At 45.6% G+C, this 57671-nt stretch carries 39 protein-coding genes and 1 pseudogene (1 of these 40 only partly in view); 25 read left to right on the top strand and 15 right to left on the bottom strand.

Going from position 1 to position 57671, the window contains the following annotated elements; genetic code table 11:
- From AACR09_RS06715 to AACR09_RS06695, 5 genes are all read left to right on the top strand, one after another.
- Window positions 1-44, top strand: the 3' portion of a protein-coding gene (locus AACR09_RS06715) for a heme lyase CcmF/NrfE family subunit (protein ID WP_017084525.1). It extends 1927 nt beyond the left edge of the window; the window shows 44 of its 1971 coding nt (coding positions 1928-1971); its start codon lies off the left edge, out of view; the stop codon is at window positions 42-44.
- 5 nt (window positions 45-49) lie between these two features.
- Window positions 50-601 carry a DsbE family thiol:disulfide interchange protein gene (locus AACR09_RS06710; RefSeq protein WP_017076803.1) on the top strand — a complete coding sequence of 184 codons (552 nt, stop codon included), beginning with the start codon at window positions 50-52 and terminating at the stop codon, window positions 599-601.
- Entirely contained in the window at window positions 598-1086 is a 489-nt protein-coding gene (locus tag AACR09_RS06705; RefSeq protein ID WP_102447220.1) for a cytochrome c-type biogenesis protein, read from the top strand. Before AACR09_RS06710 ends, AACR09_RS06705 begins: the two co-directional genes overlap by 4 nt.
- Entirely contained in the window at window positions 1086-2306 is a 1221-nt protein-coding gene (gene ccmI, locus AACR09_RS06700) for a c-type cytochrome biogenesis protein CcmI (RefSeq protein ID WP_108109737.1), read from the top strand. The genes AACR09_RS06705 and ccmI overlap by 1 nt, the downstream gene beginning before the upstream one ends.
- A gap of 124 nt (window positions 2307-2430) precedes the next feature.
- Window positions 2431-3216 carry an MlaA family lipoprotein gene (locus tag AACR09_RS06695; protein ID WP_102498196.1) on the top strand — a complete coding sequence of 262 codons (786 nt, stop codon included), beginning with the start codon at window positions 2431-2433 and terminating at the stop codon, window positions 3214-3216.
- A gap of 96 nt (window positions 3217-3312) precedes the next feature.
- Here AACR09_RS06695 and AACR09_RS06690 read toward each other — a convergent pair whose 3' ends face one another.
- The 4 genes from AACR09_RS06690 to AACR09_RS06675 form a co-directional block, all read right to left on the bottom strand.
- Complete coding sequence (locus tag AACR09_RS06690; RefSeq protein ID WP_193836246.1) at window positions 3313-4602, bottom strand: outer membrane protein transport protein; 1290 nt, start codon at window positions 4600-4602, stop codon at window positions 3313-3315.
- Window positions 4603-4898: 296 nt separating this feature from the next.
- Window positions 4899-6194 (bottom strand): outer membrane protein transport protein, encoded by a 1296-nt coding sequence (locus tag AACR09_RS06685; protein WP_193836245.1) that lies wholly within the window; start codon window positions 6192-6194, stop codon window positions 4899-4901.
- Between the two features lie 297 nt (window positions 6195-6491).
- A complete protein-coding gene (locus tag AACR09_RS06680) occupies window positions 6492-7220 on the bottom strand; it encodes a DUF3379 domain-containing protein (RefSeq protein ID WP_017084531.1) in 729 nt (242 codons plus the stop codon).
- A complete protein-coding gene (locus AACR09_RS06675) occupies window positions 7213-7761 on the bottom strand; it encodes a sigma-70 family RNA polymerase sigma factor (protein WP_004736042.1) in 549 nt (182 codons plus the stop codon). Before AACR09_RS06675 ends, AACR09_RS06680 begins: the two co-directional genes overlap by 8 nt.
- A gap of 562 nt (window positions 7762-8323) precedes the next feature.
- Here AACR09_RS06675 and fadI point away from each other — a divergent pair.
- Entirely contained in the window at window positions 8324-9631 is a 1308-nt protein-coding gene (fadI, locus tag AACR09_RS06670) for an acetyl-CoA C-acyltransferase FadI (RefSeq protein WP_004736043.1), read from the top strand.
- The gene (fadJ, locus tag AACR09_RS06665; RefSeq protein WP_193836244.1) at window positions 9631-11847 is read left to right on the top strand and encodes a fatty acid oxidation complex subunit alpha FadJ; all 2217 of its coding nucleotides are present in this window, start codon (window positions 9631-9633) and stop codon (window positions 11845-11847) included. Before fadI ends, fadJ begins: the two co-directional genes overlap by 1 nt.
- Window positions 11848-12150: 303 nt before the next feature.
- On the opposite strand, the gene AACR09_RS06660 is transcribed toward fadJ, so the two are convergent.
- The gene (locus AACR09_RS06660) at window positions 12151-14928 is read right to left on the bottom strand and encodes an insulinase family protein (RefSeq protein ID WP_193836243.1); all 2778 of its coding nucleotides are present in this window, start codon (window positions 14926-14928) and stop codon (window positions 12151-12153) included.
- 304 nt (window positions 14929-15232) lie between these two features.
- Here AACR09_RS06660 and sixA point away from each other — a divergent pair, with 304 nt between their 5' ends.
- Window positions 15233-15697, top strand: a complete 465-nt coding sequence (gene sixA / locus AACR09_RS06655) for a phosphohistidine phosphatase SixA (protein ID WP_017076794.1) — start codon at window positions 15233-15235, stop codon at window positions 15695-15697.
- Between the two features lie 110 nt (window positions 15698-15807).
- Here sixA and smrB read toward each other — a convergent pair whose 3' ends face one another.
- A complete protein-coding gene (gene smrB, locus AACR09_RS06650) occupies window positions 15808-16338 on the bottom strand; it encodes an endonuclease SmrB (RefSeq protein WP_004736048.1) in 531 nt (176 codons plus the stop codon).
- A gap of 62 nt (window positions 16339-16400) precedes the next feature.
- Between smrB and prmB the strand changes: the two genes are divergently transcribed.
- From prmB to hflX, 11 genes are all read left to right on the top strand, one after another.
- On the top strand, window positions 16401-17333 hold the full coding sequence (prmB, locus tag AACR09_RS06645; RefSeq protein ID WP_193836242.1) for a 50S ribosomal protein L3 N(5)-glutamine methyltransferase: 933 nt from the start codon (window positions 16401-16403) through the stop codon (window positions 17331-17333).
- A gap of 254 nt (window positions 17334-17587) precedes the next feature.
- Window positions 17588-18229 (top strand): LysE family translocator, encoded by a 642-nt coding sequence (locus tag AACR09_RS06640; protein ID WP_193836241.1) that lies wholly within the window; start codon window positions 17588-17590, stop codon window positions 18227-18229.
- 478 nt (window positions 18230-18707) lie between these two features.
- On the top strand, window positions 18708-20165 hold the full coding sequence (locus AACR09_RS06635) for a protein adenylyltransferase SelO (protein WP_193836240.1): 1458 nt from the start codon (window positions 18708-18710) through the stop codon (window positions 20163-20165).
- Window positions 20166-20322: 157 nt separating this feature from the next.
- The gene (locus AACR09_RS06630; RefSeq protein WP_017076788.1) at window positions 20323-21051 is read left to right on the top strand and encodes a response regulator; all 729 of its coding nucleotides are present in this window, start codon (window positions 20323-20325) and stop codon (window positions 21049-21051) included.
- A gap of 72 nt (window positions 21052-21123) precedes the next feature.
- Entirely contained in the window at window positions 21124-22569 is a 1446-nt protein-coding gene (locus AACR09_RS06625; RefSeq protein WP_193836239.1) for an ATP-binding protein, read from the top strand.
- A gap of 111 nt (window positions 22570-22680) precedes the next feature.
- Window positions 22681-23928: an ABC transporter substrate-binding protein gene (locus AACR09_RS06620; RefSeq protein ID WP_004736057.1), complete on the top strand. Its 1248-nt coding sequence runs from the start codon at window positions 22681-22683 to the stop codon at window positions 23926-23928.
- Window positions 23929-24109: 181 nt separating this feature from the next.
- Window positions 24110-25048: a carbohydrate ABC transporter permease gene (locus AACR09_RS06615; RefSeq protein WP_193836238.1), complete on the top strand. Its 939-nt coding sequence runs from the start codon at window positions 24110-24112 to the stop codon at window positions 25046-25048.
- Window positions 25045-25902 carry a carbohydrate ABC transporter permease gene (locus AACR09_RS06610; protein ID WP_193836237.1) on the top strand — a complete coding sequence of 286 codons (858 nt, stop codon included), beginning with the start codon at window positions 25045-25047 and terminating at the stop codon, window positions 25900-25902. Before AACR09_RS06615 ends, AACR09_RS06610 begins: the two co-directional genes overlap by 4 nt.
- Window positions 25903-25908: 6 nt before the next feature.
- Window positions 25909-27021 carry an ABC transporter ATP-binding protein gene (locus tag AACR09_RS06605; RefSeq protein WP_193836236.1) on the top strand — a complete coding sequence of 371 codons (1113 nt, stop codon included), beginning with the start codon at window positions 25909-25911 and terminating at the stop codon, window positions 27019-27021.
- 138 nt (window positions 27022-27159) lie between these two features.
- A complete protein-coding gene (locus AACR09_RS06600; protein ID WP_017092592.1) occupies window positions 27160-28305 on the top strand; it encodes a S8 family serine peptidase in 1146 nt (381 codons plus the stop codon).
- Between the two features lie 233 nt (window positions 28306-28538).
- Complete coding sequence (gene hflX, locus AACR09_RS06595) at window positions 28539-29906, top strand: GTPase HflX (RefSeq protein WP_017092591.1); 1368 nt, start codon at window positions 28539-28541, stop codon at window positions 29904-29906.
- Window positions 29907-30003: 97 nt separating this feature from the next.
- Here the strand turns inward: hflX and pfaD are convergent, their stop codons facing one another.
- From pfaD to AACR09_RS24610, 5 genes are read right to left on the bottom strand one after another with little or no spacing between them, the layout of a single operon-like run.
- Window positions 30004-31641, bottom strand: coding sequence for an eicosapentaenoate synthase subunit PfaD (pfaD, locus tag AACR09_RS06590; RefSeq protein WP_017095913.1), 1638 nt, complete (start codon window positions 31639-31641; stop codon window positions 30004-30006).
- A 38-nt stretch (window positions 31642-31679) separates the two neighbouring features.
- Window positions 31680-37658, bottom strand: coding sequence for a beta-ketoacyl synthase N-terminal-like domain-containing protein (locus AACR09_RS06585; RefSeq protein ID WP_193836235.1), 5979 nt, complete (start codon window positions 37656-37658; stop codon window positions 31680-31682).
- Window positions 37655-39742 (bottom strand): PfaB family protein, encoded by a 2088-nt coding sequence (locus AACR09_RS06580; protein WP_193836234.1) that lies wholly within the window; start codon window positions 39740-39742, stop codon window positions 37655-37657. The genes AACR09_RS06585 and AACR09_RS06580 overlap by 4 nt, the downstream gene beginning before the upstream one ends.
- Window positions 39742-47556 carry a type I polyketide synthase gene (locus AACR09_RS06575; protein WP_193836233.1) on the bottom strand — a complete coding sequence of 2605 codons (7815 nt, stop codon included), beginning with the start codon at window positions 47554-47556 and terminating at the stop codon, window positions 39742-39744. Before AACR09_RS06575 ends, AACR09_RS06580 begins: the two co-directional genes overlap by 1 nt.
- Window positions 47556-47747 carry a hypothetical protein gene (locus AACR09_RS24610; RefSeq protein WP_017076779.1) on the bottom strand — a complete coding sequence of 64 codons (192 nt, stop codon included), beginning with the start codon at window positions 47745-47747 and terminating at the stop codon, window positions 47556-47558. Before AACR09_RS24610 ends, AACR09_RS06575 begins: the two co-directional genes overlap by 1 nt.
- 527 nt (window positions 47748-48274) lie before the next feature.
- Between AACR09_RS24610 and AACR09_RS06570 the strand changes: the two genes are divergently transcribed.
- Window positions 48275-49102 (top strand): 4'-phosphopantetheinyl transferase family protein, encoded by an 828-nt coding sequence (locus AACR09_RS06570; protein ID WP_108093775.1) that lies wholly within the window; start codon window positions 48275-48277, stop codon window positions 49100-49102.
- 20 nt (window positions 49103-49122) lie between these two features.
- On the opposite strand, the gene AACR09_RS06565 is transcribed toward AACR09_RS06570, so the two are convergent.
- Window positions 49123-49530 (bottom strand): thioesterase family protein, encoded by a 408-nt coding sequence (locus AACR09_RS06565; RefSeq protein ID WP_004736070.1) that lies wholly within the window; start codon window positions 49528-49530, stop codon window positions 49123-49125.
- 613 nt (window positions 49531-50143) lie between these two features.
- Here AACR09_RS06565 and AACR09_RS06560 point away from each other — a divergent pair.
- The 3 genes from AACR09_RS06560 to AACR09_RS06550 all read left to right on the top strand — a co-directional run bounded on the left by AACR09_RS06560 (window position 50144) and on the right by AACR09_RS06550 (window position 53324).
- Window positions 50144-51139 carry a TRAP transporter substrate-binding protein gene (locus AACR09_RS06560; RefSeq protein WP_004736072.1) on the top strand — a complete coding sequence of 332 codons (996 nt, stop codon included), beginning with the start codon at window positions 50144-50146 and terminating at the stop codon, window positions 51137-51139.
- Between the two features lie 65 nt (window positions 51140-51204).
- A complete protein-coding gene (locus AACR09_RS06555) occupies window positions 51205-51960 on the top strand; it encodes a TRAP transporter small permease (RefSeq protein WP_193836232.1) in 756 nt (251 codons plus the stop codon).
- A gap of 2 nt (window positions 51961-51962) precedes the next feature.
- The gene (locus tag AACR09_RS06550) at window positions 51963-53324 is read left to right on the top strand and encodes a TRAP transporter large permease (protein WP_004736074.1); all 1362 of its coding nucleotides are present in this window, start codon (window positions 51963-51965) and stop codon (window positions 53322-53324) included.
- 32 nt (window positions 53325-53356) lie between these two features.
- Here the strand turns inward: AACR09_RS06550 and AACR09_RS06545 are convergent, their stop codons facing one another.
- The 3 genes from AACR09_RS06545 to AACR09_RS06535 form a co-directional block, all read right to left on the bottom strand.
- Window positions 53357-53530 carry a hypothetical protein gene (locus tag AACR09_RS06545; protein ID WP_193836231.1) on the bottom strand — a complete coding sequence of 58 codons (174 nt, stop codon included), beginning with the start codon at window positions 53528-53530 and terminating at the stop codon, window positions 53357-53359.
- Between the two features lie 78 nt (window positions 53531-53608).
- On the bottom strand, window positions 53609-54958 hold the full coding sequence (locus AACR09_RS06540) for a sigma-54-dependent transcriptional regulator (RefSeq protein ID WP_193836230.1): 1350 nt from the start codon (window positions 54956-54958) through the stop codon (window positions 53609-53611).
- Between the two features lie 75 nt (window positions 54959-55033).
- Entirely contained in the window at window positions 55034-56896 is a 1863-nt protein-coding gene (locus AACR09_RS06535) for a sensor histidine kinase (protein WP_193836229.1), read from the bottom strand.
- A 163-nt stretch (window positions 56897-57059) separates the two neighbouring features.
- Between AACR09_RS06535 and AACR09_RS06530 the strand changes: the two are divergent.
- Both AACR09_RS06530 and AACR09_RS06525 read left to right on the top strand, forming a co-directional pair.
- Window positions 57060-57242 (top strand): annotated as a pseudogene (locus AACR09_RS06530) (hypothetical protein); the annotation flags it as partial.
- Between the two features lie 335 nt (window positions 57243-57577).
- Window positions 57578-57671: trigger factor (locus AACR09_RS06525; RefSeq protein WP_339367115.1), on the top strand; the 94-nt coding region annotated here is incomplete at its 3' end.

Here is a 57671-nt window from a genome sequence, read left to right as displayed (position 1 = left end):
TCCGTAAGCCAACGAAAAAGTCGGCTCAAGAGCAGGAGGCTTAATTCGAATGAACAAGAAGATTTTATTCATTCCATTGATTGCGTTCATGGTTCTAGCTGGAATCTTTGCAACTCAATTGATGCGTAACCAGTCGGGTGATGACCCGACTAAACTTGAATCCGTATTGATTGGTAAGCAGGTTCCTGAGTTTGGCCTAGAGGATTTGGAACAGCCGGGTAAGTTTCATGATCAAGCTATCTTTAAAGGTGAGCCTCTGCTTCTTAATGTGTGGGCGACTTGGTGTCCTACTTGTTATGCAGAGCACTCTTACCTGAATAAGTTAGCGGATCAAGGCGTTAAGATCATTGGTCTTAACTACAAAGATGATCGCAATAAAGCGGTTGGTTGGTTAAAAGAACTGGGCAACCCGTACTTAATCAGCTTGTTCGATGGCAACGGTATGTTAGGTCTTGACCTTGGCGTATATGGCGCTCCTGAGACCTTCCTCATTGATGCCAGCGGCGTGGTTCGTTACCGCCATGTTGGTGACGTGAACCCGACTAACTGGGCATCGACGCTTCAGCCGATGTACCAAGAGTTATTGGAGGAGGCGAAATGATTAAACAAACACTTGTAGCAATGTTTGCCACCTTCGCTATCTCTGCGTCGGTAACGGCTGCGCCTATCGAATTTCATGAGTTTGATACGGTTGATCAAGAGCAACAATTTAAAGATTTGAGCAATACGCTTCGTTGCCCAAAATGTCAGAACAACACGATTGGCGATTCGAACGCGGAACTTGCAGTCGACTTGCGTCAAAAAGTGTATGAGATGACAAAAGAAGGCAAGTCTGAGCAAGAAATTATTGATTATATGATTGCTCGTTACGGTAACTTTGTAACGTACAACCCGCCACTGACCTTAGCGACATCGATCCTATGGGTTGGTCCGTTTTCGGTTGTTGTATTAGGTTTTGGTTTGATTGTTTTACGAAGCAGAAAGTCAAAATCGAAAGCAGTAGAGTCCAATAAAGACTGGGATGCAGACAAAGAAGCACGTTTAAAAGCGTTACTCGACGAAGAGAACGACGGAGATAAACAGTAATGACTCTATTTTGGATTTCTACAATTGTCCTTTCGCTAGCCGCAGTTTTATTGATTGTTCTGCCTTTCTTGAATAAGAAAGAAAACAACGATGACGTGCTTCGCGATGAGTTGAATAAAGCCTTCTATAAAGATCGCTTAGTTGAATTAGAAGTAGAAGCGGAAGAAGGCCTTGTTGATAATCAGCAAGAACTGATCGCTGACTTAAAGCAGTCGCTACTTGATGATGTTCCAGCACAAGAAAAGATCAAGAAGACACAAATCTCTACGCTGGGTGTCGTTGTACCGTCAGTGATCCTGGTCCTGGTTGTGACTTATGGTATGTACTTTCAGTTTGGTGCATTAGATAAGGTTCAACACTGGCAAGAAGTGAGTTCGAACCTTCCTGAGTTGTCTAAAAAGTTAATGTCATCAGAAGGTGGAACGCTTACCGATGACGAACTTGAAGATTTGACTCTAGCGCTTCGTACTCGTCTTCACTATCAACCAAAAGATTCAACCGGTTGGTTACTGCTTGGCCGTATTGCATTAGCAAACCGCGACGCAGAAACAGCGAAAGATTCTATGGAAAGAGCTTACAAACTTGAACCTAAGAATGAAGATGTTCAGCTAGGTTTTGCTCAAGCACTGATGCTTTCACCTGATGAAGCCGATCAAAACCAAGCTCGTTTAATTTTGAGCCGCTTGATTCAAAATGATTATGTTGATCTTCGTGTGTTCTCACTGCTAGCGTTTGATTCTTTTGAACGTCAAGATTATCCGGGTGCTGTGAAGTACTGGAGCATCATGCAACAGATGATTGGTCCACAAGACAGTCGCTACGAGATGTTGTCACGCAGTATTGAAAGTGCTCAGAAGAAAATGGGCGACACCATGGGTGTTGACCAAGGTAAGAGTGTTGCAGTAACGCTTGAGCTGTCTGGCGATGTGAATGCTGATCCTAAGTCTGTGTTGGTTGTTTCAGTACATAGAGCTGATGGTTCGCCAATGCCGGTCGCTGCAGCCCGTTACCCATTGGGTTCTTTCCCTCGCACTGTTGTTCTCGATGATGGTAACAGCATGATGGAAGGCTCGAAGTTGTCTAGCCTTGAAACTCTGATGGTTAGAGCTAGGCTTGATACAGATGGTAACGTTTCAACTCGCGATGGTGATTGGTACGGTGAAAGTGAAGTGGTTGAACTGGGCGCTCCAGTGACCATTAATATCAATAAGCAATATTAATCATCATTTTGCATAGGTGTTAGCTATTCCGATTTTGCAACAAACGGTATAGACTTACGCAACCAATTGAGGCCAGCGATTGCTGGCCTTTTTTATTATATGAATTCCTTATGGAAAAGGTGATATGTCTGTCAGTGTTTTAAGACTCTCGAGTTTACTTTTTATCGCAAGCTTAACGGTGGGCTGTTCTAGCGCGCCAGATGAAAGCACGAACGATAATAACTTCGAAACCTCTGAATACGTCGAAGAGTCCCACCCGAATGACCCTTTCGAAGGGTTCAACCGAGCAATGTGGGATATCAACTACGAATATCTTGATCCTTATTTAGTTCGTCCTGTTTCACTCGCTTATGTTGGCTACACCCCTGTTCCAGTTCGCTCTGGTATCTCAAATTTTTTAGCCAATTTAGATGAACCTGCAAGCATGGTGAACAACTTATTCATGGGTAATGGCGAGAAAGCACTCGACCATTTCAACCGTTTTTGGATTAACTCAACCTTTGGTTTGTTGGGCCTAATCGATATTGCCAGTGAAGCGGGTATCACCAAATATGACGACAAGTCGTTTTCTGATGCGATTGGTCATTATGGGGTAGGGAATGGGCCGTACTTTATGGTGCCGGGTTATGGTCCTATTACGACTCGTGAAGTGACGGAGCAAGTGGATAGTTTATATGTGCCTTTAGCTCTGTTGAACTTCTGGGCGAGCTTAGGAAAGTGGGCATTTGAAGGTATGGAAACTCGTGCTCAGTTAGTTTCTCAAGAAGCTCTGTTGGATGACTCGCCAGATCCATATGCTCTGACTCGTGAAGTTTACATTCAGCGTCGTGATTTTAAAGCCGAAATCGAACCGGAAGAAGTCGATCTTGAAGAAGAAGATTTCATTGACGGATACCTAGAAGATTACTAGATATAAGGTTTTGAATATCAGATAAAAGAAAGGCTCGATGTTGAAATTAACATCGAGTCTTTTTAATGTTTGTTACTTTAGATTAAGTCAAACAGATTAGAAGCGGTAGTTAGCTTGGATACCTACTAGCCAGATGCTGCCAGTAACTTCGCCTTCGAATTCACCACCAAAATTTGCAGGATCTGTTAGGGTCATACCTTCGCGTTCTTCGTGCATTTTAGCGTCTTTCGCGAGAATATAAGTGAAACCAGCATCTAATGTTAGTTGCTCGGACCATTGATAGCCTGCGCCAATGCTTAACCAAGTACGGTCTGTTTCAGGGATCGTTGCTGTACGGTTTTTTTCGCTCACAGCTGATGTGTCGTAGGCAATACCAGAGCGGAGAGCTAACTTAGGTGTCATTTGGTAAGTCGTACCAATTGCAAAACGGTAGTTATCTTCCCAGTTTTCCATCTTAATAGTGTCTGACTGCTCACCAGGGAAGTCTGCAACTAATTTTTCGAAGCTGCTCCAATCTGTCCAGTTGATGCTAGCATGAACCGCAATTGTATCCGTTAATTGGTGGAAGCTAGCAATCTCTGCTGTTGCTGGAAGAGCTAAATTCATGCTACCAGATTTTTTTTGACCAGGTGCTAGACCAAAGCCCATCCCCTCAGCATGTCCTTCAAGAGTCAGATCTACTTCTGATTTGTAGGTAAAGCCTAGACGGTTGTTTTCATTGATCTGCCAAGCTGAACCTACCTGCCAAGCCCACTCGGTATCGTCACCTTCCATGTATTTAAGTGTGTCGCCTTGGTTGATAGCATTTGGAATAGTTATAGCAGATACCGCTCCGAAACTGCCTTCAGCCATTACATAGCGAATACCACCGCCAATCGATACGTTTTCAAGTACTTGGTAAGCGACGTTTAAGTTCAGCTCCATTGAAGTAACACTTGCCTCGTTGCCAAAGTTTGCGCCACCAAAGTCTTTGCCTAAGTCTGTTTCCATACCGTAGTTAGTGCCCGCAGCAAAACCTAATGCAAACTTGTCGTTGTACTTATGAGAAACATAAAAGTTTGGAATTACTGCACTGTGTGCAAAATCACTAGAGTTTGATGAAGTAGACTGACCCATCATAGACGTAGAAGTACCGTCGATATCAATGTTCGGGTCAACATAGATAGCGCCAACAGAAACTTGAGTGCCTTCTAGGTAAGTCAGCATTGCTGGGTTACGCCATTGTGCATCTGCACCGTCTGCCATTGCAGCTTCACCAGCATACGCGCGGCCTAAGCCTGTTGCTGAGTATTCTGCTAGTTGAAAACCAGCCGCTTGAGTGACGGTAGAAGTCGAAAGTAGTCCAACTGCCACTGCAGCAGATAGAAGAGTCTTATTCATTTTCATTATTATGTTCGCTGAATCATAAGTATTTAGTGTCGTGATTCTACTTTTAGAGTCATTACTTTAAAAATGAAATTCGAATAAAACAGTGTTTTAGGGATTAAATGAGTAAATGTGTTTAATTATTAGAGAAATAATCTAAATGTTTCGGCTGTGTTGCGAAGTTTGAGCGTACACTTGTAGGCATATTTTGCCTCTGCAGGCTACAGCTGTAAGCTTAAATTGATGTTGGTCAGAGGGTTATGCAATAAAAAAGGGTCGCGTAATGCGACCCTTTGGGATTTATAACCTAGCTTATATTAGAAGCTGCGGCTGTATTGCAGACCCATTAGGATTGCATCTGCATGAGTTGTTGCTTCAATTGATGAGATTGTAGTTCCTGATATTTCAGTAGTTTCATTGACTTTTACATCATCACCCAGTAGGTAAGTGAAGCCGAAATCTACGTTTGAAGCTGTATCAATGTGGTATGTGAATCCAGCAGAGAACCATTGACGATCAGAATCTGGTACCGAAACTGATGTAATGCTATCTTGGGCACTTGTGTCGTACATGTAACCGGCACGTAATGTCCAATCTTTATTCATGTAGTAAGTTGTACCAAGAGCGTAATGCATTCCATCTTGCCATTTATACTCATTTAACTCACCGGCTTTGTCAGCCTCTAGTACGTCAAATGCGCTCCAACCAATCCATTGAACGCTGTAGTGAACAGCAAATTTAGAGTCTGGTAGCATATGGTAACCAGAGAACTCAATCATGCTAGGTAACGGCATGTTTAATGTATCGTTTTTGTATGTTGCGTTAACAACATCCCCTGTTGCTGGGTTCACTCCAATACCAGTAATATCACCTTCAGCTTCTAGAGTTGGACTGTAATGATATGCTAAGCCAAATCTATTATCTTTATCTAGCTCGAAAACTGTACCTAAGTTAAAGCCTACAGCCCAACCGTCAGCGTCTGCATCTAGAGCAGTGTATTCTTGAACACCTGTAGGGTTTGCTACATTATTAGGCAGCGTAATTTTACGCTCAAGCTTACCTTGTCCGTAGATGAAGTCTAAACCTGCACCAAAGCTCCACTGTTCATTCAAACGGTATGAACCAGCTACCCCTAAGTTCATACTTTTAACATCAGTTAGACCACCATATTCAGAACCGGCAAACGAATCGTCAAACTCAGTTTTCGTACCAAAGTTAGTGTAGGCATTGACGCCCCATGCAAATTGGTCATTAACAGGCACAATTAAGTGGATGTTAGGTGCGATAGAAGTATCACCCGCATCATCATAGTTTGAAGGTGTTGAACCAGTTAATGCACTAGTGTAAGTGGCATCTTTGACTTCAATTTTTGAAGTGATCGAAGTGAAACCCAAAGATAGTTCAACTTTATCAAACAGTGCCATTGCTGCAGGGTTACGTGCCATTACTGACGCGTTATCTGCGATTACTGCATCACCAGCGAAAGCACGACCAAGGCCGGTTGCTGATTGTGCGTTAAGTTGGAAACCTGCTGCCATCGCTTGCGAAGACGCCAGTGTGATTGTTACTGCTAAAAGAGACTTTTTAAACAGACGCGTGTTGTTGGTAGTCATTCATTTATTCCTTTATATATCCGCCTCTACAGGGCGATTAATTTGAGCAATTGCTCAATGGTGGCTGATCCTATTCGCAAGTATACGATATACAAATCCGACCATTGGAAATTTTGAGGGTAAAATTATGGAAATGACGCCTATCTGGCACGAAAATGGTGTGAAATGCTGTTTTTTAGAGTTTTAACTCTAGAGGTATTGGTGTGGTGAATGATTTTGCGGCTTATTGATAAATAAAGCCCAGCAATAACAGTAATATACTTGCTGGGCCTTTTGTTACGGGGCTTTGAGAGCAAATTAGCTCATTGGTTTGATCATTTTTGTCAGCTTTTCGGCGATTTTAGAGACATCCTCGCCATCTTCGCCTACAAGGATCAAACTGCTGCCATCGATCGGTGTTACTGAGCCTGACATGCCTTCTTCATCAAAGTCGATAGACTTGTCAGTCGGAATTCCAGTTAAAAACAGAGTGACCTTGCCTTTTTCGCCTTGAAAAACCATGTGCATTGCGTTGGACTTGCCAAAGCCACAATGGTTCAGGTAATAGACGTGGTAAGGGAAGGCTTCATCAAATTGAAATGCAAACGGATTCATCTTGGCATTGATTTGTTGTGAAGTAACATTCTCATCAAGCGCACTCACAAAGCTCTTTTCATCGACAACATGCTTCATTGCCGTATCTGCCAAACTTGCTTGCGCGGGTGAAACGAATGCATTGCCCCAGTTAACTTGGCCAACCAATAAACCAGCAACAAACGCCACCGAGGCAGCCATTGCCATCGCTCGTCTAGCAAACGTAGGTCTTACTACTTTGCTTTCTTCGCTTGAGGTCTGATTGAACAGTATACGATCAGCAAGATCGTCTGGCACATCCACATTCATTGCTGAATGGATCTGTTTATCAAGCGATAGTACATCGTCTAGAAAGTTACTATTGGCTTCGCTGCTTGCTGCTGCATCAATAATATCTTGTGTACGTTGCTTAGGTTCCGACAATACACGACGACGAAATTCCAAATCATCCATTATGTTGCCCCCTCTCTGCCTCTTCTGTATCCAGCATCTCTTTCAACTGATTTCGAGCTCTGAATAAACGTGTCATCACCGTGTTTTTGTTGAGGTCGAGAATATCTGCGATCTCATCACCACTAAAACCACCAATCACTTGTAAGAAGAGGGGTTCACGGTAATCGATTTCAAGTTTCATGATCTGAGCTTGCAACCACAGGTGTTGATGATGTGGGTCATCGCTGACACTTGCATCGTTACCATGATCGTCGATATCAACCAGATCAAACTGTTTGCGTTCAAAACGTCGAGCGTTCTCGCGTCGCAAGATGGTGATCAGCCAAGATTTAGCGGCTTTTTCATCTTGTAAGCTATCGAGTGACTTCCATGCACGAAGGCAAGTCTCTTGTACTAAATCTTCGGCAATGCTTTTGTCTTTACATAGCCAATAGGCGTAGCGAAAGAGGTCACGATGATAGGCACGAACGAGTGCTTCGTACTTTCTTTGTTTGTCCATATCAGAGTTGACCGGACGCTTGGCTGTTTTCTTTCCAAACATTTTTATTATTGACACACGAGCCTCCATAATTGCTCTGCGTATAGCTGTCCTCTATACGTTGTGCTTCGTTTTTATATTCTGTTTCGTTTTTAGGGCTAACGATCGGCATGAAACCGTAAAATCACATTAAAATTGATCTACTTCAAAATCTAAGGCCTCGAACAAGCTATAGTACACCTTGTCGTCTAGTTAGTCATTCGTGGCTAGCATGTTGAGCAAGACGACACTTCCTTTTGAAGGCTGACTTTACTTTCTCCTAATCAGGAAACTGATTATTTCAATTGGCGTTAAGTTAATTGCTTTATATACATTCCGACCACACAGTTTTGTGTGGTTTTTTTTTGCCTCAAGAAAACCATTCCCTACACAGCGATAACAGTCTTTGCTTACAATAGTTTAGTCTCTTACGACAACCTTTCCCCCAAAAAGGTTCGCCTGAATGCGCAGTTATATTTTCAAACAGTGAGATACTCGTATCACGTTTATTTAAACGCTCGTTTGATTTAATTAACAACTTCTTTACAATGCTTCAGGTCAGACCTCTTAACTTTAAGGAGAAACCATGGGCAAACAGGAAGTCAAAACGCGTTCTGGAGAACGTGTTGCCGTTGTCGCTGGACTACGAACCCCATTCGCTCGTCAGAGTACAGAATTTAGCCAAGTGCCTGCGGTTGACCTAGGCAAAATGGTTGTGAGCGAAATGCTTGCAAGAACAGATGTCGATCCTGCGCTTATTGAACAAGTGGTGTTCGGCCAAGTCGTACAAATGCCAGAAGCACCGAACATTGCACGTGAAATCGTGTTGGGTACGGGAATGGACATCAATACCGATGCCTACAGTGTGACACGAGCATGTGCGACCAGCTTCCAAGCGGCAGTTAACGTGACCGAGAGCATTATGGCTGGCACGATTGATGTTGGTATTGCAGGCGGTGCGGATTCTTCTTCTGTATTGCCTATTGGCGTTTCGAAAAAGTTAGCGGCAAATTTATTAGCGCTGAGTAAAACGAAAACCATGGGTCAGAAGCTGAAGATTCTTAAAACGCTTTCAGTCAAAGATCTGATGCCAGTGCCACCGGCAGTCGCAGAATACTCGACCGGTTTATCCATGGGACAAACGGCTGAGCAGATGGCGAAGACGCATGGTATTACTCGCGAAGCTCAAGATGCACTTGCTCACCGTTCTCACTCTCTGGCTTCTCAAGCATGGAAAGAAGGCAAGATTAAAGACGAAGTGATGACGGCGTTCCCAGCGCCTTATAAAAAGTACCTCGCGGAAGACAACAACGTTCGCCACGACTCAACGGTTGAAGGCTACGCGAAACTGCGCCCGGCATTCGATAGAAAGTACGGCACTGTAACGGCAGCCAATGCAACGCCTCTTACCGATGGCGGCGCTGCGGTGATGTTGATGCGCGAAGGTAAAGCTAAAGAGCTAGGTTTAGAAGTGCTTGGCTATATTCGTGGCTATGCATTCTCAGCGATTGGTGTTGAAACGGATATGTTGATGGGGCCAACCTACGCGACCTCTCAAGTGTTGAAGAACACAGGTCTAGAGTTGTCAGACCTAACTCTAATCGAGATGCACGAAGCATTCGCAGCCCAAGTTCTAGCGAACGTCAAAATGTTTGCAAGTGACGAGTTTGCTCAGAAGAACCTTGGCCGTGACAAAGCGATCGGTGAGATTGATATGGAGAAATTCAACGTGCTGGGTAGTTCAATTGCTTACGGACACCCGTTTGCTGCGACTGGCGCGCGTATGATGACTCAAACACTGCGTGAACTGAAACGTCGCGGTGGCGGCTTGGCACTGAACACAGCTTGTGCGGCTGGTGGTTTAGGTGCAGCAATGATCTTGGAGGTAGAATAATGTCTACGACTCTTGATGCAACAACAGAAAAAGAAACCGTCGCTCAACCAGATTCAACGTCGGCGACTGAATCAACCAAAAAGAAAGCGACAGCATTTACTCTTAATATCGATGAGCAAGATATTGCTTGGTTAGCGATTGATGTGCCAAACGAGAAAATGAACACGCTGCAAGCGGCTTTTGCTGAAGAAATGAAAGCCATCTTCGAGCAGCTAAAAGAAAAGCAAAGCCGAGTTAAGGGCTTAATCGTTCATTCACTAAAGCCAGATAACTTTATCGCAGGTGCTGATGTGCGAATGCTTGATGCTTGTAAAACGGCTGACGAAGCACAGTCTCTTGCTCGTCAAGGGCAGGAGATGTTCCAAACACTCTCAGATCTTCCATATCCAGTAGTCGCAGCAATTCACGGTCCATGTTTAGGTGGCGGTTTAGAGCTTGCGCTGGCATGTGATTACCGCGTATGTACCGACTCAGACAAGACTCGCCTTGGCTTGCCAGAAGTACAGCTCGGTCTGTTACCAGGCTCTGGTGGTACACAGCGTCTTCCTCGCCTTATCGGGTTGCTGCCTTCTCTTGACCTTATTCTTACGGGTAAGCAGTTGCGTGCTAAGAAAGCGAAATCGCTCGGTGTTGTCGATGCTTGTGTGCCAGAAACTATCTTGCTTGAAGTCGCTAAGAGCTTTGTTGAAAAGAACTCAGGCGGCAAAAAAGGTAAGCGTCTTGCGTCTAAAAGCCAAGCTTCGACCAAAGAGAAGCTTATTTCACGCACGGGTCTAGGTCGTAAGGTTATTTTTGAACAGGCTTCGAAGAAAACCAACCAGAAAACACGCGGTAATTACCCTGCAGCCGATGCGATTCTTGATGTGATTCGTTACGGCCTTGAGAACGGTTTTGATAAAGGTCTTCAGTATGAAGCGAAGCGTTTCTCTGAACTGGTAATGACTTCAGAATCTAAAGCCCTGCGTTCGATTTTCTTTGCCACCACTGAAATGAAAAAAGAGCACGGCGCAGACGCAGAACCCAAAGCGGTTAAGCGTGTTGGTGTGCTGGGCGGTGGCCTTATGGGTGCTGGTATCAGCCATGTTAGCGTTGCCAAAGCGAAAGTGCCTGTTCGCATTAAAGACGTATCCAATGAAGGCGTTCTAAACGCGCTGAACTACAACTTTAAGTTGTTCGATAAGCAGCGTAAGCGTCGCATTCTGACTAAAGCTGGTCTGGAAAGTAAGATGCTTCAGCTTTCTGGTGGTATCGACTTTACGAGCTTTAATCACACTGATGTGGTGATTGAAGCGGTATTTGAAGACCTCGATCTTAAGCAATCAATGGTTGCGGACATTGAAGCCAATGCAAAACCAGAGACTATCTTTGCGACGAATACGTCTTCATTGCCAATCCATAAGATTGCGGAGAAGGCGCAGCGACCAGAAAACGTTGTCGGTCTTCACTACTTCAGCCCTGCCGAAAAAATGCCGCTAGTCGAAGTTATCCCTCATGAAACTACGTCAGAAGAGACGATTTCGACGGTTGTAGCATTAGCGAAGAAGCAAGGCAAAACGCCGATTGTTGTTAAAGACACGGCTGGTTTCTACGTGAACCGTATTCTTGCTCCGTACATGAATGAAGCGGCGCATCTGTTACTGGCAAATGAGCCAATTGAAAAGCTCGACAGCACGTTATTGGACTTCGGCTTCCCGGTCGGCCCAATTACTTTGTTAGACGAGGTGGGTGTTGATATCGGCGCGAAGATTATTCCAATTTTAGTGAATGAGCTAGGCGACCGTTTCCAAGGCCCTGATGTGTTCGATATTCTTTTGAATGACAACCGTAAAGGCCGTAAGAGTGGCAAAGGTTTCTACACTTACAAAGGTAAGAAGAAAGAAGTCGATAAGTCAGTTTACAAGCTGCTTAAACTGCAACCTGACCCTGAGTTGAGCGATAACGATATCGCAATGCGCTGTGTGTTGCCTATGCTAAACGAAGCGGTTCGTTGTTTGGATGACGGTATTATCCGCAGCCCACGTGATGGCGATATTGGTGCTATTTTCGGTATCGGTTTCCCTCCATTCTTAGGAGGTCCGTTCCGATACATGGATCAAATTGGTATTAAGTCATTGGTCGAAATGATGAACGACTTCGCTAAGAAGTACGGTGATCGTTTTGCGCCATGCGATGGCCTACTGACACGTGCTGGGTTGGGTGAATCTTTCTACAAGTAACTTTCTAACTCATTGATTAATAAGCCCGTATCAAGCGATTGATGCGGGCTTTATTGTTTTATGAACGAGTGTGAAAGGAATGAGATTCCCGACTCAGTCGTTCCTCCTTTTCGGGAATGATGTTCGAGAGATAAAAAGTAAGTTATTGCGTTGATTAGAAAGGTGATCAAACACATCTCAATCGAAACTACCGTCATCTCCTTAAGCGACGAAGGAGCGTAATAGGAGATCTGATTTTGTGCTTCATCCAAGAAAAAAGGTTGATGCTTTCACATCAACCTTATGATTTTCAATCCAGCTTTATCAGCCAAGCTCACAGTCTTTAGGGCGTAACTGAAACTCATCAATTGAGCCAATCTCCACACCTGCCGACAACTTCTGTTCCTCATTATGAGCATTACCGTGTGCATGCATAATCAGACGATTTGCCGTGCGAGGTTTAAGTTGGCTGACCACAAAACGCATCATGTCTGAGCGTGTTAGACCTTTAAGATCTTCTAAGACACGCTCTCTCTGATTGAATTCCAAGTCCTTATTGCCTATCGCAACCCATAAGCGCTGAGCGCGACCGCGCAAGGTGGTATCTGGCGTTGAAATCTGATTCCAGAGGCCGCGTTTACTGCTGTGCCATTGATAGTCGTTAAGCTCCAGCAGCACCATGTAAAAGGCATTGAGGAATTCATCTATCGAGGCTAACAAGTCTGCCGGGGCAGCATTCGGTGATTGCACATACAACACAATACCTGGGTGTCGGTTCAACGGCATATTGCCAGTGCCGACCATATAGCCTAGCTGCTGCTTGGTACGAATCTCATGGAAGAAGGTGGCTGACATCAAATGGTTCGCCAATGAATACAGCGCAATATTTTTAGGTGAAATATCAGCACATTGGTAGTAAACCACGATGGCTGAATCATCTTGATTACATACGACTTCGCGTTGGAAGCTACCATTTTCACCCAACATGATTAATGGGCGTAGTGACTCTTCGTAAGCTTGGTCTTGAACACGTAATGCATCTTTTAGCGTTTCAGCCATATTGTGTGCATCGGCTTTTTTCCAATCACCATACACAAACATTTCGACATGCAGTTCTGCCAAGATAGCTTGAACAAAAGAAGAGAGTTCATCGACCTCAATCGTTTCCAAGGCTTCAATTAATACGGAATAAGGCGGGTTATTAGGCTGAAGTATTCCAGTCATCGCATTAAACAGCTGAGAAATAGGACGATCTTGCGACGCATTATTCCAGTTTCTGAGCAATTGATGCTTAATAGTTTCAAAGCGTGTTGGATTAAAGTCGCGTGCTTGGAAGCGCTCAAGGATCATATTGAGCAGCTGTGGTTGCTTTTCGCTGAATCCCGAAAGCGTGAGTGTTACACCGCCCTGATGGGTATACATGTTGTAGCCCATACCCGCAATTTCAGCCTGATACGTGTCTTTTTCAAGCGAGTCCAAGAACATCTCTACACACAAGCGTGTTTTAACGATGTTTCTCGGGGTGGCGACTGAGTGTGGGCTGTCGATAGCGATATACACCACACCTTTAGGTACTCGAAATTGATGGTCTTGGAGGTGCCATAACTTAAAGCCATCCAGCTCTTCTAACAGTTGTGGGTGCTTAGCATCACCTTCGAGTTCAGCAGGGTCTAAGTCGTAGCAAATAAATGGGTTTTTACTTGGCAGCTCAAACATCCAGCCGGGGTTGATGCACGTAAAGCATTGGGTCTGCTCTGAGCTAAAAGGCGTAACGGAGTAGGGCGTAAAATACCACTTCGCTTCTCTATCATACTCGAAGCCTTGAGCTACGATGGTGACCCGCATGTTGTCGACAGATAAGTAGGGAAGCAAAGAGCGTTGTAACTCTTCGTCAAAGTGCGACATCTTATAATCGCCATACATTACGTCTTGCTCTTGATAGTGCTGCATGTTGATAACAAGATGACTGACGACATCGAGCGGTCTGGAGGGCTCTTGAAAGCGGAAAGCGGACTCTAAAACGGCGCGTTTTTCAAGATAACGCCACTCTTCGATGCCTTGTTGTTCAATGAGTTTGATGTACTGAAATATAGCTTGAACGACGTTATCGGTTTTGGTTAAGCCTTCGATGGTCATTGAGCAACTGATCGTGAAGTCACGATAGTTACTGCCACTTGCGCCGCCACCTGCCGAGAGGGAAGTAATCCAACCTTTCTCTTTCAGCTGCATCATCAAACTGCCTTCGCCTTCGTAACCGATAAGGTGTGCAAAGAATGATAATGGCTTAATCCCATAGTGCTCGTCCATGCTGGGCATTGGGAAGGTTAAGATAAGTTTTCGTACTTCTTTTATCGGTTTAACGTGAACTTGTACACCCGTGCTTAATTCGCCAACAATTGGAACTGCAACCTTTTTACCTTGTAGTTTGTGATTGGTAATCGAGCTAAAACGCTCCTCAACCCAACTTTGCATTTCGTCTAATGATTGATTGCCAGACAGTGTCAGCGTCATTAGATCGGCTGAATATTGTTGCTGGTGGAAAGCCAAGATCTCTTGTCGAATCGTTTCACCGTTTCTGTCACCCAACGTCTCGATATTACCGACAGAAAACTTCGAGAATGGGTGATTGTGATTCACCAGTTCTTTGGTAACTTGGTACAAGCGTCGCGAGTCGTCGTTGAGTTTCATCTTGTATTCGGAATCAACGGCTTGGCGTTCTTTGTCTAGTGCTTCTTCGTTAAAAAGTGGCGCTGTGAAAAATTGGCTGAAGCGATCGAGTGCAGTTTCAAAGGCATTCAATTCAACATCAAAAAAGAAGCAGGTGTGTTCGGTTCCGGTCCAAGCATTGTTGCTACCGCCATGTTGGCTGATAAAACTTTGGAACTCTCCGACCTTTGGATACTTTTCAGTTCCCAAAAATAGCATATGCTCTAAGTAGTGCGCTAAACCCTCTCGGTCGGTAGGGTCATCAAAATGCCCGACATTAACGGCGAGTGCGGCTGCAGCTTTTTGAGCGTTCTGATCGTGAACTAACAGTACTCGCAATCCGTTATCCAAGGTTACGTAACGGTATTGATGTTCATCATTAGGGCTTAAATGCACAGAAGCATCTCCAGAGAAGGTGGTTTTTAAATTATGTACGCGATGATTTGAGGTGCAAACCTTGCGATCACATTTTGGGATATGAAGAGCTTTTTGGCGACTTCTAAATCATTTTTATCGATTTTTATCAGTGATTTATTTTCTTTTAATAAGATTGTTAAGAAAGTCGAACTCTTTAGCAAGTGACTTGATATAATTATTTATATAGACTGCGGCTTCTCTAGTTTGAGAGCCAAACGCTAAGTAGCGTATCGCTGATATGGGATATATCGACTTTCGAAATGTTACGTAGACAGGACTGAACATGAAAATATTCATAATGCGCCACGGTGAAGCAGAACATTTTGCGGATTCGGATGCAGAACGAGCGTTAACCAAGCGCGGGAAAATGGCATCTCTTGCAGTAGCTCAAGCTGCAAATGAGCAGGGGATTAGTCAATTCGATAAAGTGCTTGTGAGCCCATATTTAAGGGCACAAGAAACGTGGTTAGAAATCTCTCAGGCGTTTTCTGGAAAGAAAGTAGAAACCTGTGATGATATTACGCCTTATGGAATGTCCGACGATGTGTTTGATTTGACCGTAGCAATGGCAGAAGTAGAAAAACTAGAGACCATTTTATTTGTTTCTCATTTACCTCTAGTGGGCTACTTAACAGCAGAATTTGCAACGGGCATGGCGCCGCCTATGTTTCCGACGTCAGGTTTGGCTTGCATTGAATTCGACCTTGAGACACAAAAAGGCGAGTTACTTTGGAACATCAATCCATAGTCGAGGTTATATCTAACCTAAAGGCTGAAAGATAACAAAGAAAAGGGCACCTCAATGATTTGAGGTGCCCTTTTCTGTTTTTGACGTTGGGGGGAAATAGTGAGTCGGAGTTATTTGTCTGGAATAGCAAGCAAAACCAACAACGCACCGTTACCACCAAACTCTAAAGGTGCTTGGTGAAAGGCCATCACGTCAGGGTGCTGCGCTAACCACAAAGGCACCTTCTGTTTAAGGATGTGTTTACCGATACCGTGCTGAACACAGGCACACGCCACGCTCTCTTTCACGCAGTGCGCAATCATGGCACCTAACTCGCGTTTCGCTTCTTGTTGAGTCATACCGTGCATATCAAGATATACATCAGGTACGTAGACACCACGACGTAAGCGCTTCACCTCATACTTAGAGACATCATCACGCGCATAACGTGTTGGGCCTTCTTCGCTAAGATGCGGAATGAACTCATCCGAGAAATAAAACTCGCTATCACTGGCTTGTCTTGCCGTGCGAGTAATTTCTTTTTGCTTGGCATTTCTTTTTGGCTGCTGGACTATGGTATCCTGTTGCAACTTTTTAACGCCCTTTACTGCATCGTTGAATAGGGCGAAATCGTCATCGAAGTCGGTGTCTTTTTTGCTCATCAGGTTATGAATTCTAATTAGAAACGTAATTAGCAGTATTGTAGCGCTTTTCGGAGACAATTTTGGATAAGATTTTTGTAGAAGAAGCGGTATCAGAACTACACACGCTTCAAGATGTGATTCGTTGGACTGTTAGTCGCTTTAACGCAGCGGGCCTTTTTTATGGTCACGGCACTGATAACGCGTGGGATGAGGCGGTACAACTTATTTTACCTACTCTTTATCTGCCGATTGATGTTCCTTCGCATGTTATGAACTCTCGTCTAACGAGCAGCGAACGTCTGCGTATTGTTGAGCGCGTAATCAAGCGTATCAATGATCGCACACCAACGGCTTACCTAACCAACAAAGCTTGGTTCTGTGGTCTAGAGTTCTTCGTTGATGAACGCGTTCTTGTGCCTCGTTCGCCAATTGGTGAGCTGATCGAAGCTCAATTCCAACCTTGGTTAACTGAAGAGCCAACGCGCATCATGGACCTTTGTACGGGTAGTGGCTGTATTGCTATTGCTTGTGCTCATGCATTCCCTGATGCTGAAGTAGACGCGATTGATATCTCTACTGACGCATTGCAAGTTGCTGAGCAGAACGTTCAAGATCACGGCATGGAGCAGCAAGTGTTCCCAATCCGTTCAGATCTTTTCCGTGATTTACCAAAAGAGAAATACAACCTGATCGTATCGAATCCACCTTACGTGGACGAAGAAGATATGAACAGCTTGCCAGAAGAGTTTACTCATGAACCAGAACTTGGCCTAGCGGCAGGTACTGACGGGCTGAAATTGGTTCGTCGTATCTTAGCTAACGCGCCAAACTACCTAACGGATGATGGTATTCTGATCTGTGAAGTGGGCAACTCAATGGTTCACATGATGGATCAGTACCCAGAGATTCCATTCACTTGGATTGAATTCTCTAATGGTGGTCATGGCGTATTCATGATCACTCGTGAGCAGCTAGTGGCTTGCGCAGATGAGTTCTCTCTCTACACAGACTAAGTTTTGTATAGACTAAGCTTTGTATCGAAAAAGCTTCTTTGATTAGATTCGGGTTACCTTCGTTATTAAAGAAACCCTATCTGTATTAATTTAAACGCCATGCAGCAATGCATGGCGTTTTTTATTGCCTAAATTTTGGATACCGTACTTAGCGTTGAGGATTTGTTGCATATTATTTAGTTGCTTAATGTGAATAACTATCACATATTGATGGTCAATGTTTAGTCGTTTTAGTGAGTTAAGGAGAATTCGCGATGAGCTTTGATACATGGATTTATTATTTATTAGCGGTGCTGATTTTGACAGCTTCGCCCGGGCCAAGCTCTTTATTATGCATGACTAAAGGTGTGCAATCTGGCTTTAAACTATCGATATTTACCGCGCTGGGTAGCTTAACTGCGATTACTGGAATTCTAACGTTATCGTTTACCGGGCTGGGTGTGATTATTGCTTCGTCTGAGGTGGTGTTTAACGTCATTAAATGGACAGGAGCCGCTTACCTAATCTACCTTGGTTGGAAGTCTCTGCGTTCTAGTCAGCAAGATTACGACAACCTATCCAATCAACAATCCGATTCTAAATCGGTTAAAGAAAGTGCTTCGCAGCATTACTTAAGTGGCTTCATTGTTGGTGCGAGCAATCCCAAAGCTATCCTATTTTTTACCGCACTTTTTCCGCAATTTATTGACCCATCGATCGCTCTGGTTCCACAGTTCACCGTGTTTGCTTTGACCTTTATTGTAATGGAATTGTCTTGGTTATTGGTTTACGCCTATTTAGGGGCTAAATCGTCAAATTGGTTGTTTGCTAAAGGCCGAGCCAAGGTATTCAATCGTGTCACTGGAGGTGTCTTTATTGGGGCTGGTGCACTGCTTTCGACGACCAGTCGAGCATAGCTTTTGATTTATCAAATAGTTGAATAGTTACAGAAGTTTCTTGGTGTTGTAATAAAAGGTTAATATTAATGTGCTTGCTGATATCGGCATAAAGTCGATATATTGGTGTTACACCATCACGTTCTCGAGGAGAGACATATGCAGCATCAAGAAATGATTCAACACAGTAATTTCGGCGTTATCAGTCGTACTTGGATTTTCTCTACCCTTTCTCTAGTGGGTATTCTTGCTCTAATGTAGTCAGTTTTATGGCTCAATATTTTCAGTTTTTATTATGAATACACTTGTTAAAAAGTCTTCAAAGTTAGAACTCTTATTCTCGTAAATGTGGCTCTTCTCATCAGTCTAGCCACTTAGCTTTTCCTCTTCGAAAAACAGCTAAGCAATTTTCTCTCATAAGCTCATCGTGTAACCTCATCTGAAGTTGTTATCAAACTGTGATAATCTTAAATCATCTTTTATCTACAGTGTGCCTCTCATGTCTGTCTGGGATTCTATTTCATTTAACAATCGATTTACCGCATTACCTCGACTGTTCTATACCCCAATTCAACCTACACCGCTCAGCAATGTCCAATGGCTCGCATGGAACCATAATCTTGCGAATGAACTTGGCTTTCCGTCATTTGAAAACGCTTCCGAGGAATTGCTTGAGACGTTATCTGGCAATGTTGAACCTGAGCAGTTTTCGCCACTCGCAATGAAATACGCAGGTCACCAGTTTGGCTCTTATAACCCGGACTTAGGTGATGGAAGAGGGCTGTTATTAGCGCAAGTTGTCGCGAAAAGTGGTGAAACGTTCGACTTACACCTTAAAGGTGCAGGTAAAACCCCCTATTCACGTATGGGCGATGGTCGAGCGGTTATTCGCTCAACGGTTCGTGAGTATCTATGTAGCGAAGCGATGGCGGGTCTTAATATCCCAACCACACGTGCGTTGGCGATGATGACCAGCGATACGCCGGTTTATCGTGAGAAGCAAGAGTGGGGCGCATTGTTGGTGCGCGCTGCTGAGTCACATATTCGTTTCGGTCACTTTGAACACCTGTTTTATACCAATCAGTTGTCAGAACATAAATTATTGGCCGACAAAGTCATCGAATGGCACTTCCCAGAATGCCTCGATGAAGAAAAGCCATACGCTGCCATGTTTAATGAGATTGTTGATCGCACTGCGGAAATGGTCGCGCTGTGGCAAGCGAATGGTTTTGCTCACGGAGTGATGAACACTGATAACATGTCTATCATCGGGCAAACTTTCGATTATGGCCCATTCGCATTCCTTGATGAATATGACCCAAGATTGATCTGTAATCACTCGGATTACCAAGGTCGTTATGCTTTCAATCAACAGCCTAGAATTGGATTGTGGAACCTATCGGCACTGGCGCACTCACTTTCGCCTCTGGTGGATAAAGCCGAACTTGAGGCTGCACTCGAACAATACGAACCACAAATGAATGGTTATTTCAGTCAGATGATGCGTCGTAAATTGGGGCTGCTTTCGAAACAAGAAGGTGACAGTCGTTTGTTTGAATCTATGTTTGAGCTGATGTCGCAAAACAAAGTCGACTACCCAAGATTCTTTAGAACGCTGTCGAACTTGGATACCTTGCCGCCACAGGAAGTGATTGATTTGGTTATCGACCGAGAGGCAGCAAAGCTATGGATGGATAACTACTTACAACGCTGCGAATTGGAAGAGAGTTCAGTGGCAGAGCGCAGCGAAAAGATGCGACAAGTGAACCCGAAATACATCCTCAGAAACTACCTTGCCCAACTCGCCATAGATAAAGCCGAGCGTGGTGATAGTAGTGATATTGATGCGTTAATGGTGGTGTTGGCAGACCCTTATGCGGAACATCCTGACTACGAACACCTTGCCGCGCTGCCGCCTGAGTGGGGCAAAGCCATGGAAATCAGCTGCTCCTCTTAACCTTCGATGATTCTTTGAGTCGCTAAGTACAGATAGAGGTCACTAAGTTGTGATCTTTATCTGTTCGTTCTTCTAACTTTACAAACATGTCAATAATCAAATAATCGGCCAGCCTATACACTATGTGAATAAGTTGTAAATTTAATAGGTTTGGGCGATGCCAACAAATACTCGAATTCTCGTGGTGGATGATGATCAAGAAATCCGCGAGCTGCTGGAAGAGTACCTTACAAAATCGGGCTTCGATGTCTCTTCTGTTGGAGACGGTGTTGAATTAGAAACCCACCTGCAAAGCCAAGGTTATCCAGACCTGATTCTGCTCGATGTTATGCTCCCCGGTGACGATGGTTTTACTTTGTGTCAGCGAGTTCGAAAGCAATCCAATGTGCCAATTATCATGCTGACAGCGGTATCGGATGAAACCGATCAAATTATTGGTTTAGAAATTGGTGCCGATGATTACATTGCGAAGCCATTTAGTCCGCGCCAATTAATGGCTCGTATCAAAGCACTACTACGCCGTGTTCAAGTGGTGGATGACAAGCCAAGTGATGCACTGCCAAAGCAGATTATTTTTGGTGATTGGACGCTCGATACACTAGCGCATCGAATTTCTCACAATGAAAATTCAGAAGAAATGGACTTGTCAGGCAGTGACTTTTCTTTGTTAATGCTGTTCTTGACTCGTCCTAATGAAGTTCTCGACCGTGACACCATCTCTTTCGCCACCAGAGGCCGCGAAGCGCTGCCTTTTGAACGTGGTATTGATGTGCAGCTTAGTCGCCTGAGAAGTCGGCTGGGCGACAGTGGTAAATACCCTCACTACATCAAAACTATGCGCGGTAATGGCTACATTCTTGCTGTGCCGGTTCAGTATGAACACTAAGCATGACCTACTGTTAATGAAGCAATGCTAATAAAGTATTTCCAATGAAGTATTCCGGATGAAATATCTCGTATGAACTGGATGAGTTGGTTGAAACCAAATTCGTTAGTCGCAAGAACCTTATTGTTGACGCTGTTAGCCGTGGTGATAGCTCAAGGTATCGCAACGTCTATATGGTATAGCGAATCAAAACACAAAGAGCTGGAAGGGATTCGTTCTGCTTCGTCGAGCATGGCGAACATGTTTGCTTCAACGGTGACTTTTTTCCAATCTCTACCCGTTAAATATCGTCATATCGTGCTGGATCAAATCCGCAATATGGGGGGAACGCGTTTCTTCGTTTCTTTCAATAAAGAGGCTTTGATTGTCGAACCGATCCCCGATACCCGCTTAAAAACCGCCTCGATTGAAGCGATAGAAAGTGTTTTGAGTAGCAAACTCAATAAAGTGGCGTCAGTGCGGGTTGACTTCTCTCGTCCTGAACACCTTCGTTTGCTCAAAAATGACATCTACTTGAGCGATCTCCCGCGATCTTGGGCACATCATACTTTAACGTTAGAACCGCTGAATCCACCCATTCTGGTTGTACAAATCGAATTGACCAGTCACGAATGGGTATACATTGCGGCATTGTTGCCTGCTCCATATGTGAAACTCGACGATACGATTCTTGGCAGAGAGCAGGTGATCTTCTTAGTTTCTTCAACGCTTATTCTGCTGGTTCTAACTTACTTGATGATTCGTCGCCAAGTACGCCCTCTTAAAAAGTTAGCAAGAGCCGCCAATGAGATGAGTATGGACATTCAGCAGCCCCAACTGAAAGAAGAAGGGGCGACTGAACTGGTCACCGCAACCCGAGCCTTTAATCGCATGCAGCAACGGATTCGTCGCTATGTTGCCGACCGAGAGCACCTTTTTTCTGCGATCTCCCATGACTTAAAGACACCAATAACACGTCTAAGATTGCGTGCAGAGTTGTTGGAGAGTGAAGTAAAGAAAGACAAATTCAATAAAGATCTCGATGAGCTCGAGATGATGGTCAAAGGTGCTTTGCAAGCGGTAAGAGACACCGATCTACACGAGAATAATGCCATTATTGACCTCAATGAAATGGTGCTCTCTGTGATTGAATCTCATAACCAGTACCAAACAAAGGTAGAGTTCGAACCGGTTGTCATTGAGCCATTGGTCGCGAAACCACTGGCGATTAAGCGTGTACTGACCAACTTAATCGACAACGCAGTTAAGTATGGTTCATCTGCCGTAGTGGAAGTTAGTGGTGATGAGCTTTGGGTGGTCGTGACTATTCAAGACTGTGGCAATGGTATCCCAGAAGACAAGCTAGAGATGGTCTTTGAACCCTACTTTAGGCTGGCAACCGACGACCAAGGACACGGACTTGGCCTCGGGATCTGCCGAAATATCCTGCACGGACACGGCGGAGATCTCATTATTCGCAACTCCTCTCAAGGCGGCTTAGAAGCCAAAGTCTATATCCCAACAGGCCTAGAAGTGTAATGTAACAATTGTGTTACATAGGGCTTACCTTTTGTTTCAATCTTATCAATCAGAATAAGTAGACTCTTTATTGAACCGGACGTCGAGTCCGCTAAAACATGGAAGATAATAATGAAAATCAATAAAACCCTACTTACTCTATCTCTTCTTGCTGCCTCAACATTTTCTCAAGCTGGTGAAGTGGAAGTACTTCACTGGTGGACTGCCGGTGGCGAAGCGAAATCCGCAGCGGTACTGAAAGAGATGATTGAAGAACAAGGCCATACTTGGAAAGATTTTGCTGTTGCTGGTGGCGGCGGTGAAAGTGCGATGACTGTTTTGAAAACTCGAGCAGTATCGGGCAATCCTCCATCTGCCGCGCAGATCAAAGGTCATGATATTCAAGAGTGGGGTGGTTTAGGTTTTCTAACGTCTCTCGATGCGACTGCTAAACAAGAACAATGGGATGAGTTACTGCCAGAGGTGGTGACTAAAGTGATGAAGTGGGATGGCGAATATGTGGCGGTTCCTGTTAACGTTCACCGTGTTAACTGGCTTTGGGCTAACCCTGTTGTTTTAGAAAAATCGGGCGTTACGGTTCCAACTACGTTAGATGAGTTCTTTGTTGCTGCAGACAAGATTAAAGCAGCTGGCTTCATTCCATTGGCTCACGGTGGTCAACCTTGGCAAGACGCAACCGTATTCGAAGCGGTGGCTCTTGATGTTCTAGGCAGTGAAGATTACAACAAAGCGTTCGTTGATCTTGATATGGACGTATTATCTGGCGACAAGATGGTGGAAGTGTTCACCAAGTTCAAAAAGATGCGTGACTACATCGACAGCAACTCTCCAGGTCGTGATTGGAACGTCGCAACCTCAATGGTTATCAATGGCGAAGCAGCGATGCAGATCATGGGTGATTGGGCGAAAGGTGAGTTTACTGCGGCAGGCAAAGTGCCGGGTAAAGATTACATCTGTGCACCAGCTCCAGGTACTGACGGCCAATTTACCTTCAATATCGATAGCTTTGCGTTCTTTGAGTTAAGTGACAAAGAGAACCAAAAAGCTCAGCAAGACCTAGCGAAAACCATTCTTACTAAAGACTTCCAAGAAGTCTTCAACCTTAACAAAGGTTCTATCCCTGTACGTCTAGATATGGACATGTCTAAATTCGACCAATGTGCGTTGGACTCAATGGCAACCTTCAAAGCGAGTGCTGAATCTGGCGATCTTGTTCCGAGTATGGCTCACGGCCTAGCGACAACAAGCTACGCTCAAGGCGCGATCTATGACGTAGTGACCAACTTCTTCAATGAGAAAGATGCCGATCCGAAACAAGCGGCAGCTAAGTTAGCAAAAGCAGTGAAAGCGGCTATCTAATCTAACTTGATAAGCGACACACAACGCACGTGAGTGACGGGTTGTGTTGCTTTATCGAACCCCCAGGGTGGGTAGGCTCGTAGGGAGCCTATCTGCTCTTCACTCCCAATTCTAATATGCGTGATGCTGATGTGGTGCCGAAAGGTAAGCCATTGGCTCGATTGTACAACAAGGATAAGTTATGGAGCATGTTTTGACTGAGTCGACTCCAAAACCCACAAGGAGCCAGCCTGCACCGAAACCGAGTTTTGCTGACAGGTTGCAACATTGGTTACCTAAAATTGTGCTGGTGCCAACTGCGTTAGTGACCGTGGTGTGTATCTACGGTTATATATTTTGGACGGCCGCATTGTCGTTCACCAACTCTCGATTTCTTCCGAGCTTCAACTTCGTTGGTTTAACCCAATATGAAAAGCTGATGGATAACGATCGTTGGATTACCTCAATCACCAACCTTGGTGTGTTTGGTTTTCTATTCATGGCGATTGCTATCTTGCTAGGCGTTGGTTTAGCGGTATTGCTTGACCAAAATATCCGTCAAGAAGGCGCGATTCGTACTATCTACCTCTACCCAATGGCGTTGTCATTCATTGTGACGGGTACGGCGTGGAAATGGATTCTTAACCCGGGTCTTGGCATTGAAAAGTTGATGCAAGACTGGGGATTTACTGACTTCAAATTTGACTGGCTCGTCAATTCTGAAATGTCGGTTTACACCTTAGTGATTGCAGCACTTTGGCAGTCTTCTGGATTCGTGATGGCGATGTTCTTAGCAGGTCTGCGTGGCATCGATTCTTCAATCATCAAAGCGGCTCAAATCGATGGGGCAAGCTTACCCACTATCTATCTCAAAATCATTTTACCTTGCTTGCGCCCTGTGGTTTTCAGTGCGGTGATCATTACTTCTCACATTGCAATTAAGAGCTTTGACCTTGTGACGGCAATGACGGCAGGCGGCCCGGGTTATTCATCGGATCTTCCAGCGCTATTCATGTATGCCCACTCCTTTACTCGTGGCCAAATCGGCCTTGGTGCTGCCAGTGCCATGATGATGCTTGCCGGCATTTTAGCGATTCTCGTGCCTTATCTTTACTCTGAACTTAGGGAGAAAAAGTCATGATGCATAACATCAATTTTGCTCGAATCTTTATTTATTCAGCACTGCTTTTCTTCTGTTTAGTGTACCTAATGCCATTGTTCGTGATGGCGCTGACGTCATTCAAAACTCTGCCAGACATCAAGGCGGGCAACCTGATGAGCTTGCCAAAAGAGTGGGTGTTCGATGCTTGGTATAAAGCGTGGGACACCGCTTGTACTGGCGTGAAATGTGAAGGCATCAAAGGCTACTTCTGGAACTCGTTCCAAATGGTGATTCCTGCGGTTGCGATTTCAACATTGTTGGGTGCATTCAATGGTTATGTGGTGACGAAATGGCAATTCGAAGGTTCAAACCTGTTCTTTAGTTTGTTGTTATTTGGCTGCTTCATTCCATTCCAAGTGGTGCTACTACCAATGGCAACCATGCTCGGCAAGATGGGGCTAGCGAACACAACCATCGGCTTGGTGATTGTGCACGTTATCTACGGTATGGCATTTACTACACTGTTTTTCCGTAACTTCTATATCTCGATTCCTGATGAATTGATCAAGGCGGCAAAGCTCGATGGTGCTGGCTTCTTTACGATTTTCTTCAAGATCTTATTACCGATCTCGACACCAATCATCATGGTGACGGTGATCTGGCAGTTCACCGCGATTTGGAATGACTTCTTGTTCGGAGTGGTCTATTCCGGCTCAGATACTCAGCCGATCACCGTGGCATTAAACAACCTAGTCAACACCAGCACTGGCGTTAAAGAATATAACGTCGACATGGCTGCCGCGATCATCGCCGCACTGCCAACGCTGTTGGTGTATGTCTTCGCAGGAAAATATTTTGTTCGTGGCCTAACGGCAGGATCAGTAAAAGGATAATTACCCATGGCAACATTAGATTTAAAACAGATCCGTAAAACCTATCGCAACGCGGACAACGAAACGTTAAAGGGCATCGACATCAGTATCGATTCGGGGGAATTTTTGATACTTGTCGGCCCTTCGGGGTGTGGGAAATCCACCTTGATGAACACCATAGCTGGGCTAGAGAATATTAGCTCGGGTGAGATTGTAATTAATGGCATAGACGTGGCGCAGGTTGAACCTAAAGATCGCGATATCGCGATGGTATTCCAGTCGTACGCGCTTTATCCAAACATGACGGTACGTGGCAATATCGCTTTCGGTTTGAAGATTCGTAAGATGCCTCAGGATGAGATCGATGCAGAAGTAAATCGAGTGGCTGAAATGCTGCAAATCGAACAGTTGCTTGATCGTAAGCCATCGCAGCTTTCTGGTGGTCAGCGTCAACGTGTCGCAATGGGGCGTGCTCTAGCTCGTCGTCCTAAGCTGTATCTGTTTGATGAGCCGCTTTCTAACTTGGATGCCAAGCTGCGTGTTGAGATGCGTCATCAGATTAAACGTCTGCACCAGAAGCTGAATACCACGATTGTTTATGTAACCCATGATCAAATCGAAGCGATGACTCTCGCTGATCGCATCGCAGTAATGAAAGATGGCGAGCTACAGCAGCTCGGCACACCGCAAGAGATCTACACCAAACCCAACAATATGTTTGTGGCTGGCTTTATGGGTTCACCATCAATGAACTTCATTAAAACCATGGTGGACTTGGATGAGGAACAGAATCCGATTATTAAAGTGGTCGGTACCGCAGATCAAGAACACCACATTCGTTTGCCACAAAGTATGCGCGACCAAGATGGCAAAGAGTTGGTGATAGGACTACGTCCTGAGCACATTACCGAGCAGCAGGGTGACGATGTTTCTGCCTCTACAAAGCTAGACTTACAACTAGAGGTATTGGAACCGACAGGGCCAGATACTATTGCGATGGTTAAAGTGAACGACCAAGAAGTCGCGTGTCGTTTATCGCCAGAATTTGAAGTGTCCGTTGGGCAAATGGCACCGCTGCATTTTGACTTATCAAAGGCCGTATTCTTCGATGCTCAAACCGAAGCGAGAATCGATTTCTAAGTTTTATAACGGGTTATATTTCTTTGAACACCTCATCTTTTGATGGGGTGTTTTTGTGTCAGAATAGACAAATTCATATTAATGATAAAAAACTCAGTAGAGTCTATGCTTGATGGGAGATTAATTTTTATAAAAAGGATGTCTGCAATGAGAGTCCAATTACTTGCAGGAGCAATGTCACTTGCTCTTCTTTCCTCTCCTGTATCTGCTGTTGTTAATCATGATTTGAGAGACAGTTATATTGTCGTTTTGAAAGATAGTACGTCGGTGTCACGAGCGAATGATATTGCACGTGAAGTTGCCAATGGGCGCGGTGTAGTCGGTCATCAATATAGCCATGCCCTGAAAGGATTTTCAGTCAAGTTCCCAGAACAAGCACTCAAAGGTCTTAAAAATAGGTTCCCTGAGATTGATTACATTGAGCCTGATATCGTCATGCATGCTTTGCCGCGAGGGGGTAAACCTAATCGAGGCGGAGGTGGAGATAGTGTTGAGCGAGATCCGCAACAGATCCCTTGGGGTGTAACCAGAGTCAACGGTGGGACAAGTGATATGAGTAACGCCTCAGTCGTTGCTTGGGTCATTGATTCGGGTATTGACAGCAACCATCCCGATTTGAACGTAAACAAATCTCGAGGGGCAAACTTCACTCGCGGTAAGAAAAACAATACGAATGATGGTAATGGTCACGGCACGCATGTAGCAGGAACGATTGGTGCCTATGATGATGGTTTTGATGTCGTTGGCGTTGCCCCCGGTGTGCAGGTAATTCCAGTACGAGTTTTAGATAATAGTGGTAGTGGCTCAATGTCGGGCGTGATTGCGGGTGTTGATCATGTTGCACGCTATGGCGGCTCTGGTGACTGTGCCAATATGAGCTTGGGAGGAGCTGGATCTTCCTCTGCCTTAGATAGCGCTATTAAAACAGCTGCTGCCCAAGGGATATTTTTCTCAATCGCAGCGGGTAATTCAGGCCAGGATGCAAGTGGTTTTACGCCAGCTAGCACTAACGGTACAAACATATTTACTATCTCAGCATTTGGAGAAATTAACGATAGCTTCGCTTACTTTTCCAATTATGGTTCTGATGTAGATTACGCTCAACCGGGAGTCGATGTACTATCGACTAAAGCGGGAGGAGGAACGGTTTCTTACAATGGTACCTCGATGGCAGCTCCTCATTTTTGCGGAGTACTGTTAGTAACCGGTGGCTCATTCTCTTTAGATGGGGTTGTGAATAATGATCCTGATGGAGATCCGGACCTTATCGCAGTGAGCAATTAATTCGTTTAACAGTAATGATAGCTCAATGGGTAAAAAAATGCCGTTGTAGGCAATAAAAAGCGACCTGATGGGGCGCTTTTTATTGTGAATAATCATCGAGTAGACAGTTAATTATCATCAAAGCTGATATTTAGTGTGATGTGGCTATATAAAGCTGACGTAGAAACGCGTAGGATCGACTCAACTTTAGATCAAATACTAGGTTGCACTTTGGTGCATAGACAGAATAAAACATGAAACTAACAGCAAAACCAGCGGCGAATAACGCTTTACTTATTTCTATTACGACACCGGATTTTAAAGGTGACGAAGCAAAAGAGTCTCTTGCCGAACTTGCTCGCTTAGTGTCAACCCTAGGGTTTAAAGTCGTTGGTACGCAATCGCAACACCACAGTTCATCTCAACGACAGAATGTGTTGGGTGCAGGTAAGCTTGCCGAAATTGCACATCTAACTGGTTACCAAGGCTCTATTGAAGAAGCTGAAGATGAAGATTTTATTGATGAGTCGTTTGATTTTAGTTCTGAAATCGATGAGCTAGATTTTGATGATCTTCCAACGGGCAACTTCCAATACGGTGCCGCTGATGTTGTGGTATTTGACTGTGATTTAAGTCCATCTCAAATGCGTACTGTTGAGGCGAGTTTGGGTGTGGAAGTATTTGACCGTACTGGCATCATCATCGAAATCTTCAGCCGTCACGCACGTACTCGTACTGCTCGTCTGCAAGTTGATATCGCTCGTCTAAACTACTTAGTGCCACGACTTCGTGAAACGGCTGAGGGTGATAAAGAGCGTCAAATGGGTCAGGGCGCAGGTGAAACTTCACTAGAGCTAGACCGTCGTAACGTACGTGACCAAATTGCTGCGCTTAAGCGTGAGCTAGTAAGCGTACAAGATGAAATGAAGACCCGACGCACAAGGCGCGCGGAGCTTTTCACTGTTGCTTTAGTTGGCTACACCAATGCCGGTAAATCTTCGATGATGCGTGCAATGACCGCAACCGAAGTGGTGGGTGAAGATAAACTGTTCGCAACGCTAGACACTACGGTTCGTGCGCTTCAGCCAATCACTCAACCGCGTATCCTTGTTTCAGATACCGTGGGTTTCATCAAGAAATTGCCACACGATCTGGTTGCATCATTCCACTCAACGCTAGCAGAAGCGCATGATGCTTCATTGCTGCTTTATGTCGTTGATGCTTCAGACGTTTCATTCCGCGCACAACTTGATGTGGTACACGACGTATTAGCACAAGTGGGTGTTGAAGGCAGCGAAAAACTATTAGTGCTGAATAAGTGCGATAGATTGACTGAAGAACAGCAATTAGAGCTGATCGAAGAATTCCCAGATGCGATGCTGACGTCGACTCGAGATCCTCTGGATATCACGAAACTGCACAAGTACATCGTTGGTGTTGCTGAAGAAGGCATGATCGAAGAAGAGATCACTATCCCTTATTCTGGACAAGGCATCATCGGTGAGATTCGCTCAAATATGAGTGTGGTTAAAGAAGAGTACGACTACGAACACATCAAATTAACGGTTCGTTCAAGCGCCATTGATTTAGCGCGACTGAAAAAGCGTATGCAGAAGTCTTAATCTTTTAGCTAGCTTAAGAAAAATGACCAAAAGAAAAGCGACCCGTTAAGGTCGCTTTTTTTATTCGTTGAGCTTAATTAACTCTGTATTGAAATGCCTACGCCATTCTTTGAGTCGGCTTCCAACGTGCTAGCTCTGGATCAAGCTTGATGCCTTGTGAGGTCAGCAGGTTAACACGAGCTAAGTAGGCAGCACCGTGCATCAGGTGCTTAGCAAGATCAACGGCATTACGCTGTTGGTAATCATCTAAATAGCTGTCTTTTGCCCATGCGTTGAATGCGCCAAGTGCCGGGCCAGCCCATACTTGGTAATCCATCTCACGACCTTGTTCACCGGTGTTTGACCAGCGGCTAGAAAGCCCTAAGTACCAACGGAAGATCAACGCCATCTTACGCTTTGGGTTGCCTTCAGCACGTTCGATCTGTTTAGGATCGCGCTCGTTAAAGTGCGCCACAGTCCCCGCCCAAATGTCATCCAGTGTTGAACGGAATACTTGCTTCTCAAGCTTCAGTCGTTCTTCTACTGGAATCGCTTCAATCGAGTCGTAACGTGTGTATAGCTCATACAGTTTATTGGCACGCATTGGGAACAAGGTGCCGCGCTTAACCACCTGCAGTTTCACGCCCATTTCGAACATGTCTGCCGCCGGAGCCATAGTCACGTCAGCCATTTCGGTTGTTGAAAGCAGCTTACGAGTGTGTTCGCTCGCGCCAGCTTCAACACACGCTTGGTTGATAGAGCCGGTAACAATGTATGCCGCACCCATGTTAAACGTCGCTAGAGCAGCGTCAGGTGTGCCTACGCCACCACCACAACCGACACGTAGCGGTGTTTTGAATTGGTACTGAGCTTGGATTTGCTCTTTCAGGGCAAGAATCGTTGGCAGTAGGGTAACCAGTGGACGGTTATCAGTGTGACCACCAGAATCGGCTTCTGCAGTAATGTCATCAGCCATAGGAACCAGTTGTGCCAGTTCCATCTGTTCTGCTGTGATTCGGCCTTCATCAACCAAAGCTTGCAGCATTTTCACAGGAGCCGGTTGCATGAACTTACTTGCGACTTCAGTACGGCTTACCTTAGCAATAACCTTGTTGCCAATCTGAATCTCACCTTGTGCATCGCGGCTAAGGCCCGCAGCACGGTAGTGAACGATTTGCGGTGTTAGACCTAAGAAAGCAGAAGCCTCAACCGTTTTTACCTTATGTTTCAAAAACAGCTCTACACTGCCGCGTTCTAGTGCGGGTTCGCTTGGGCTGTGAATCAGATTAAACGCATAAGGGCCGTTAGGCAGTGCTGATTGAATACGATTAATCGCTTGCTCAACACGAGACGGGATTAAGCCCGCCGCGCCAAATGAACAAAGAATGCCAGCTTGGCCAAGCGCAATCACCAACTCTTCAGATGAAATGCCGTTTGCCATTGCGCCCGCGTAGTAAGCGTATTTCACGCCGTGACAGCGACGAAAATCTTCGTCTCCTAGGCTTTGTGTACCAAGAGCAGGAGCAAAGGCGCTAACAGGCTGGTTGTTCGCTGAGCTTGCTGAATCGCCCGATGTAATTTCCGCTTGTTGGCTTACGCCTAAACCTTTTTCTGGGTGGTTCACTACGTAACAAGCAAGGCTTAAATCTTTCAAGATTGTCGACATTGCTGCGTTATCGAAACGCGTTGTGTTCTCTTCGATCTGCCAAGGCCACGGAGATAGCTTTTCGTTATTGATAGTAGTTTGAGTTGTCATACTAAATTCTTTCCTAATTCTCTGTATCTAATGGCGGCTTATGCTTTCTTGATACCAGGGGCTTCTTCGATACAAATCGCGATGTCTTTAACTTCGTAAATACGCAGACCATCTTTGCTTAGGTTTGCGTCACCAACGATGATGCGTTTACCGTCTTCATCTTTAATCGCAGTGATGTGTACATCCAGAGACATCTGTTTGTTCAGAGGGTTAATCTGACCACGATATTTCCATTTCACTTCCGATTGGATTTGACCAAATTTCGGATTGCGGAAACCAGCGCCAAGATCTTTGTTTAGCGCATAGGTTTGCATTAACTCGATGATCGCTTCGACACCTAGAGAGCCTGGCATTACCGGATCTTGATGGAAGTGGAACTGGAAGAACCAATCGCTTGGGTCAATCGTACGCTCAGCGTATAGGTAACCAAGGCCATCTTTACCACCATCGCTGGTGATCTGCACAGTATCGATAAAGTTCAAACGACCGCCAGCCAGCTGGTAGTGCTCTTGCACTTCACCAGTAGCAGAAATAGGTGCATTGAAGTAACGTGTCGTTTTGTCTAGCAGGTTGATGTTTACATCCGGTGTGCGGTTGTTATCAACGTGCCAAGGGTGAGTCACTTTACCGTTGTCTAACCCCAGTTGGTCTTTCAGTGCTGCGCCTTTGAAGTAACCAAATACCGCTGTACCTTGGTAGAAAGGCACGCCGTCAGTACTCAGTTCGAAGCTGAAGCTCTGTACGATGTTGGTGCCCATCATTACGGTTGAAAGCAGACGAGAATCGTTGGTGATCGTTTTGCCACGTAAGTCGACGTTACGCAGCATTTTGCCGCTGCCGTCTAGGTTACGGAAAAACAGTTCTTCACCTGGGAAGCCCAGTGTTGTACCCATGTAGCCTGAGATGAAGCCGTTTGGCTGCAGTGAAATCTCCATCAATACCGAGTAAGGCATTAGGGTTTGGTGGCTGTTTTCATCAAAGTACCATGCATTTTCTGGCACTTCGTACTCTGCGATACACGATGAAGGCTTCTTGAAGTCGCCACGCTTACCGTCGATCTCAACAACACGAGTAGTTAGCTGTAGGTCGCCACACGGAGTACGTGGTGGGATCATGCCACGGTAGATAGAGAAATCAGGACCGAAACATTTCTCGATATCGCCGGTTGCGAATTCGAACATGTGATAAGGCGTGAACGGAACTGTATCGGGTGTGCGGTTCGGGTAATCTGGCGTTACCGGCGCTTCAACGTGTTGAAGAGGAACCACACCTTTGTTTGGCGCTGTTGCTAGGTCTTCAATTTGCGCCATCAATGGTGCATTCGCTGAAGCCTGTTGGTTCACTGCTGGTGTATGGCCCAAGCTTTTATGGTCCAAGCTTTCGATAACAGGGGTCGCGACAGCTGTTTCTAAAGAAGGTAGGTAACGAGTACATTCGTCGTCTTCTTTGATCATCACACCCAAGTTTTGGAAATCAACAATCACTTTGCCGTTCAGCAAAATATCGATGTTGGCTTTCGCGTATGGACGAGGGCTTAGACCAATCTCGGTCACTTCCATGCGGTAAGTCAATTCTGCCGATTGCGGTAGAACTTGACCGCGACAACGTACTTGTTGAGGGGCATTTTCAAGCGGTTGGAAACGACCATTTTGAACAAGCGTGTGCATGCCAAGGTGCATCATGAAGAATTGAAGCAGTTGACCACAACCTTCTGCCATCAAAGAGCCAGCCATTACCGAGTCATCTTTGAAGTGACAAGGGAAGTACCAGTGCTCAGGCTCTAGCTGCTTGTGACCTTCAATCAGACCAAGTCCCCATGTGCCGCCTTGTGGTTCAACACGGCTAACCTTTTCGATCATCATGAACTTCTCTGAGCTGAAGCATAGAGAAGGTTGGTGGCGATTAGATTGGTGAGTTGGGCCAAAACACTCTGCGATGTTTGCAGTCAGCAGGTGGCGCAGTTCTTGGTGGTTAAACTGAGTTTTAGGGCAGTGCAACATAGGGTCGAAGCGTTGCTTAGTCGCCAGCTTACGCGCCTTGATTTCATCTTCAGTGTGAATCACACCTTTGCCATCTGCTAGCTCTTCATCAGTGAAGAAGCCCGCACAGCCGTTATCCATTTTCAGGATCATCTTGTCGCCAACGAAACACTCGTACGAGAAGAAGAACAGTAATGTATCGCCATTGCGAGCAAAGCTGTTGATTGAGATATCGTAACGCAGTGTATCGCCACCACGAGGCAAGTCGCCAAGGAAGGTCAGCGTACAATCAAGCAGGCGATAAACACGCTCGCCTTTGTTTTCAAAATCAATGCCTAAGTAGCTGATCAGCATTAAGTCACACTGACCAGATTCAACTGCAACAGCCCAAGGGATCTGACCATCAACAAGATACGGAGCATCAACTGGGATGTCGTATTCTGTAGTCATGGTACTTGGCTTGTACTCGTTAACGGTCGCGTTGAGCTTAGTGACACGAGATACCAATAGGTAGTCAGTGGTTGGCAAACGAACGCGGCGCGAGTAGCTATCGATGATCGCGTAATCAGGACCAAATACATTCGCAATATCACCTTCAGCGTATTCAACCAGATCATCGTAATCCCAGATACATGGTTTACGGATAGGCTTTACTGGAGCTGGTGTCGCAAGTGCGTTGACTGGTGTTGACTGAACAGGCGCCGGTTGAGCTTGAACAGGCTGAGCTGGCGTTTGTTGACCATTCGTTTGTTGAATAAGGGCATTGCTATCTAAACCAGATGTCACTGCGTTTAACTGTGCTTTCAATAGTGCATCAGCCATTTGCATGCCTTGGGCACGAGTGTGCAGGAATGCTTTGTGTACTTGCTGCGCTGCTTGTTGGTTTTGAGCAAAAGCTTGGTTGTGTGGTGTTACAGACGGCTGTAATGCTGCATCCGTATTAGCGTCGATTTGAGACGCGCCATTTTTAGCGGATAGGACATGAGTCATATTGCTGTGGTTACCTGTTAGCTGACTGTGGCGAGTTGGCGCCAGAGTAGGGGATACTGATGTAGGAGTTTCGATGACTGGCTCTACCGCGTTCTGCGCTAATGCTTTCTTCTCTAACTCTTTTTGCGCAAGTGCTGCTTGAATGTTTGCTGTCGTTGCAACCGACGCCACTCTTGCTGCTTGTTTACCAGAAGCTTTCTGTTGAATCGTTGCTAAGTTGGTCACTGGGGTTTGGGCAATATGTTGATAGATATCGCGACCACCGAGAGTGACTTGCTTAACCAATTGACGCTTAGCATCACTCGCCAGTTCACTGCTTAAACGAACGGAAAGTGATTGAGATTCAACACTCGATTGAGTTAGTAACAGCTGTGAACATTGGCCTTCGCTGATGTTGGCAACAATCGCGTTTTTAGAGCTGACATTTGGATTCAGTGGCTCATGGTTCAGGTTGAGCAGACCGTGTAACAGGCTTGCCATCCCAGAAGCTGCAGAGCAGTGACCCACACGTTGACTCGCTTGAGTCGTCTTTGTGCTCGCTAAACTTAGAGACGAAGACTGATATGACGAAGACTCTGGTGCATGGTTAAGCTCAAGCAGAGAAACATCGTTCGAGCTCATACCGACTTGAGTCAGTAACTCATCAGCAACGGCGTTGTTACGCTCGCTTGAACCAAAGGCTAAGGCGTTGATACTGCCGTAAGCTGTCTCTTGGTTGCTCGCTACTCGACTCTCTTCAACAAGAACAATCGCACCTGCGCCTTCGCCCACATTCCAACTGCCGTCTTGCGGTTGTCCGAATTTTGGAGCAAGTGACACTGGGCTCATGCTGTTCTTCAGAATCACATGTTCCGCACTGCCACTAAGGTCAACGGCTGCAATCACGACTGCGTCCATGGATTCTTGCGACATTAGGTTTTGCGCGACATCGATACAACGAGCAACTGATTGTTCAGCGGCTGAAATCGTAAAGGCAGGGCCGTTAAAGTCCCACAATGAAGAGATACGCGAAGCCATGATGTTGCCGATGAAACTGGTGTATTGGTTCAGCTTGGCTGCGTCCATCACACTGTCCATCGCGATGGTTTCTAGCGCTTGGTATTCGTCTTGAGTTAGTTCGATACCCATGTTGGCAAAGCTGTCAGCCAATTGGCTATGCAGGTTTACGCGTCCACGGAATTGGTGCATCTCAAGCTCTGTTTCCATCGCAACGAGTACTGCAACTTTTTGGCCTGCTACAAGCTCGGCATCTTTGATGGCTTCGTCTGCAACTTTCATCAGTAACAACTGCTGAGAGATCAAACGGTCATCTTCATTAGGCGGCACTTTAAAGCGTAGGAAATCGAGATCGAATTGATCGATGTACGCGCCATTTGGAATACCGTGTAAACCAAACTGATTCAGTAGTTCTGGATGTTGGTCTAAGCCTTTCCAACGTTTCTTAGGCAAGGCAATGAAAGCATCGTTGTTGGTTTCAATCGCAGTGCTCAGCGCATTGATGCTTTGCAGAGAGCCGAAGTGAGACGCTAGACCAGTAATGCTTAAATTAGACGGTTGTAGGCTTGGAGATACTGATTCTGGAATCTGGTTTACATGACTGGTGTCTGAATACGCTTCAAGCAGTAAGTGAGCGTTACAACCACCGAAACCAAATACAGAAACACCCGCGCAGCGCTCTGAGTTACCCGCTTTACTTGGCCAAGGTTGAACCTGCGTTGGCAGAGTCTGTGGGCCAAATAAACCTTCAGGCGACGATAGTGGCTTGTCCAAATTAATACTTGGAGGAAGCACGCCTTCTTTCATCGCAAAGATCATCTTCATAATCCCCGGCATACCCGCAGCAGTCAGTAAGTGGCCGAGGTTTGACTTCGCAGAGCCAATCAATGGCGGGTTAGAACCATTCAATTTGTCAGCAAAGAAACGCTCCATTGAGGTTAACTCAACCTTGTCACCTAATGGCGTGCCGGTTGCGTGACACTCAATCACTTCAATGCTGTCTGGTGTTAGGTTTGAAGCCTCGTAAGCGCGTTCAAAGGCTTGTACTTGTCCTTTGCTGTTTGGGCTTAATACGAACTGGCCACGGCCATCGTTCGACAAGCCAATACCGCTGACAACTGCATAGATATTGTCGCCATCACGTTCTGCATCAGCTAAGCGTTTTAGGACTAAAACACCGGCACCTTCGCCAGCAAACAGACCTTTACTGTTGCTATCAAACGGAACCGAAACACCGTGGTCAGGGTAAGCGTGGAAGATGGAAAAACCCATGTTGATAAAGAATGGGTCAGCACCTGATACCGCGCCTGCCAACATCATGTCGGCTTTGCCTGTGTTCAAGTAATCACACGCTAACTTCAATGAATACACTGAGCTTGCACATGCCGCATCTAGGCTAAGTTGCACGTTGCCTAAACCTAGCGCATCAGCCACTAACTTAGAGGCGTTGTGTGCCGCTGCACCATTGATAGGATTGAGATCTTGCGCGGTATCATTGGTTGGTAACAGTGAAAACTGGTCATTAGCCAATTTAGCTTGCAGTGCTTTTTCGACCACCGAGTGATACATCGGCAGAAACAAGTCGTTTGAACGTGTGGTTGGGAACGAAAGGGCACCCATGATCACGCCTGTGCGTTCTAAAACATCGGCATTCAGATCAATACCTGCGTCGGTTAAAGCCTTACGACTGGTATCCAAAGCCCATAGGAAGCTTTGATCTACACCGTTGAACGATTCTGCTGTTAAGCGGTAGCCATTGCTATCGAAATTGAAGTTTTCGATGTAGCCGCCTTTGTCACAGTAAAAGCGGTCTGATTCGCCTTGCACGCCCTGATAGCTTTCAGGTTTAGCTCCTAACTTTTCAGCGCTTAATGTGGTTCGAGAATCTTTTTTATTCAGCAAGTTTTGCCAAAAATCTTTTGGCGTATCCGCTTCTGGGTATTGGTTAGCAATACCGACAATCGCGATTTTATTGCACTTCACTTGCTGCTTATTCTTAGTTTGAGCTTGAGCTTGAGCTTGATATTGAGATGGCTTCGATTGAGAACTCATACTAGCTCTCCTTGATGGTTCACTGCGCTGCCTTGAGACACACCACGTAATTGCTTAGCGGCGGTGATCTGTTGTTCTAGCCCTTGAATAAGTGGCTCGACAGACAGTGGAATTTGATGAGTAATGAGCTGGCCAATACACTTGATGAGCGTGACAACATCGTCACCGCCTTTGGCATTGGAAGCGATTGTGCAGTACTGGTCGGCTACGTCGTCGCTACGATTGATCTTGTCGATCAATGTGCTGGTTTGACGATCTGCACCTACTTCGACAAACAGACGCGCACCTTGTTGACGCGCACTCTGGATCAACGCGGTGAAATCTAACGTTGAACAGAAGGTGTCGGCAATCGAAAGGGCGATGCTGTCGCTGTCGATATCGATTGGTGCGCCAGTCGGTAGACCTGCTGCGCTGATAAAGCGGATATGCTTTGGCAATTCGTCGAACAGTGGTTGCGTGTAAAACTCACGCACTTGGCTATGCTGACTCAGCGCTGGTGTGGTGTGCATCGCAGTAACACGGTTAGCGGCAATACCACGTTTACCCAGTTTCTTGAGTAGTGCACGACATGTGCTTTCACAACCTGCTAGCACGCAAGTATCACCTTGGATGATAGCGAGATAAGCGCGTGGGAATTCTGGTAACAGAGCCTCAATCGCTTGTGCATCACTTCGAACCACAAAGCTATTCCATTGGATGCTTTCGTCGCCGTTCAGCTGCCAATCTTGACGTACTGCGGTGAGTTCGCCAGAAATAGCCGTGGTGAAGATAGGACTGGTTTGAGTCATCTCAATCAGCGCATGCGGATTTTTCCAAACATTTAAGCTGGCCCACATGGAGGCTTCACCCTTGGAGTAACCCAAAGCGAAATCTGGCTGCACTTTGAATTCATCACACAAGAGCTGCGTTAGTAAATAACTACTGCCGACACCTGCAATGGCCAATTCACTGAGTGACATTTCTTGCGCCTCTTCAGCGTAGGTTTTTTCAGCCTGCAACATCTCTTTCAAGTTACCTTCGCGCTCTAAACGAGCAAATAACTGTGGGAAATGGTGGTGAAATTCGCGCAACATACCGGGATAAACCGTGCCAACACCAGGGTAAACAAATGCAACGCCACCTTTGCTTTGAGGCATCGGTGAGAAACAACTACCCGCTGGGGTTTTGTATTGGCTATTGTCAGCCATTACTTTTGGCAACGCATTTTCTAGCGCAGTGCTCTCTTGTATTGCAGCCTCAATTGAAGCGGCTTGAATCACGATGTTCGCACCAAGGTCAGCATTGTGCTGAACGCTTTGGAAATGCCCCAGGTTTGAATGCATTAAGGTAGCGATAGCAAGTTCACGGTATGCCGATTCGTTAACGCATTTAAGATCTTCTCTTAACGAGGTTAATTGAGAAACCAATTCGGCTTGTTCGTTGCCTGAAACCACAAACATCAAACGCTCGCTGGATAGCAATGGTTTTGGTTCTTGCAAACCGGTCGCTTGAGTCAAGATCAGGCTGGTGGCTTTTTGGCTATCGTCACTGAAAGTTAACGCAGCAACACGTGCTTTGTTCGGCTCAGTGAACCAATAATGGCTCGGTAATGAATGGCTCGGTAATGAATGGCTGGGTAATGAATAGCTCGACAATGAACGGCTCGATATCGCCTCAACTATATTCAACAACTCATTAAACTGCTGCGAAGCAGATAGGGTTGAGTATTGTTGTTGATGGCTTATATCTGAAGCGGGGCGGCGTGACATCTCTAGAGCAAGCTGAACGCTATCTCCATTATCTAGATCGAGAGTTTCGGCAAAGCCCGCTAAATTCGCGTGTGGGTGGATCTTATTCTGAGCAGCATTCAGCGCACTCAACATCAACAATGATGGTGAGTGAGAATCCAAACAGAGTTTAACAGCAGTGCCTTGATTTACAGTCTCAATCGCACGGCTAAGTGCTTGATTAAAATTGCCATCAACCACAACAGTAACTATCTCTGGAAGCGAAGGTGATAAGTCGGCAGAAAGCTCAGCCGCGTTTGCTGGCTGAGCTAAAAGAGCGATGCGCAATGGCATCGCTTTATTAGAAGGAACAGTCACTATGACAATTGCTCCTTTTCTGCGTTCTTAGTCACCTCTTTCTTTGATACTGCAGAGCTAGACTTCGGCAAAAATGCGTCGTTTAAGCTCTTGCTGATGGTGACTTTGGCACCTTTCATTACCGCACTTAAACGACCATCTTGGTGGTAAAGCGAGATATCAGCCTGCAGTGAACGAGCCGTGCTTTTTATCACGCTCAGCTCTAGCCAACCTTGGTCACCATTGTGCATCGGTGCGTAACAAACAAACTCACCGATTGCAGACGGTAGGCTTGCCGCGCCGTATTTCAATCGAGCCCATACCAGCATGGCTTGCAACAGATAATCTTCAGCAAATGGTTGGCTATCGCCAAAGCCTTGCTTAGGAATAAATGCTCCGCAGTCGCTGTTTTCAATCTGAGGCAACTGGCATTGAGCCAATAAACCTAAGTCGTCAAAGCGTTCGACTGAGGTAATACCTTGCAATCTTGGTCCATGAAACAGAGTACCGTCACTGTATAGAGCTTGTGCCGTTGTTACAGGCGCTGAAGTGTTGGCCTCAAAGCGTTTTACTGACGCTTGTTGAACATCTTCAGACACTTGCACAGAGGCAACTTGCAACTGAGCTTGATACTGTGGTCGCCCTTGGCAACTGATTACTGCTTTTAGCTGATCTTTTGATTTAGCGTCTGAAGACAAGACAAGCGTTAGCTCTTGCACTTCATCAGTATCAAAAATCACACCCTTAAGCAGTTTGTAGTTGTGAACGCTAACGTTCACCCCTAACAGTTGCTCTGCCACTTCGCGCATCCATTGGATGGCACACACTGTCGGTAACACTGGGTTACCGGCAATGCAGTGATCTTGAATGAAAGGCAATGCCTTTGGATCAAGATGACGTGTCACAGTGATGCTTGTATTCAGCGGACTCTTTGCAAGATGCACAGACTCCGCATTAAGCTTTTTTACAGCAGCTTCCTTGTTGTCAGCACCTTGCATGCTCGTACCAACCAGCAGTTGAATGCCAGTTTCGTTCAGTAGTTGAGAACTAAATAGCTCTGCACCCGCTTGAAGAGGAATTACGTACACACCACGCTCTGTGAACATACGTTTCAGTGCTGCGTTGACCATGCCACCGTCCCACGGTCCCCAGTTGAAGCTCATCACTTTCGCTTGAGGGTTACGCGCAGACAGTTGTAGAGCCGCTTTGTTTAGGATCTCGTTAGACATCGAGTAATCACTTTGGCCAGTGTTTCCGTAGAAACCCGCCGCCGAAGAGAACATCGCAATCAGTTTTAGCTTTGTGCTATCAAGACCACCAAGAACCGCTTCTAGCCCGCCCACTTTCGTGCCGTAAACCATGTTCAGTTCATCAAGTGTTTTATCTTGAATGTGTTTGTCAGCCAGTACACCTGCACCGTGGATAAGACCCGTGATGTCGTCGAAATTCGCCAGTGTTTTCGCTACAGATTCATGGTTCGACACATCTAGACTTAGGTATTCAGCGCTCGCGCCAATCTCGTTGAAAGCGGCAAGTGCTGCATTGATTTCAAGGCTGCTCAATACAGGTTTTAGCAAGGCATCAACTTTCTTCGGCGTTGGTTTGTCACCTGTTGCTTGTAGGTGAGCGATAGCCGCTGGTTTTAGCTCTTTCTCTTGCTTGCCTTGTGCCCACTGAGGTATCTCAGCTGAAGTAATATGCTTACTACGACCTGCAAGAATGAAGTGAGACTTACATTGCTTAGCAAGCGTCAGTGCACATTCAAACGTCACGCCTTTAGCGCCACCAGTTACGAGAACTTTGTCGCTCTTGGTGAGTTGAGCGCCTGTGTTTTTGGTTTGTGCAGCACCTGGTGTTGCAGCAATCAATGTTGCACGACCAGATTCACCGTTTTCTGCATGGCTAAGGCCGATTTCAACCGTGTTGGTATCGATATCGAACAGTTCGCCTGTGATAGCTTCAGCTAGGTGACGAGCATCAATAGAAGCGTCAGCATCCAATGCACGGCAGAACACGTTTGACCATTCATGGCTCAGTGTCTTAGTTAGACCAGACAGTGCTGCTTGGTTAAGTTCTGCGTTCGCTAATTGCTTAGTATCTAGGTAACCAAAGCCACCATCGATACGGCTTAGTGTGAAGAACACGCTGCGACCAGAAACGGTATTCAGCTGACCATTTAGGTGCTTGGCGAATAAGAACACTGTTGTCAGTGAAGCTCTTGAGTCTGCATTCAAGTTAACCGCTTGCTCGTTGCTTTGTTTTGCATCAACGATAGCTTGTAGGTGAATGAAGCCAGCAATCACTTTGTTCGACGTTTTAAGGTCTGCTTCGATGTCGTTAATAACCGCAGTGACACCAGCATCATCGACGCTGTTGAGTGTGTAGCTTGCGATTTCACTGTTTAAAGGTGACGCGGCAGAAAGGGCACTACGCACTACAGCAACTTGAATGCCGTTAGCGGTCAACTTTTCTGCTAGAACACCTGCGTTGTGACCATCATCTGTGATCACGACACAAGCGTCTTTTGAGAAACAATCGACGAGTTTATCTGCCGCTGGTAGCTTTTTTAGCGCTACCTCATTATGTGGTGGAAGTTCCGCTGTCGCTGTTTCTGCGATAGGCGTTACTGATTCAGCTTTTGGAGTCGCTACGGGTGCAGCAGCGGATAGCTTGCTTTGCATGTAAGTAACGATTTCACCAAGCGTACGACACTCAGCTAGGTCTTCAGGGTTTAGTTCTGGCAGCGTTGGTAGCTGGTCTTGAACTGTACCCAAGATCTCAACGCGTTTAATCGAATCGATACCAAGGTCTGCTTCCATGTCCATTGCTAGGTCGAGCATTTCTGCTGGGTAACCTGTTTTGTCGGCAACCACTTCCATCATTGTTGATTGAACGTGAGCAGGGTTTAGGTCGTTGCTCGTGCTTTCTGCAGCGGCTGTAGCTGCTTCTGGAGCAGGTGCTGCGTTAGGAGCTTCATTAGCGCCTAGCTTGCTGTTCATGTAATCAACGATTTCGCCCAGTGTACGACACTCAGCCAAATCTTCAGGATTTAGCTCTGGCAATGTTGGTAGCTGGTCTTGAACTGTACCAAGGATCTCAACACGTTTGATTGAGTCGATGCCAAGGTCAGCTTCCATATCCATTGCTAGGTCTAGCATTTCTGTTGGGTAGCCCGTTTTATCAGCCACTACGCTCAGCATTGTGCTTTGAACTTGTTCTGCGTTTAAACCGTTTGATACTGCTTGCGCTGGTGCAGATACTTGAGCTGCTACAGGAGTAGAAGCCGGAAGCTTACTGTTCATGTAGTCGACGATTTCGCCTAGAGTGCGACATTCAGCTAAGTCTTCAGGGTTTAGCTCTGGAAGAGTCGGTAGTTCGTCTTGAACCGTACCTAGAATTTCAACACGCTTGATTGAGTCGATACCAAGGTCAGCTTCCATGTCCATTGCTAGGTCTAGCATTTCAGTCGGGTAGCCCGTCTTCTCTGCTACCACTTCTAACATGGTTTTCTGAACGACAGCTGCATCTAAACCGCTAGCTGCTTGAACTGAAGTTGCTGCAGTTTGAGCGACTACAGGAGCAGAAGCCGGAAGCTTGCTGTTCATGTAAGCAACGATTTCGCCAAGAGTTCGACACTCAGCTAAGTCTTCAGGGTTTAGCTCTGGAAGAGTAGGCAGTTCATCTTGAACCGTACCAAGAATCTCAACACGCTTGATTGAATCGATACCAAGGTCTGCTTCCATATCCATTTCTAGATCAAGCATTTCCGTTGGGTAACCTGTTTTCTCAGCAACCACTTCTAGCATGGTTTGTTGAACGACTTTCGCATCAAGACCGTTAGCGGCTTGAACAGGAGCAGTTGCGCTTGGCTGTGCTGCAACAGGCGCTGATGCTGGCATCTTGCTGTTCATGTAAGTAACGATTTCGCCAAGAGTACGACACTCAGCTAAATCTTCAGGGTTCAGCTCAGGTAGGTTTGGCATTTCGTCTTGAACGGTACCAAGGATCTCTACGCGCTTGATTGAGTCGATACCAAGGTCTGCTTCCATGTCCATTTCTAGATCAAGCATTTCCGTTGGGTAACCCGTTTTCTCAGCGACCACTTCTAGCATCACTTTTTCAGCATCGGCTGATTGTACTGCTACTGGTGCAGCCACAGGAGCTGGTTGTGCTTTAACTGGCACAGGCTGAGCTGCAACAGGCGCTGCCGCTTGAGCCGCTACTTGTGGTGCAGGAGCTGCTTTCTGTACTGGCGTAACTTGAACAGACTGGGCTTGAACTGGCGCGGCTTGTACAGTAGTCGCTTGTACTTGAGCTACAGGCTGTTGAACGATAGCTGTTGGTGTAGCTTGAATTACTGGCTGAGCATTTACTGGCGCAACGAAGGTTGGTTGTGTCGTTTGTACTGAACCTTGCGTCAGCATATTAAGTGCTGAGTTGTTGCTGTGTGCTTGCATCTCTAGGTAATGAGCGTGAGCTTTTAGCGTTTCAGCTTGGTGCTGGTGGAACATTTCCATAGAACGTTGCAGGTTCTCTGGAATTGTTACGCCTGCTGTTGCCATTTTCGCTTGCTCAGACAGTAGGGTATTGAACGTGTCACCGTATTGTTGAGGAATCGCAAGGAACTGCTGATGTACTTCTGCTGCTTGTTGTTGAGCATTGAAGAACGATTGCAGTGAAGACTCATCAACCGTTACTTGAGCTGCTGGGGCAGTCTGAACCACTTGTGATTGTGGAGCAGCTATTGCTACTTGTGCACTTGGTGCTGGAGCAACTGACTGTTGTACATTTGAAGCTTGAGGAGCAGCCACAGGTACTTCAACGATTTCTGTTTTAATCACTTCTTTTTCCACGATTTTCTCGACTTCAACTTTCACTTCAACAATCTCAGTCTTTTCGGTGACGTTGCCCGAAGCCAATGATTGATCCATTTTCTTACGAGTAGCAGGGCTGATGTAGTTGGTTGCATTCAGCTTGATGTTCATTGGTGATGCCTTTGCTGGTTCAGCAATGTCAGCTTGGTAAGGGTCAATGTTGTCTAATGAAACACCAGCCACGCACAGTTGAACTGCAGTTAAGCGAAGTTGTTGGTCACTGTCGCCTTTAGGGCTTGGGTTGATGCTGATTGCATAAAGTTCTTCGTTCTTATCAGCCAATGTTTTTTCAACCAGCTTTTGAAGAATGTTCTTCGGACCGAACTCAACGAATACACGCGCACCAGCTTCATACATCGCTTCAATTTGCTCGCTGAAACGAACCGATTGCAGCATGTGTTGCTTGAACGCTTTCTTGATCGCTTTCGCGTCTTTGCTATGCAGTTTGCCTGTTGCGTTTGAATAAAGTGGCAGCGTTGGAGCGCTGAATGAAGCTTTATCAATTGCAGAAGCAAATGGTTTTTGAGCGTGAGCAACAAGCGGTGTGTGGAAAGCACCAGACACTGGCAGAGCAATTGTTTTGAAGCCTTGTTCAGTTAGCGCTTGTGCTGCTTGTTGAACCGTCGCAGTTGGACCTGCAATAACCAATTGAGTCGGAGCGTTGTAGTTGGCAATGCTCACGCCTTCGAATTGGCTGATGCAGCTTTCAACGGCTGGAAGTTTGTCTGCGTCTAGGATGACCGCAAACATAGTACCGCTGTCACCTTGTTCAGGTGTCGCCGCCATCGCATCGCCACGAGCGAAAGCTAGCTGGTAGTAATCGTCTTGCGAGATAACACCCGATGCACATAGTGCACTTAACTCACCAAAGCTGTGGCCAGCCACCATGTCGGCTTTGAAGCCAGCTTGAGTCATGATGTCGAACTGACCCATAGACACAGTACCAATCGCACTTTGCGCGTTGGCCGTGTTGGTTAGCACCGCTTCTTGAGCTTTGGTTGCTTCTGGTGTGAAGGTTGGAATTGGGAACAGAATTTGCGACAGAGCCGTTTTCTTGTGCTGACCAAATACTTGATCCGCTTGAGCAAGCTGTTGACGCATCTCAGGGTAGTGACACGCAAGCTCGCGACCCATGTTTAGGTATTGCGAACCTTGACCTGCAAATAGCGCTGCCACTTTACCTACGCCGCTTTCAGCAATCAGTGCCGACTCACGGTAGCTAGTGCCGTTTGGCATCTGCCAATGTGCTTTGGTTTGGCTCTCAAGCATAGAAACCGCTTGAGTCAGTTGCGCTTGAAGGTCTGCTTGGTCAATCACGACTAAACCAAGACGAGCATGCTTAGCGTTAACTTCACGTAGACCATGTTGCTCAGCAAGCGTTTCCAGTTTGAACGCAGCGTCTGCAGCTTGAGTTGAAACCTGCTTGAGCTCATTGATCAGTGCTTGACGAGATTCTGCGCTGAATAACAGAGTTTGCGGTACTTGGCGCTGACGGTATTTGTCACCGCGAGTGTGCTCTGGTGTGTACTCTTCCAATACCACGTGGAAGTTAGTGCCACCAAAACCGAATGAGCTGATACCTGCACGGCGTGGTGTGCCGTCGACACGTTTCATCCAAGGACGCGTTTGTGTGTTGAGGTAGAACGGTGAGTTCTCGATATCCAACTTAGGATTCGGAGCTGATACGTTGATCGTTGGCGGCAGTACTTTGTGGTGTAGTGCTAATGCAGCTTTGATTAAACCTGCAGTACCCGCGGTTGATTTAGTGTGACCAATTTGAGATTTCACAGAGCCTAACGCAATGTGTTGCTTCTCTTCGTTGTTCTCACTAAATACCGAATTTAGACCACCGAATTCGGCCACATCACCCGCTGCAGTACCTGTACCGTGCGCTTCTAATAGGCCAAGCGTGTGCGGTGCAAAACCCGCATCATCGTAAGCACGTTTCAGTGCTTTCGCTTGTCCTTCAGGGCGAGGTGCGTAAATACTCTTGAATTTACCATCCGAAGAAGAACCGACACCTTTAATCACTGAGTAGATTCTGTCGCCGTCGCGCTCTGCATCTTCAAGACGCTTCAGAGCAACCATACCGATGCCTTCACCAATCATCATCCCTTTTGAGTCGATGTCGAAAGGTTGAATGGTTTCATTGGTGGTAAATGCAGGTGTTTTAGAGAAGCTCATGTACATGGTTGGCGAGTTATCAGTACACACACCACCTGTGATCATCATTTCACTGCGGCCTTCAACCAGCTCACTAAGAGCCATACGCATTGCGGCTAGAGAGCCCGCACACGCAGCATCTACTACACAGTTGATGCCACCAAGGTCAAAGCGGTTAGCAATACGACCTGAAATTACGTTACCCAATGAACCAGGGAATGAGTTCTCTTCCCAGTGGATGTATTGGTCTTGGAACTTTTTGATCAGCATTTCGCTGTCTTCGTCGTTGATGCCACTGCTCTTGAAGACTTTTTTCAAAACAGGGTATTGCAGACGAGCATTCAGGCTTTGAGCGATCTTCTGACCACCACCAACACCGAGCGTGATACCGATCTTATCGCGATCGTAGCCTTCAGGCAGCTTGGCATCTTCAAGTACTTCTTTTGCAACGATCAGAGAAAGCAGCTGCGACGTATCAGTCAGTTCTAGGATATTTGGCGGAAGACCGAACTCCATAGGGTTGAAGTCCACTTCTGGGATGAAACCACCGCGCTTACAGTAAGACTTGTCTGGCGTAGTACGATCTGAGTCGTAGTAATCTTCTGGACGCCAGTGCGTATCGGGTACTTCAGTAATCGCATCGATTTTTTCGCTGATAAGGTCCCAAAATTTATTCAGGTAGCGGGAGTTTGCAAACATGCTCGCCATACCAACGATAGCGACAGGCATATCTTTAAGGCGTTTATTCAGTCGAGTATCGTCGACTGATTCCGGTGTATTTGTCTCGGGTTGGCTCATTATGAGTCTCCACTAGAAATCACAGAAAGTGATGTCGTGTTTTGAGGCTGCGCTTTTAAAATTAAAGAAAGAAAATCTGAAACAGATTTAGGGAAGCGCAGCTGAAAATTCAGGTTGCTGAGTGGCGGCAACCAGATAGAAATTAGGCTTTCGAAGTGCGTTGACTTACGAGAGTAGGGGAGGTGTTTCATGCGCGACGGTGGCATTCAAATGTTGAGGCGATGTCCATTAAAATCCTGTTCAAAGTCTGACTAAATGAAAAGTCGGTATCCGCAAAGAAAACGTGTGAATTTGTTTAATGGTTGAGCAGGCTACCCGAGGTGACTTATTGATACAATGCTCCGAGAGGCCACTATGATCTGTTCAGACCAGATGAATTTGGTATGGTTTTGATTTTTGCATTTTCAATTTCATTAACTTGTTGATAATTAATGGTTATGAGTTGTTATTTAGTGTTTTTACTCTATATTTTGATTTGGTGAGATCTATGTCATGTTTTTGTAAGTAACATTTAATGGATGCCTCTTGTGCAAGGCTAAGTGTGATCTGTGTTTTAATTTGTTATTATTTGAGAAATTGGTTTTAAGCCCGTATATGAAGGGTGTTTCCCTCCCGTATTCTCTAGGTTTCACTTAAATCATAGATGAGTTAAATTTGTTCGATTTGGTTGTTCCAATCGTGTTTTGAAGAGTGATTTCTAGAAGTGAGTTCGAGTTAAATGAAAACTTCCGTTGTTGATTTGTGGCTATGTTCTCTGAGTAATTTAGATGACCAGCCAGACAATGTATCGCAGCTCAAAAAGAGACTGACAGCCGATGAGATAGCCAAAGTTGAGCGCTATCGAATGCCCTCATCTCAAATTCAGGCTCTGTATGTTCGAAATTACCTAAGAAAGGTGCTGTCTCGCTATTCTGATTTGATGCCTGAAGCGTGGCGCTTTGAATATGGCGAGAAAGGAAAGCCAAGTTTAGTCGTCGAACAGCAACTCAAGACGGGGTTAAATTTCAATATTAGTCATAGCAAAGAACATTTGTTGATTGCAGTTTGCCAGATAGAAGGGAAGCAAGTTCAATTGGGTGTTGATATTGAACACGCAAGAAGTTCGACCAATATCGACTCGATCATGAAGCACTACTTTTCAGATAAAGAATTGGCGGATTTACTTGAGCTCAGCAAAGAAGAACAGAGAGAGCGTTTTTTCGATCTGTGGGCGTTGAAAGAGTCGTACATCAAAGCTACGGGCAAGGGGCTGGCCACATCGTTGCGAAGCTTTTCGTTCGAATTCTCCAATCTGACGGAGCAAACATTGTCAATTCACGCTTCGGGTTTTCAACCAAACTTGCAGGATGAAATTAGATTGCATGGTGAAATCAGCATATACAGTGGAGTTGGGTTGGATGTTACTGAGCAAACCGATAGTTCTGCAGATTGGCAATGTTGCTTGGGGCGGTTGGATGAGCAGTATCGCTTTGCTGTTACGCTTGGTGGGGCGAGTCTGCCAATGCAATTAGAGATGAGAACCTTTTCGTCGTCTCATCTCTTTTAAGCTGGTTTGGTGAGACGAAGTTAGCTCGTTTCGCCAAGCATCGCTTTTAATACTTCGGCAGGTACGGGCTGCAGTTGTTTGTCTTTATCTAAACAGACCATTTCGATATCACCAATCACCGCGGGTTTGGTTGCATCTTTACGCCACACTTCTTGTCGCCATAGCGTTTTGTATTTGCCATCGAGTTCAAAAGAAGTTCGGATGTCACAGATCTCAGCGAACTCAACACCATCTTGAAAAGTCATGTTGGCTTTATAGACCGCAAAACCTAGTCCGTGCTCGTTCCACAATTCCGCCAATTTATCGCTACCCAAGACATGTTCGCGCGCACGCTCAAAGTACTTTAGAAAGTTAGGGTGATAAACCACACCTGAGTGATCGGTATCTTCATAGTAAATTTGTACTGGGTGATGGTAGATCTGACTCATTGGTATCAACTCTTATTAAGTGTAAATCTGACTAAGTTGTGCAGCACTCTACAGGATAGGTCGAAATTACTTCAAGGTATCATCGGCAATGTGGCTCTTGGTCAGACCTCATTCGGCCTTATTCATTACTAGGGCGTGTTGACCTTTCGTGGTTAAATTTTGTTCGAGATAAAAGCGTTTTAATCGCGGCGAGGGGGAAGTAGCCTAGTCATTCTAAGCAAATCTCCCTCAACAAAGAGTAAAACGCTTTTAGCCGAACCCTTCGGGCAGCGTTTGCTGGTCATTTCTACTACGTTATCGGCTTCTCATGTAGGCTAGCTACACATCAAAGCCTTTGCCTTGTATAAATACCCAGCAACTCGCTGCAAAAATCAGCTCGAAAGGTCAACACGCCCTAATATGTTGGTCAGCTTCCACCCATTTACAAATATTCTATGTGTCATTTTCCACCCATTGATTTTTGCAGCGAGTTAGTGACTGCTGCAGGCAGATATCATGAAGCCTTATAGTTAAAGGTTTGTTAATGTTTTGTTTCAATGTGGCGCGTTAATTGCCTTAGTGAAAGCACGCAGTTCCCATTGAAGGGCTGCTTTGTTTACTAAGGAGAATAATAATGTTTAAGCCTCTTACCCTGCTGTCTGTATCTGCTCTGGCGCTCACAAGTTTTAATGCTGCTGCAAACTGTGACCCAGGTGAAATCGTGATTAAATTCAGTCATGTAACCAATACCGATAAGCACCCGAAAGGCATTGCCGCTTCTTTACTGGAAGAGCGAGTAAACACGGAAATGAATGGCAAAGCTTGTATGCAAGTTTTCCCTAACTCAACACTCTACGATGATAATAAAGTACTGGAAGCCCTGTTAAATGGTGATGTTCAAATGGCGGCACCATCGCTGTCTAAATTTGAGAAGTTCACTAAGAAATACCGCATTTTTGACCTTCCTTTCCTATTTGAAGACGTAGAAGCCGTTGACCGTTTCCAAAACTCAGAATCTGGCGAAAAACTGAAGAATGCGATGAAGCGTCGTGGCCTTCAAGGTCTAGCGTTTTGGCACAATGGCATGAAACAGATGTCGGCGAATAAGCCTCTTATCAACCCTGAAGACGCGGAAGGTTTGAAATTCCGTGTTCAAGCATCAGACGTATTGGTGGCTCAGTTTGAACAACTAGGCGCTAACCCACAGAAGATGTCTTTCAAAGAAGTTTATGGTGGCCTGCAAACTAAGGTTATCGATGGTCAAGAGAACACATGGTCAAACATCTACGGTAAGAAGTTCTTTGAAGTACAAGACGGCGTAACTGAAACCAATCACGGTATCTTGGATTACCTAGTGGTAACGTCAAACGACTTCTGGAAAGACCTACCTGAAGATGTACGTACACAGCTTGGCACTATCGTTCAAGAAGTCTCTGAAACACGTAATGCAGAATCTTCAAAAGTTAACCTAGCGAACAAAAATAACATCATCGAAGCCGGTGGTGAGGTTCGTACACTTACGCCTGAACAGCGTGAAGCATGGGTAGCTGCACTTCAACCAGTGTGGAAGAAGTTTGAAAAAGACATCGGTTCAGACCTTATCGATGCAGCGTTAGCTTCAAACCAATAACACCGCTAAGGGAGTGGCGTGCATTTCGCCACTCCTTATTAAAATAACTATAAGCGGAGCCAATTATGGATAATCCTCAAATGGAACAACCAAATTCTAGCGAATCAGCACTGGAAACCTCTTTTTTTTCCAAAGTCGGAAGAGTTACAGATGTGATTGAAGAGTCATTAATCGCATTTTTCCTTGGCGCAATGACGCTACTTACTTTTGCCAATGTTGTATTCAGATACGCATTCAATGGCAATATCTTGTGGGCACTAGAACTGACTGTGTTCATGTTCGCTTGGATGGTGTTAGTGGGCGCATCTTATGGCGTTAAAAAACACTTCCACATTGGCGTTGATGTGATCATCAACCTTGCCCCAGAAAAGCTACGTAAAGTGTATGCGTTAATCGCCGTCACAAGCTGCCTAGCATTCTCAATCTTACTTCTTATCGGTTCTTGGAATTACTGGTACCCGTTTGCGACTGAGCGCGCTTGGTACGAGACCGATGATATTCCAATGCCCGAGATGCTTCAGTTTCTTGCTGACTGGTTGAATGAAGGCGAGCGATACGAGAAACTGCCACGTTTTATTCCTTATATGGCGCTGCCGATTGGCATGGCAATGCTGACGTTCCGATTCATCCAAATCGCTTATCAAGTGGCGACGGGCAAGCTTGACCGCATGATTGCAGGCCATGAAGCCGAAGAAGAGCTGGATGCATTGAAAGCTGATGTGTTAGCGGGTTCTGATGAAGACGCGACAGCGGTATTGGATTCGACTAAGCAAAACAAGGCGAACGAGTCGGGTACAAAATCTAACGGTAAGGAAGGCTAATCATGGCAATGTTATTTCTATTTTTAATGGTAATTGCTTTCATGTTGGTCGGTGTACCAATTGCGATTTCCCTTGGTTTATCGAGCGTCATATTCTTATTGATGCATTCAGATGCGTCATTAGCTTCAGTCGCACAAACGTTGTTCAACGCATTTGCAGGCCACTACACACTCTTAGCGATCCCTTTCTTTATCTTGGCCTCTAGCTTCATGTCAACCGGTGGTGTGGCGAAACGTATTATCCGTTTTGCTATCGCAATGGTCGGCTGGTTCCGCGGCGGTTTAGCGATGGCGTCGGTTGTGGCATGTATGATGTTCGCAGCGTTATCTGGATCGTCTCCAGCAACGGTAGTAGCAATCGGTAGTATTGTTATCGCTGGTATGATCAAAAACGGCTACACAAAAGAATTCGCGGCAGGGGTTATCTGTAATGCGGGTACTTTGGGTATCTTGATTCCACCGTCAATTGTTATGGTTGTTTACGCTGCGGCGACGGATGTATCTGTAGGTCGTATGTTCCTTGGTGGCGTGATTCCTGGTCTGTTGGCGGGTGTGATGTTGATGATTGCTATCTACATTGCAGCACGTATTAAGAAGATTCCTGCACAGCCGTTTGTGGGCTGGGGTGAGATGTTCGCAGCAGCAAAAGACGCAAGTTGGGGTCTGCTACTGATTGTCATCATTTTGGGTGGTATCTACGGCGGTATCTTTACACCGACGGAAGCGGCAGCTGTTGCAGCGGTATACGCGTTCTTTATTGCCAACTTTATCTATAAAGATATGGGGCCTTTCGCTGACAAGAAGAATACAAAGCCTGCTTTGGTTAAAGTGTTCCAAACCTTCTTCCACAAAGATACCAAAGACACGCTCTATGATGCAGGTAAGTTGACGATCATGCTGCTATTTATCATAGCTAATGCTCTGATTCTTAAGCATGTACTGACAGAAGAACGTATTCCTCAGATGATCACGGAATCTATGTTGTCTGCAGGCTTGGGTCCGATCACCTTCTTAATTGTGGTGAACGTTCTACTCTTGATTGGTGGGCAGTTCATGGAGCCATCAGGCTTGCTGATCATCGTTGCGCCATTGGTATTCCCAATTGCAATTGCACTGGGCATCGACCCAATTCACCTAGGTATCATGATGGTGGTGAACATGGAGATAGGGATGATAACGCCGCCTGTTGGGCTCAATTTGTTTGTTACCGCCGGGGTCGCGAAGATGTCGATGATGAACGTGGTAAAAGCAGCGTTGCCATGGGTTGGCGTGATGTTCTTGTTCTTGATTATCGTAACTTACGTACCTTGGGTATCAACATGGTTACCGACCACCTTGATGGGGCCAGAGATCATCACTAAGTAGGTAGTGAAGTAACAACGAAGTGATGAGGAGGGTTAAACCTCCTCATCGATAATCTTGCCATATCTAGAACCTAAATCAATCTGCTCATACAGCGCTCTTTTTGCCTCTAATTCTGGCGTGTATAGATCGACATGATTGTCAGTATAAAAAATACCATCTATCTCGAAAGTATCGGTGATCGAGGGAACTCTTGTTTTCTCACCCATAGTTATTTCCTTATTACTTTGATTGCATAACATCCTGTTATCAAAATAAGTATAGGTGATCTTGCTCCCAAATCTAATTTAGTTTTCGTTTTGTCTGTATGACTCTTTCACTAGCTGGTGTTTTTGCATCTTATCGTAGAGTGTTTTTCGGGGAAGTTGTAGTCTATCCATCGTCTCTTTGATGCTGCCATTACACTCAATAAGCGCTTGCTTTAACATGTTTTTCTCAAAATCACAAACCAGTTCTGCTAACGACAAATGTTGGGTCGACTCCGAAGTGCTGTCTGATAAGTGAGATAGTTTACCTAAAAGTACGAAACGCTCCGCAGTGTTACGCAATTCTCGTACATTTCCCGGCCAATCGTGGGCTAAAAGCTCGTGCAGTTCTTTCTGTGGAATTGCCGGGGCTGTTTTGCCATAACGTGCCGCAGCGACCAGTAAGAAGTGGTGGAAGAGTGCTGGGATATCTTCTTGGCGGCTTCTCAACGGCGGTAAATCTAGGGTGACAACATTCAATCGGTAGTAAAGGTCTTGTCTGAAAGCCCCTTCTTCAGCTGCCTTTTTCAAGTCAACTTTGGTTGCGGCGATTACTCGAATATCAAGTGGGATCAATCCGTTTGAGCCAACTCTTTCGATGACGCGTTCTTGTAAGACACGTAACAGGCGAATTTGTGCCTGCATCGGCATGGATTCGATCTCATCTAAGAATAGGGTTCCGCCTTGAGCAAACTCGAACTTGCCAATGCGTTTACTCTCAGCACCTGTGAATGCGCCTTTTTCATGGCCATACAACTCACTTTCAATCAGATTTTCTGGAACCGCCCCGCAATTGACGGCAACAAAGTTTTGTTCTCGTCGACTGCTTTGCTCATGTAGGGACCGTGCGACTAATTCTTTGCCCGTGCCTGTCTCACCAAACAACAAAATATCGGCGTTAGTGTCGGCAACGTGGGTGATGATAGAACGCAGTTCGGTCATTGATTGCGTGTCACCAATGATTCTTGGTCCAAGCGCTTTACTGGCCTTGAGAGAGCGCTTTAATTCAAGATTTTCAAGGGTAAGTTGGCGTTTTTCAATCGCTCGCTTAGTGGTTTCGATTAGACGTTCATTGGCGAACGGCTTTTCAATGAAGTCATAGGCGCCGTCTTGGATAGCTTGCACGGCCATGGAGATATCGCCGTGGCCAGTGATCATGATTACGGGGACTTCTTTATCTTTGTGCATTACGGTGTTGAGCAAGTCATGCCCGGAAATACCCGGTAAACAGATATCAGTGATGATCACGTGGGGTAAGCCGTTCTCTTGAATTGCGAGCAGAGCAGATTCGGCATCGGGAAAGAACTCCGCTTCAATATCGGCGAGCTCAAAGCTCTGTTCAATCGCCATTCTTAGATCGGATTCGTCATCAATGAAATAGACGTGACACATAGTGATTCCTTTACTTCTTTGTATTCTGATTATCGCTGAGTTTTTTGCTTGTTGGTTGGCTCGCTTGTTCAATAGCTAGCTTGCTAACGGTTTAATCTCAGTCTGTTGTTTTTGGTTTGGGTGTTGGTTTTTTTCTTTTTGTTCTTGCTCAACAAGGGGCAACTCTATGCTGAATCGAGCGCCACCTTGAGGGCTGTGACCGGTAACGAGCTTGCCGTTGATTCCGCTGATTATTTGTTGAGAAATCGATAACCCAAGTCCAAGTCCGTTTTTCTTGGTGGTATGGAAAGGTTCAAAAAAATCTCCGCTCGAAGGGGAAGTGAAGCCGGGGCCATTATCATCGACATGAATCAGCAAGGTGCTGGTTTGTTGATGGTCGGATTCCCTAATCTCTAACAGAATAGCTAATTGCTTGTCGTTTTGTTGTTCCATCGCCTGAATCGCGTTGGTCAACAAATTAATGATCACTTGTTCCAATTGAATGGCGTTGGCGAGCACGCAAGCATCAAAGATTTCAGGGAGTTCGTTGACCTTAACTCGTTCACTCTTGAGTTGTGGTTTCATCAGCTCTCTTGACGAGTGCAATACGGGTAGTATCTGCAACGTATGTAATTCTTCCGCGGTGGATTTCTTTGCAAAAGAGCGAAGCTGGTGGCTGATTTTCGCCATGCGATCAGTGAGCGCTGAGATTCGCGAGAGGTTGTCATCGACACGATCGATCTTTTCTTTGGCAAGAAACAGTCGGCCGTTGTCGGCATAACTGCGAATCGCAGCGAGAGGGTTATTTAACTCATGGCTGATGCTTGCCGACATTTGCCCTAGCACCGCCAGTTTGGCGGCTTGGATGAGTTCGTCTTGTGTCTGTCTCAGTACATGTTCGGTTTCGATACGATGTTTAATCTCGACATGCAGCTCTGATGTGCGCTCAAGCACTTGAAATTCTAGCTTTTGCTTGGCTTCAGATTGCAGCCTATCAATTTGGGCACGCCTTTGTTGTCGATGGTGATTGAGCTGCATCGTTAGATAAATAATCGCAAAGATAAGGCTGAGAACTACAAGGTAAGCCACCAAGTCCCACCAAACTAAGTGGGTCGGAGAAAATACTCGTATGGTGAGTTTCGGTTCGGCTAAGAAGCGTGAAGAGCTAAAGAATTGCTCTTGGACGAGCTTGTGCGGAGACTCAATATTGCTAGTCGCACTCTCGAAATCACCAGAGAAGTGAAGGCTTTCTATTTTGGTATCGAGATATTGTCTGCTTTCTTGAATTCGAGCTTGCTGTGCTTGGCTCAGCGGCTGAAGGCTCTTGAACAGCCATTCAGGATTACTCGACATGAATACGATTTGGTCTTTATCGTCAGCAACAAAAAAACTCTGTTTGCCTTTCCAACTTGCTTCAATCAGCGATAAGTCCATCTTTACGACAATGACGCCAATAATCTCAGCGGCATAGGAGACGGGGTAAGAATAATAATAGCCTCGCTTCCCAGACGTTGAACCTAGCGCAAAATATTGATTTTCATTACCTTGAATGGCTTCTTGATAGTAGGGACGGAAAGCAAAGTTTCGACGAATAAAAGAATGCGGTTGATTCCAGTTACTGGCTGCTATAGTGGTGCCAATGCTGTCTAATAGATAAGTGTCGGACGCTTGAATCACCGAATTTACGTGCTCTAGATAGCGATTGGTGAGTTCGATTTGCGCAGAGTTACTTGGAGAGTGAAGGGCATCGACCAGTTCTTTGTCTTTTGAAAGCAGCTCGGGAATGTGCGCGAACTTATCCAGTTGGCTTGAAATATGAACCGAAAAGCGGTCTAGCTTAGATTGATGATCATTTAACAAACTTTCATGACTTGTACTCCACACCCAATGACCGCCAAAGACCATCAGTAGACTGTATATGGCCATTAATAGTATTGGGATTCTAAAAGCTTGAAACATGAAGGCTCTCCGCTAATTTCTTTGGTAATCAATCAAGCCCGTCTTCTCTCATTTATGGTAGCAAATAGCGGTAGTTTTTGCTGAAAGGAGAAAGTCGACAGGTGGGGGTAGGTTAAGGGTTTGTAACGGGGATTGTTGAAAAAGTTATCGACTCTGAGGGGTAAAACAAGAGCAAGATCTCTTTTTAAGGTTTTTAGCAAAAAAAGCCCTCGATTCCCTTGAAAAAGTCGCTATTGTCCCCATTTCTGTTGTGCTAAGTGATGATTTGATCGTTTTTGTATCATTTAGTTGGACGAATTTAGAGCATTCATCATCATGCAGAGGTGAACGGCTCGACAGAGATTAAACAGATCGCTAGAATGTCGCATCTAAAATTTCTGTCCTGAGGCTAATCGGAGATACCTTTCTTGTTTCCGAAAACAAGCTTCACTGCTTTTTATAGGTTCGTGAAAACGTTTTATAACTGCGTGAGAACGTTCAATAAGCATGTGAAGAACGAAGATATCGCTGATTAGTCTGGTGTTTGGTTGAATAATCAATTCAGACATCAATGCTCGATTTTAAATTAGGTGTTCGGATAGAGCACTACACAAGAATGCAGCCAACAACGTCGGCTTTTGAATTAAAGCTAAGTTACGGCTCATATGCTCAGATTACTGAGCCAGTTTTGAGGTTTATATAATGCAAGTTACTGTTGAAACGCTAGAAGGCCTAGAGCGCCGTCTTAATATTACTGTTCCTGCTGCTAACATCGAAGATGCAGTTACAGCTGAAC

Source organism: Vibrio sp. OPT20 (assembly GCF_963889365.1).
GTDB classification, from domain to species: domain Bacteria; phylum Pseudomonadota; class Gammaproteobacteria; order Enterobacterales; family Vibrionaceae; genus Vibrio; species Vibrio splendidus.
The sequence above is the reverse complement of the archived record's forward strand: the minus strand, read 5'-3'. Positions and strand labels throughout refer to the sequence as shown.

Coding starts and splice junctions, on each gene's coding strand:
- AACR09_RS06710 (WP_017076803.1), top strand. CDS start 50: ATGAACAAGAAGATTTTATTCATTCCATTGATTGCGTTCATGGTTCTA.
- AACR09_RS06705 (WP_102447220.1), top strand. CDS start 598: ATGATTAAACAAACACTTGTAGCAATGTTTGCCACCTTCGCTATCTCT.
- ccmI (WP_108109737.1), top strand. CDS start 1,086: ATGACTCTATTTTGGATTTCTACAATTGTCCTTTCGCTAGCCGCAGTT.
- AACR09_RS06695 (WP_102498196.1), top strand. CDS start 2,431: ATGTCTGTCAGTGTTTTAAGACTCTCGAGTTTACTTTTTATCGCAAGC.
- AACR09_RS06690 (WP_193836246.1), bottom strand. CDS start 4,602: ATGAAAATGAATAAGACTCTTCTATCTGCTGCAGTGGCAGTTGGACTA.
- AACR09_RS06685 (WP_193836245.1), bottom strand. CDS start 6,194: ATGACTACCAACAACACGCGTCTGTTTAAAAAGTCTCTTTTAGCAGTA.
- AACR09_RS06680 (WP_017084531.1), bottom strand. CDS start 7,220: ATGGATGATTTGGAATTTCGTCGTCGTGTATTGTCGGAACCTAAGCAA.
- AACR09_RS06675 (WP_004736042.1), bottom strand. CDS start 7,761: ATGTTTGGAAAGAAAACAGCCAAGCGTCCGGTCAACTCTGATATGGAC.
- fadI (WP_004736043.1), top strand. CDS start 8,324: ATGGGCAAACAGGAAGTCAAAACGCGTTCTGGAGAACGTGTTGCCGTT.
- fadJ (WP_193836244.1), top strand. CDS start 9,631: ATGTCTACGACTCTTGATGCAACAACAGAAAAAGAAACCGTCGCTCAA.
- sixA (WP_017076794.1), top strand. CDS start 15,233: ATGAAAATATTCATAATGCGCCACGGTGAAGCAGAACATTTTGCGGAT.
- smrB (WP_004736048.1), bottom strand. CDS start 16,338: ATGAGCAAAAAAGACACCGACTTCGATGACGATTTCGCCCTATTCAAC.
- AACR09_RS06640 (WP_193836241.1), top strand. CDS start 17,588: ATGAGCTTTGATACATGGATTTATTATTTATTAGCGGTGCTGATTTTG.
- AACR09_RS06635 (WP_193836240.1), top strand. CDS start 18,708: ATGTCTGTCTGGGATTCTATTTCATTTAACAATCGATTTACCGCATTA.
- AACR09_RS06630 (WP_017076788.1), top strand. CDS start 20,323: ATGCCAACAAATACTCGAATTCTCGTGGTGGATGATGATCAAGAAATC.
- AACR09_RS06625 (WP_193836239.1), top strand. CDS start 21,124: ATGAACTGGATGAGTTGGTTGAAACCAAATTCGTTAGTCGCAAGAACC.
- AACR09_RS06620 (WP_004736057.1), top strand. CDS start 22,681: ATGAAAATCAATAAAACCCTACTTACTCTATCTCTTCTTGCTGCCTCA.
- AACR09_RS06615 (WP_193836238.1), top strand. CDS start 24,110: ATGGAGCATGTTTTGACTGAGTCGACTCCAAAACCCACAAGGAGCCAG.
- AACR09_RS06610 (WP_193836237.1), top strand. CDS start 25,045: ATGATGCATAACATCAATTTTGCTCGAATCTTTATTTATTCAGCACTG.
- AACR09_RS06605 (WP_193836236.1), top strand. CDS start 25,909: ATGGCAACATTAGATTTAAAACAGATCCGTAAAACCTATCGCAACGCG.
- AACR09_RS06600 (WP_017092592.1), top strand. CDS start 27,160: ATGTCTGCAATGAGAGTCCAATTACTTGCAGGAGCAATGTCACTTGCT.
- hflX (WP_017092591.1), top strand. CDS start 28,539: ATGAAACTAACAGCAAAACCAGCGGCGAATAACGCTTTACTTATTTCT.
- pfaD (WP_017095913.1), bottom strand. CDS start 31,641: ATGACAACTCAAACTACTATCAATAACGAAAAGCTATCTCCGTGGCCT.
- AACR09_RS06585 (WP_193836235.1), bottom strand. CDS start 37,658: ATGAGTTCTCAATCGAAGCCATCTCAATATCAAGCTCAAGCTCAAGCT.
- AACR09_RS06575 (WP_193836233.1), bottom strand. CDS start 47,556: ATGAGCCAACCCGAGACAAATACACCGGAATCAGTCGACGATACTCGA.
- AACR09_RS24610 (WP_017076779.1), bottom strand. CDS start 47,747: ATGAAACACCTCCCCTACTCTCGTAAGTCAACGCACTTCGAAAGCCTA.
- AACR09_RS06570 (WP_108093775.1), top strand. CDS start 48,275: ATGAAAACTTCCGTTGTTGATTTGTGGCTATGTTCTCTGAGTAATTTA.
- AACR09_RS06565 (WP_004736070.1), bottom strand. CDS start 49,530: ATGAGTCAGATCTACCATCACCCAGTACAAATTTACTATGAAGATACC.
- AACR09_RS06560 (WP_004736072.1), top strand. CDS start 50,144: ATGTTTAAGCCTCTTACCCTGCTGTCTGTATCTGCTCTGGCGCTCACA.
- AACR09_RS06555 (WP_193836232.1), top strand. CDS start 51,205: ATGGATAATCCTCAAATGGAACAACCAAATTCTAGCGAATCAGCACTG.
- AACR09_RS06550 (WP_004736074.1), top strand. CDS start 51,963: ATGGCAATGTTATTTCTATTTTTAATGGTAATTGCTTTCATGTTGGTC.
- AACR09_RS06545 (WP_193836231.1), bottom strand. CDS start 53,530: ATGGGTGAGAAAACAAGAGTTCCCTCGATCACCGATACTTTCGAGATA.
- AACR09_RS06540 (WP_193836230.1), bottom strand. CDS start 54,958: ATGTGTCACGTCTATTTCATTGATGACGAATCCGATCTAAGAATGGCG.
- AACR09_RS06535 (WP_193836229.1), bottom strand. CDS start 56,896: ATGTTTCAAGCTTTTAGAATCCCAATACTATTAATGGCCATATACAGT.